This is a genomic window from Akkermansia sp. KLE1798 (genome assembly GCF_001580195.1).
In the GTDB taxonomy this organism is placed as follows: Bacteria; Verrucomicrobiota; Verrucomicrobiia; order Verrucomicrobiales; family Akkermansiaceae; genus Akkermansia; species Akkermansia biwaensis.
The window spans coordinates 102,515-157,575 of record NZ_KQ971099.1 but is presented as its reverse complement, the minus strand read 5'-3'; the positions used below and the strand labels follow the sequence as shown (position 1 = coordinate 157,575).

Sequence of the window (55,061 nt, the reverse complement as noted above, 5' to 3'; positions counted from 1 at the left end):
TGCCGGAGGAGCGGCGGAAACGCCGCTTCTGCTGCAAAACCACAGGGCCGCCCGGGATGAACCGGGGCGGCCTTGTTGTTGGGCGGGAATGGACACAATGGACTTAATGGACGGGTAGCGTTTTCCCTTTACTATTTTGTCCACCGGGTCCATTCCACTCACACATCCCACTCCAGCACCGCCTCCGCCCGCAATTCATCCCCCTGCATGATATGGTGGCAGGTAAGATTCTCCTGGCGGAACAATAGGGACTTCATCTGTTCCCCGGCATGGCTTTCCTTCCTGAAATGCAGGTGAATGCCAATCAGGGCATGTTCCTCCTGCCAGGCTTCCGGCAGGGATTCCAGCGCCCAAACCAGATAGGCGGCATTGTTGATATGACGGTTGGAATCCATATCCCGGCGTTCCGCCGTCCATTCCCGGACTTCCGGCTGAAGGTTCTTCATGTCCAGCCGGACAGCGGAGACTATTTCGTCACAGGGCGCACTTGTCCGCCTAGACAACGTTCAGTTTATCAACAACCGCAATCACGAAGGAAATGGAGGCGCCATTGCCAACGGAAGTACTTCTGACGTTGGAACTCCGGCGGATCCTTTATTCCGGCAGTTTGACCTTTTCCAGGTTGAATACCATGTCGGAAATGTCGTCCTGGGCTTCCTGGATGCGGGAGTTGGTGAAGTAGAGATATCCGTCATGGATGCTGAACGTGTCCGGCCAGCTGATTTCCTTTCCGGAGGCAAGTGTCCGGATGTTTTTGCGGTCCGGAGTCAGGTACACGATGCTGTTGTTTTCCAGATCACCCATATAGAGGTTGCCCCGGCTGTCCATGATCATGCCGTCGGGCGAAGGCGTTTTCATTTTGGTGATTTTTTCCTCGTCTATCCGGCGGTCTATCAACTGGCGCACCGGTATTCCGTACAGGGTTCTGCCCGTCAAGGCATGGAAATAGAGGATGCCGTTCTTTTTATCCAGGGCTATGCCGTCGGAATGGACTTTCCCGTCGTGCCGCCTGCCGTTGACGGTGATGTGGTCCTGCTCCGCCGTCGTGTAGGGATGGTTGTCCAGCATGCGGTAGTTTTCTCCGCTCTTGATGTCCAGCACGATCAATCCGGGTTCGTTCGAGTCCGTAAAGTAGATTTTGCCGTGCTCGCGGTCCACGCGCAGGTCGTTGACATAGGACTTGGGCTTGGTCGATTCCGAGAGTGGGTATTTCCTGATCATCTTGTTGGTGTCGAGGTCGTAGACGTACAAGGTGGGTGTCGCCACCGTGGTTCCGATCATCGGATTTTTCGTATCGATGATGTAAAGCCGGTCTCCGTCGGCAACGACGGACTGCACGCATACGAACGCGTCGTCATCTTGTGTTTTTCCTTTTTCCCACCGGTTGGTTTTCTCGTCCGGATAGGGTTTGAAGTTTCCCTGCCGGTCCACCTCCGCCACGGAGCAGGGTATTGTTTCATGCCAGCGGGGGAAGTTGACGAAGATTCTGCCCTTGTCCGTGACCGTGACTCCGGTTACTTGGGCTCCCTTGAATGAAGCAACGGGTTCAATTCCGGATTCCGAACGGGCTTCTTGAGAAAAGGAGGCGCACATGGCTAACAGAGCGATGCAGGTTGAAATGATGAAGGCTTTCATGGGAATCATGGAGTTTGATGCGTCTGTTCCTTACGGACAAGCCCCCGCTTTTTATTGTTCAATCAACTGTCCCCCTTTTCTTTTCCTGCCCATTACAAGGAAGCAGTCCGGAACATTTCCCCGTTTGGATAAATTGAGTTTTACTCCCGGCTCTGTTTTTTATTCCAGAATATGACGCATCCTCACATTTTCATTTTGAACCGGGAAGGAGGCGGCACGGTCTTTCCTGCCAGCACCATTTTTTCATGTTCAGGTTTCCGCATTATTTCTTCCTTCTCTTTTGCCTTTACGGGTATGTCTTTCATCCGCCGGCCCAGGCAGAGACGGTGGAATACGACCTGTACGTACGGAATACCCCCGTCAATTTCACGGGAACGGCTCGTCCCGCCATGAGCATCAACGGCAGCATTCCCGGTCCCGTGCTGCATTTCACGGAAGGGGACACGGCGGTGATCCGGGTGCACAACATGATGGATACGGAGACGTCCTTCCACTGGCACGGCCTTCTGGTGCCCAATGACCAGGACGGCGTGCCCTACCTGACTTCCGCCCCCGTGAAGCCCCATGCCACCCATACTTATACTTTTCCCATTATCCAGAACGGCACGTACTGGTACCATTCCCACAGCGGTCTTCAGGAGCAGAGCGGACTGTACGGAGCCTTCGTCGTCCACAAGCGCAGGAACGATCCGGCGCGCAGAGCGGAGGACACCCTGCCGGAATACACCCTGGTTTTAAGCGACTGGACCAATGAGAATCCGAACGAGGTGAATAGAAAACTCCATACGGGGTCCGACTGGTTTTCCATCCGGAAGGGGAGCGTGCAGAGCTACTGGGAGGCGCTCCGAGCCGGCTATTTGGGCACCAAGCTGACCAGCGAATGGAAACGCATGAACCCGATGGACGTCAGCGACGTTTATTACGAACGCTTCCTGCTCAACGGGAGCCCGCATGCTTCCCTGCCCCGTTTGAAGGCCGGGGACCGCGTGCGGCTGCGCATCGTGAACGGGGCGTCCTCCACTTATTTCTGGCTCAGATATTCCGGCGGGAAAATCCTCGTCGTGGCCAGCGACGGCAAGGACGTGGTCCCCGTGGACGTGGACCGGATGATTATCGCCGTTTCAGAGACCTACGATGTGATCCTGACCGTGCCGGAAACAGGAAGGGCTTTCGAGTTCCAGGCGACGGCGGAGGATACCACCGGGTCTTCCTCCCTGTGGCTGGGACATGGGGAGAAGCTGCCCCTGCGTCCCTTTCCCAAGCTGAATTATTTCAAGAACATGAAGAGGATGAACGGCATGATGACCATGGGCGGGAACATGAAGATGATGACCATGGGCTCCGGCTCCATGCCCGGCATGAAGCACATGAATCATAACATGTCCGGAGGTATGGATTCTCCCCGTGCGCGTGGCATGCACATGATGTCCATGTCTTCCGACAGCTCCCATGGAAAGCATCATGCGGAGGACATGCAGGAAGACGAAGGAGAGGTTACGCTGACGTACGACATGCTAAGGTCTCCCGCAAGAACGAACCTTCCCTCCGGCGTTCCCGTGAAGGAGCTGCATTTCCAACTGACCGGAAACATGAACCGCTACGTCTGGAGTATGAACGGCAGGACGCTGTCGGAAACGGACCGGATCATGATCCGGGAGGGCCAGAATGTCCGCATCATCCTGACCAATAATACGATGATGAGGCACCCCATGCACCTGCACGGGCATTTTTTCCGCCTGGTCAACAGGCACGGTGATTTTTCCCCGCTGAAGTTCACGGTGGATATCCAGCCCATGGCCACGCAGGTGATTGAGTTCAATGCCGCGGAGAAGACGCGGGGCAACTGGTTTTTCCACTGCCACATCCTGTACCACATGATGAGCGGCATGGGCCGGATTTTCACGTACGAGGATTCGCCGCCCAACCCCCAGCTCCCCCATCCCCGGCAGGCGCTCCAGCATGTTTACGCGATGGACCGCAAATGGTACCTGACCGTGAATAATGATTTTGCCTCCAACGGGAATATAGGAGATCTGGAGTTCGGCGGCACGCGCTGGAGCATCCAGGGAGAATGGCAAACAGGGTACAAGGATGCCCGCGGCTATGAAGCGGAAGCGCGCCTGGGCAGGTACATCGGAGAAAAACAGTGGCTTTATCCCTACATCGGCATGGACTGGACATACAGGAAGGGCGAGGCCGGGGAACGCAACATGTTCCGCCAGACTACCAGGAAGGACCGCGAACTGGACGGCACGCTGGGAACGCGGTACACGCTGCCCCTGCTGCTGGTGGCGGACGCCCGCATTGATACCGACGGGAAGGTACGTCTCCAGCTTGAACGGGACGATATTCCGCTGACATCGCGCCTGCGCCTGAGCTTTTCCCTGAACACGGACCGGGATTATTCCGTTGGTCTGCATTACATCCTGACGCCTCATGTGAGCATTTCCACCAATTACGACAATAACCTGCACTGGGGCGTGGGCCTGATGCTGACTTATTGACGTCTTTGCCCTCCTGTTTTTGCTTGTTTCCGCACCGCACGCCCTTATCATCGGCAACGTGCCGCAAAAGATGAATTGGGAACAGCTTCTGTCAGACGCCCGCTGGGGATCAAGCCACCAGAGCACGGCGGCTCCGCAGAAGCACCGCAGCAATTATGACCGGGATTACGGGCGCATCCTGTTTTCCAGCGCTTTCCGCCGCCTTCAGGATAAGACGCAGGTGTTTCCTCTGGGGCGCAACGATTACGTGCGCACCCGCCTTACCCACAGCCTGGAGGTAGCCCACGTCGGCTCCTCCCTGGGAATGCTGGTGGGAGAATGGCTTGCCGGAAAAGACGCGCTGCCCGCCCATATCATCCCTTCCGACCTGGCGACCATCGTTTCCACCGCCTGCCTGGCGCACGATATCGGGAATCCTCCGTTCGGCCATTCCGGAGAGGATGCCATTGAGACGGCCCTGTCCCGGCATGGACTCTCGCACCCGTTTGAAGGGAACGCGCAGGGCTTCCGCATCCTGACCCGCACCGGAGACCCCATGGAGGGCAAGGGCCTGAAACTGACGGCGGCTGTTCTGGGCGCTTTCATGAAGTATCCCTGCACGCAGTCCTATTCCCTCAAAGCCAAACAGAACATGCTTGCTCCCGCCAACAGGCTGGAATGCAAAAAATTCGGCATAGGCGGCCAGGAAACGGAAGCAGCCGCTTTTGTAGCGGCCAGCCTGGGCCTGATTCCCCGAACGGAGGCGGAAGGAAACGACCTTTGCTGGTGCCGCCATCCCCTGGCTTTCCTGATGGAAGCTGCGGACGATATCTGCTACCGCATTGCGGATATCGAAGACGGCTTTTTCTCAAGAATCCTGAGGTTCGACCACGTCATGGAACTATTCCATCCCTTCCTGACTCCCTCTCAAAGGGAGTATGCCGAAGATCTGGCAGTACGGAAGGAGGAGGATTCCTGCGTGCATTACATGCGTGCTCTGGCGATCGGCAGAAGCATCCGCACCGTAGTGGAGAGTTTCAAGGTCCATGAAGACCGCCTTCTGGGCGGGTGCTTAGAAAAGTCCCTCATTGACGTTTCCGAACTGGCCGCACCGCTGGACCGCCTGTATCAGGACGCCATACGCGACGTTTACCAGACGCAGGATGTCATTCAGGTGGAGGCCATGGGCTATAAGGTGCTGGGGGAATTGATCGACTTTTTCATGGAATGGGTGGACAACCCCGGTTCCGGACAGAGCAGAAAGGTAGCCATTCTACTGCAAGGAACCCTTCTTCCGGCGGATGAAGAGTCGCGGGAAAAGCGCCTGGTCCACATGCTGGATTATATTTCCGGCATGACGGATTCCTTTGCGCTGGAAACCTACAGGAAATTGACCGGCATCCGCTGACGGGTTTTCCACGCCTTTTCCCGGCAATGAAATGGCTGCCCCGGCAAACGGAGCAGCCATCCTTAACATGATCACGAATATTCAGCAGAAATTGTTAAAAGCAGAAGTTGGTTTCTATGTTTTTCAACCGCTCCCGAACGGCTTCCGGCACGGCGTCCTTCTCCTGCTGGGTGTTGTAGGGACCGGAATAAAGTACCTTTCCGGAGGGGTCCGTCACATGGACGGTGGTCCCGGTCTGGGCGTTGGAGGAAATGATGATCGTTCCGTTGTTGTCCGTCATGCGGACGGATGAAGAACCGGGGACTCCCCCCGGAATGTTCCCCATGGAGGGCATGGGCATCTTCTGCAGGTTTTGAAGGCTTCTGAGCACCTGGGCCGCTCCCGGGGTCAGGTTCATCCGGTTAAAAATGTCATCCATTCCGGAATCGTCCATCACGGAATCCTTCAGGAATTCGTCCATGATCTGCTGCATCCGGTCAAAGGCGTCCGGCTGCGTCCCAAGCAAGCCCTGAGGCAGTGCGGGACGGGCGGAAAATCCGCCGGGAGACGTGCGGGGATGGGAACGGGGATCGCCCTGGGCCGCAAGAATTTCCTCGGCGGAGAGCGTTCCGGCATCCAGAGTCAAATCTGCCGTTTCCCTTTTGCCCTTGCGGTAAAACACCGCGGTGATCTTGTCCCCCGGCACCTTGTCCGCCAGGGCTTCCGTCACGGACCGAGGGCCGGACAGGGACATGTCCCCCAGCTTGACGACGACGTCGTTTTCCTGAAGCCCGGCCCTGGCCGCCGGACTGTCCGGAATGACCTTGGTCACCAGCACGCCGGGAAATCCGCTGAGCTCCAGCTGGGCCACAAGCGCCTGCGGAACCGTGCCGGGCACAATGCCCAGCCTCGCAGGCTTGGACGCAGGCAGAGGCGCAGGCCGGGAAGGATAAGGAGTAAGAGAGGGAGGCTGAGGAGCGGCAGTATTTCCAGCGGGCCGGTCAATAGAGAAACCGGAACCCGTACTTATCAACAGCCCCAATGTCAGAAAGGTACAGGTTTTCATATCCATGTGAGATAATATACAACGTCCGGGCGCTGCATGTTCAAAAATTTACATATTTTTTTCAATCCACGGCAAAAAAGAGGCCCCGGATCATCGGAATCCGGGGCTGGCGCTACTGAACGGCCATTGAAGAATTACTCAATATTCCCTTTCAGGAACGATTTTCCTGCTGTTTGCCGGGGCTACGACAGGCACGCGCTCGTCTCCCCCCTGAAGTTCAAAGATGGTAGCTTTACGGTAGGATTCCTGGTGCTCTTCCGGAAGGGGGACGCTTTCCGATTTTTCCGCAATGGCCCCTGCTCCTTCACTGCGGGCGTCAAAGGTATTCTGAATGAGCAGCACGGCCCCGACAGCCGCTGCCACGGAGATTCCGGAGATATAGGCCAGCTTCCTCCACAGGCGGCCGGGAACGGTTTTTTCCTGTTTTACCTCCCCCTCGGCATCCATGGCGTAAGCCATTTTGCAGACGGAGAATTCCAGCATGGAGGAGGCGGAGAATTTTTTCAGGCGGTCTTCCATTTCACGCTCGGATTCAGCGCACATCAGGGAGCAGCATTGTTCCCGAAACAGGATTTTTGCAGGCGCCGGCTGCAAACGTTTCAACAGGGATTCCATTTCATGAATTTCTTCATCGGAGATTTCATGCCGGACGCGGTCATTCAAGGGGAATATTTCCTCACACCTGCCGGCCAGACGGGCAATGAGTTCATCGGATACGGGGAGAGGCTGGATAGTAGCGGTACCGCCGCTGTCTTCCTCTGAGGATGATGCTGGTTCATGTTTCATAAGAGTGGAGCAGGTATATTTAGATTTCTTCTTTTCTGTTTCTCAGCGCTTTCCGGAGCATGTCAATGCCGTAGCGGTAGCGGCTTGCCACCGTGTTCTGGGATATTTCCAGCGTCTCCGCTATCTGCAGAAAGGTCTGTTCACCCCATATTTTCAGCACAATGACTTCGGAAAATTTGGAAGGAAGCTTTTTGAGCTGCATCTCCATGAATTGCTTGAGCTCCTCATCCGCCGCAGAGCTGGAAAACCAGGGGTCCGCACACGCATCCTGCGCCGGATCGGCGCTGCACGCCTCGTCCTCGCGCCTCTGGCGGCGGTCCGCCTTGCGTCCATAGTCCACGGCCAGGCGGCGGATGGAGGCAAAGACATAGGAGAGCCACGCTTCCTGGCCGCCCACGAATTCCCCTGCGGCTTCCTTGCGCGCCAAGCGGATCAGGGCATCCTGAAGGATGTCCTCCGCATCCTCCGGGGAACGGGATTGCTGGCGTGCGAACAGGAGAAGCTGGGACACATGGCGGCGCAGCCATTCATCCCAGCTCAGCAGATGGTCGGCATCCTCATTCATTTCCTGTTCCCTGGCCTGTGCAGACATATTCATTTCCTCGTCTTGCGGTCTTTCTATCATCATAGCGGAATGCCGTCTTTCTTTTGTCTAAATATTGTACGGAAAAATCACCCTGCCCTCCCTGGGGAGGGCTGGAAACCGTATTCAGCCGCATGAACGGGAAAATAGCAAGAACAAGGAATGCAGGCCCCTTATTTTTCGCCGGCTATGATTTTTTCCATATTTTCTATCCAGGGCTGCAGCCTGGCGGATTCCTTGGAGCCGGGATCGGAATCCCGTGCGATTTTCAGGTATTCCAGGGATTTAGGATAGTTGCGTTCCAAGACATAGCTGTCACTGATGAATTTATTCAGTTTCAGACGGATTGGCGGCAGGAGATCGGGAGACGCCAGTATTTTCCCAGCTTCCTCGCGGCTCTTCTGGGCCTCCTCACCCCTTATCTTCCCTCTCTGAGAGAGATAGAACTGCTCAAGCATCTCACTTTGCTGCGCCATCAGGCGCGCTTCCTTCTCCTTCTTTCCGAATCCGAACCGGTCTTCCGGATCAGACGCCATGATTTCCGCGATCAATTCCTTGTGGTATCCCTGCAATTCGTCAGGTACTTTTTCCAGAGCCTTCGCCAGGGCGGCAGCCCGTCCGCTGCCGGAGAGCTTCCGGGCAGCGGCAATTTCACCGTTCAGCGAGTTTTTCAGTTCCCGAGCATTTTCCAGCTTTTCCAGATATTCCGGCGCCGTTTTCGTGGGACCCACGATCCGTGCATGGGGAGCTCCGGTTCCGTCCATCAGCATCACGGTCGGAAAGCCGGTAACACCGTACCGCCGCATGATATCCTCACGTTCCTTCATGAGTTCCTTGGAGATTTTTCCCGGCGTACGCGGGAAGTCCAGTTCCACGAGCACCAGCTTGTTTTTTTCCGCATAGTTTGCAAATTCCGGAGAGTCCAGAATGGTACTGCGCAGATATTTGCAGGGCGGGCACCAGTCGGAGCCGGTGAATTCCACCATCACGGGACGGTTTTCAGCCCTGGCTGTCTCCAGTCCCTTGTTGAAATCAGTTTCCCAGGCCGGAGCGGCGAGAGTGGCGGAAGCTACGGCCAGAGAAAAGGAGGCCGTTCCTATTGCATGAAAAAAGGTATTCATCTTATGGGACACCATAGCACAAATTGATGCCGTGTCATCCCATTTTTAACACTTCCGCTTCCGGAACGCCTACCATTCCCGGAAGCCCGGTTGAGGCTTCCGGGAATGGACGAAGGATCATTTTCCCGCGGAACGGCGGCGGATATCCTGACTCAGGCGCATGGCGCAGAAATCCGGACCGCACATGGAGCAGAAATGAGCCTTCTTGGCGTTGGCGTGGGGAAGAGTCAGATCATGGTAGGAGCGGGCCTTCTGCGGGTCCAGGGACAGGTTGAACTGGTCCTCCCAGCGGAATTCAAACCTGGCCTGGGCCAGGGCGTTGTCCCGCCATTGGGCGGAGGGATGGCCCTTCGCCAAGTCAGCCGCATGGGCCGCCAGCTTGTAGGTGACCACGCCTTCCCGCACGTCCTCCCTGTCCGGCAGGCCCAGGTGTTCCTTGCGGGTGACGTAGCAGAGCATGGCGCAGCCGCGCTGGCCGATGATCGCCCCGCCGATGGCTCCGGTGATATGGTCGTAGCCCGGAGCAATGTCCGTCACCAGCGGCCCGAGCGTGTAGAAGGGGGCTTCCATGCACCATTCAAGCTGCTTGTTCATGTTTTCCGCAATGAGGTGCATGGGCACATGGCCCGGGCCCTCGTTCATCACCTGGACGCCGGCACGCCAGGCGCGCATGGTCAGGTCCCCCTGGATTTCCAATTCCGCAAGCTGGGCGAAGTCGTTGGCGTCCGCCACGGAACCGGGGCGCAGCCCGTCGCCGATGGAGACGGCAATGTCGTACGCCGCCAGAATGGAGCAAATTTCATCCCAATGGGTGTAAAGAAAGTTTTCCTGCTCGTGGATCATGCTCCACTGAGCCATGATGGAACCGCCGCGGGAGACGATCCCGGTCATGCGCCGGGCCGTATGGTTTACAAACCTGAGCAGCAGGGCGGCGTGCACGGTCACGTAGTCCACGCCCTGGCGGGCCTGCTCAAGGAGGGTGTCCCGGAAAATTTCCCAGCTCAGGTCCGCCACCTTTCCACCCACTTTTTCCAGCGCCTGGTAAATGGGAACGGTGCCGATGGGAACGGGGGAGTTGCGCAGAATCCACTCGCGCGTGGCATGGATGTTTTTCCCGGTGGACAGGTCCATCACCGTGTCCGCTCCCCAGTGGATGGCCCAGCGCAGTTTCTCCACTTCCTCCTCAATGCTGGAGCCAAGGGCGGAATTGCCGATGTTGGCGTTGATTTTCACCAGGAAATTGCGGCCTATGGCCATGGGCTCGCATTCCGGGTGGTTGATGTTGGCGGGAATAAGGGCGCGGCCCGCGGCGATTTCATCCCTGACGAATTCGGGCGTGAAATACGCAGGCATGCGGCAGCCGCTCCTGCGCTCCGGCGCGTGCTGATGGTCCAGGCGGTCGCGCGCCACCATGCTGGACGGTCCGAATCCCTCCGCGGCTTCCAGCTCGGACGGGCGCGGCATCACCGTCAGCGCGTCCAGGATTTCTCCGGCCTCGTCCGGACGGCTCTTTTCATTCGGATAACGGTCGTAAACAGCCTTGAATGCCTGTTCGCGGCCCAGATTTTCACGGATGGCCACAAACTCCATCTCCGGCGTAATCATTCCGTTCAGGGCATAGTGGCGCTGGGTCACGGGGTTTTCCCCGGCGGCCTGGAGGCAGGGGCCCTTCTCCGCAGCCTCTTCCCTTACATCGCCGCGGGAGCGTATCCATGAGGCGCGCAGGGCGGGCAGCCCCTGCTCCGCGGATCCTTCATAGGCTCCGTCCCCCCACGGGCCGGAACAGTCGTAAATGCGTACGGGGTCGTTGGGGTGGGAGGTGCCGTCCGGCAGCAGGGTGTCGCTCAGGACAACCTCTCTCATGGGAACCTGCACGTCCGGATGAAGGCGCCCCGGAATATAGACGCGGCGGGACCCGGGATAAGACAGTTTGGCGGTATCGTTCATGGCATGGATGCTGTTGAGTACCGGCAAGGGATACGCCGCCGAACGGAACATCCGCAAGAAACGGGACACGGCCCGCTTGATCGAACTCCCTGCGGCGGAATTACCCGCATCAGGTTTGAAGGGTCCTGCGGAAACAGCATGCTGCCGCAATCTCAGCCTTTGTCTGTGGCACCCCTGCCGAACTTGGCAGGAGAGTAACACGGCCATCAGCAGCATCCAAGCGTTTTCGTTCCGGTCAGCAGAACAGGAAGATGCCGGAAGATTTTCCCCGGCGTTTCCGACATGTGGCTCCGGATGAGCGGGAAATTCATCCCTTTCCATCTTCCGGGCGGGAATCCCGCAAAAAGGAGGAACAGACCCGTTTTCATCTCGTCATCCCGATAGAATGGGATAAATATATTTTCCGGGCCATCCGCCCTTCCGGGCGCAACCTTCCCCCGGGAGCGGTGTTTATACAAGGGAATTTTCATGGACGAAGCACGAGACATGCCATCCGCCGCACCGGATGAAGACGCCCTGCTGATGCTGAGGGTCAGGGACGGGGACGCCTCCGCCATGGAGATGCTGATCCGCAAACACCAGCATTCCGTGTATGCCACGGTAGCCCGCATGCTGAACAACGGCCCGGAGGTGGAGGACATCGCCCAGCAGGTATTCATCCGCGTATGGCGTGGGGCAAAAAATTACGAGGCTTCCGCCCGTTTCACCACCTGGATGTTCACGATTCTCCGCAATCTGGTGTTCAATGAAGTCCGCCGCCAGAAGCGCAAGCCCACCACTTCCGCGGATGCCATTGAGGAGGAAGGCGGCACGATTCTGTTTCTGGAAGGCTCCCAGTCCCCGGACGCCGCGCTCCAGCAGACGGAACTTCAGCAGGCCGTGGACGACGCCATTGCCGCCCTGCCGGAAAAGGCGCGCCTGGCCGTCCAGCTCCGCCGCTTTGAAAACATGCCCTATGAGGAGATAGCCAAAACGCTGAACATGAGCGTTCCCGCTACCAAAAGCCTCCTGTTCCGGGCAAGAAACATGCTGAAGGAGGCTCTGGCCTCCTTCCTGTCCTGAAAGATTTTCCGCCGTCCCGCAGTATCCCATTCTCCTCTCTCCAGGGAAAAGATCGGTTCACGGTCGCTTTCATGCGCAACAAACGCATTTAAAAAAAGGCCCGCTCCCCGAAGGAAGCGGGCCGGAAAAGTTTCATGCCCCGCAGGCGGCATTAATGGCCGCCGCCCGCGTTTAAAACATCTTTGTAAGGAATTTTCAGGAAGTTCAAAGCGCCCCTGCCCTCATACAGAACGCCGATGTGGTTTTTATCCACGGGCGCCAGGCAGGAGTACCCCCAGCAGCCGCGCTCGTCGTACAGAAGCCATTTGTCTTCCGGCCAGGAGGAGGCGTCATCCGCAGAGGCCTTGAGCGTCATGTGGGAACGGCCCGACGTCGTGTTCGGGTTGGAGAACAGGACCAACCTGCCCGCTCCGGGCACGGCGTCCACGGCAAGGAGGCTGCCCTGGCAGACGGGCTCCCTGAGCTGGGCAGTACGGCTGGTGGGATGTTTTTCCCAGGTCCTGCCCAGATCCTTCGTCACTCCCACCACGCGGGAACCGCCCCAGTTGCAGCGGGCATTGATCATGATGGAGCCGTCTTTCAGCTCAATAACCTGCGCTTCCGTAGTCTGCTGGCTGACGCCCGTACCGCAGTGCCAGGTTTTGCCCTGGTCCTTGGAATAAACGATCGTTGACCACGGCACTCCCTTGCCGTCCCAGTACTGGGCGGCAAAGACGAGGGTGCCGTCCTTCATGCAGATGCCGTTTCCGGGGCCGTTGAATAAAATCCGCCAGTCCTTGTCCTTGGTCTGCTCCGTGATGTTGACGGGTTTGGACCAGGTGAGGCCGTCGTCGTCGCTGCTGGCGAGCACCAGCTGGCCGCAGGTTTCCGGGGAATTGTCCCCGGACTTGCTGCCCCAGATGGAATGCCTGTAGCTCCAAATGGCGGCCACCCACACGCGGCCGTTTTTTTCATCCAGCAGAATGGCGGGGTCTCCCACGCCCTTGGCATCCTTCCTGGCAGGGTCTATTTTGGAATCGTCCACGGCAATCTTCACGTCGGACCAGGTGCGGCCCCCATCCGTGGAACGGCTCACGCCTACGTCGATATTGGCCGGAAGGTCGCCGGAATGATTGTAGCGGATATCATAAACCGCCAGAAGGGTCCCCTTCTTCGTCCGGACCAGGCCGGGAATGCGGTAGAATTTGGAGTTGAAATCCCCGGGCTTCACCACCGCCACACCGATGCGCTGCGCCACGGGGGCGGCATCCGCCACTTTCATCAGCTTGTTTCCGGCCACGACGCTGGCGGGGCGCACAACCACCTTGCCGTCCAGCGAGGCTCCGTCCTTCATCGTGACGCACACCCACAGATGATTGTCGCCGGGTTCCAGTTCCAGATTGCCCCTGACGGAAATCCGGGGCTTCATGCCGCCGGAAATACGGACCGTACCCAGAACCTGGGCCGGGTCTTCAGGGAATGTAACCGCACCCTCGGGGAATTCCGGTTTTTCCCCGCCGCGCACAACCGTCACGGATTCAATGTCCGCCAGCCTGTCCATCCCGGAAAAATCCAGATTGACGGCATTCAGGGAAACGGGCTTCAGGCATCCTTCCGTTTTCACGTTCACGGAAAGAATGGGATTGCCCGGAATGCGCTTGATCACGGGAGCCACCGGAGCGGACATTTCCACGCGGGGGTCCACTTTCATGGGAATGGAGGGGACAATAAACAGGTCGTCCAGTTTCAGCCCCTTGTTTTCCGGAGCCGTCAGCTTGAAAACCAGGGAACGGGTGCCTGCAGGAACGCGCGCTTCAATCTTTGTCTTGAAGCCGCCCGTCTTGATATTTTTGCCGTCATAGATTTCCTTTTCTCCCTGGGGGCCGACCGCCGTGATGGAAAATTCAAAGGGGGCCTGCCCCGTCCAGCGTTCCGCCCAGGCGGAAAGCCGCACTTCCGTGGTGGGTACGTCCTTCAAATCCAGTTTGAGTTCGGCATCTTTCCCGCCGAACATCCGCAATGAAGAATTTCCGGTTTTTCCCGTTCCCCCGATTTCCGCCACTCCATCCGCGCAGGACAGGGGGCCGTATTCGGTTTGCAGGCTGGTGAACTTGCCGCGCTTGGCCTGTTCAAAGCTTTCCGTACCCAGGGCGCCGGTCATGGACATTCCCAGGGCGCACAGCAGGGAGAGCACTGTCAAGTTGTTCAAAGGTAAACGCATGGTGTATATGGTGTGTAAGGATCATTACGCGATGAACGCATCATTCTTATCCGTCCAACGCGCCATGACCAGCGTGGTTCCTAGCACACCCCGCGTTTTCAAGTCCAGCCCGGCCCGCTTTTCTGCGAAAAGACCAGAAGTTACTCCTTCTCCGCCCCGCCGGAGGGGGAAAGAGGCTTGATGGAAATGACGGGCCGCTGCGGGAAGGAACTGGAATCCTGGTGCATGTAATAATGGGACCAGTGCAGAACAACCTTGTCGCCTGGCTTGAGCGCGGCGATCTGCTTCAGGACGGAGGCGTCCTGGAGGATGGGCTTGTGGGCCGGATTCACGTCAACCATCAGCTTTTCCTGCTTTTCATCGCCATATTTGCCAGGCTTCCGGTAATCCAGGTACTTGATGATCCAGAAGGTGGCGAAGTCCTTGGGATGGTCGCATTTGTCCGGGCACAGGGAAGTCATGAACATGCACTTCCTGTGAATGATGCCCGTGAACTCGGCTTCCGCCACATGGTCGGAAAGCAATTCCCCGGAAGGAAGCGGCGCTTCCGGCGCATCGGAGGAAGCCGGAGGAACGGCCACAGGATTTTCTACGGCACGGGAAACCAGTCCACCAATCAGGAAAAGGCAAAAGACGGGAACATACTTGATCATACGTCCCATGCTTAAACATCCCGCCAACGGGAGTCAAGCAGAAGCCCAGCCTTCTCCCGCATATGTCCGGATATATTCCCGCATGGGACGGGTCAGGACAGCAGCTTCAATAATTTGGAGGAAGACGCCGCCCTGTTTGTCCGGCTTTCCAGACCAACAGGGCGGTGTTTTTCAGGTTCAGTTCCCGGCAATGCAGCCTTCGCAGGAAAGTTCCCCGGTATTCTTGAAATCAGACGGAGCAATGAAGGAGGAACGATGTTCATTGAGCCAGAGAAGGGCTTCTTTCTGGGCTTGCCGGCTCCACAGGCTTTTCCAGTCCTTCTTGTGGGTAAGGAGGCAGTACCAGACATAGGCAACTCTTCCCGTCCATATGACAAGTTCTATTTTCTCCTTGAATGAAGAACACACAAAACCGCCGTTTTCCGGCCGGGCCGCCACGGCATCCCTGGCGGATTGCAGCAGGATGGCTCCGTGCTTTTCCGGATCGAAGACGTTTTCAGATAATTCCTGAATCATGAAATTCTCCTCATATCCGTCCGGGTCGGCACCGTCGATGTTCAGCTCGCCGGAGTCCATTTCTTCCAGGGCTTCCAACAAAAGAGACCGCTCCCCGTTTCCGGCGCAGGCATCCAGCGGAATGACCGGCTGCTTGTAGTGCAACCGGTAGGGCTCTCCGGCCTCTTCATAACACTTTGCTACGAATTGAGAACAAAATGCCGTCGGATGACTGCCCTCCAGCAAGGAGCGCAAGGCCTGGTAGGTAGACGCCAGCAGGCATATGGCGGCCCCGGCCGTCTCCCGGTCCCAGCGGAACCGGCAATATTTGGAGGTCACCAGAAGAAGCCCCAGCAAATAAATGCCGCCATACGGGAGTTTCTGCTGCAGGTATTTCCTTCCTGTTTCAACAACCGGGTCCAGCGTGGGGAGATCCCTGTTCCTGTAAACATAGATGGTGCGCCCGGCAAACCTTTCCCGGGCCGGATTTTCCAGGACGGGATGTTCTCCGGTGGCTTCAAGCAGGGTTTGCTTTTCCTCATCGGCATAAAGGGCGGCATGGCTTACATCCGAATTGGTCAGCAGCCCGATCAGGGAAGAGATAATGTCCCCCTGAAGCACGGAGAAAAGGAGGACATCCCCCTTCTTCAGCTCATTGATTGATAATTCAGTCTTCATGGCACATCATGCTGTTTCCGGATCAGAAGTCCCCGACCACGGCTTTTTTCTCCTCCACATGGCGTATGTAATGCTTCGTGGATGGCATCGACTCGACATACTGTACATCGTCTCCTCCATCGATTTTAACCGTATCGTCCTTGAACATGCTGAATATTTCCTTTGCCTCCTTAATCATTTCCTTCATCTGTTTGGGGTCATCTCCAAACGCCTTGTTCAGAATGCCCGCATAGGCCGCCAGGAAGGTGTTGAAATCCATTTTACTGACATCTACAGCGGATTTGTAGGCCGTGTATGATATGGCGCTTGTCAGGATGGAGGTCAAATAACCGGTTGCCTTCATGTTCCGGCCCCAGCAACTGATGTCATACCGCACCAGGGCGGGATATTCCACGACCACGTAGTATGTTTCCACGATCTTCTCCGTCCCCTCTCCAGCTCCCAGAATGGCGTCAATCCCGGTAGAAATGATGGAGCCTACCGCATCCGCGATCTGTCCATTCCCGTTGAACAGCTGTTTGAACGCTTCGGTCACCTTGGTCACAATATCGCCGGAACCTTCCTTGTAAACGGCTCTGGATTCCAATTGCTTGGCCAGAACCTTCGTGATGGGTATGGTCAGGTCATCGCTGATTTTCCCATCCTTCAAGCTGGCTTCTATTCGCTGCTGGAATATTTCCGTTTGAGACTTTGCAAGAGAAATGAGGATATCCAGTTGTTCCTGAACATCTTTCTGCTCTTCCTTCACCTTGTTTTTGGTATCGCTTAATTTTCCCATAACATTATTTTGGTTAATTGTTTAAATATATGATAACTCAAATATTTCATCTAACACGGTATGAAAAAAATCAAAAATAATCAACAAGTATTTAAAAAAATAGATATATTTTTCTAACAAATTACATAAATTCAAAACTTTCACCCGTCTCTCCAGGTCCATTTCTATTCGTTCTTCCTCCCTTCCTCTACCGTTTCCCATGCCCGGGACACTCTTTCAGGGAAAGGCCCCCTTTTTCCCGAAAATCGTGGTCCCTGTTCCGCCTGCATTCCTGCATATGCCCCCTCCAGTGATGGTAATGCCAGAAAGGGCCCGTCCCTAAATTTCCCGTTTGACAGGGAGGCGTATCTTCCATACGCACGCCATTGAATAGTTCAAGACCTTATTATTTTTTCACAGTCAGTCGTATATGGATATTTTCAAGCAAGTGTTCATATGTATGGAAGAAAAATCAGAATCCCAGCTTCTCCCCTGTTTCCAGATTGACGCATCGTTATTCGTGTGCGAGATTGGAGAAAGCATATGGACACAAATCGTACCTCTACCATGCCGATCGTACCCAAGCAGTACCGGCTGCCATTTTTCATGCTGGTTTCCTGCTTCGCCCTGTGGGGTTTGCTGAACAATATGACGGACAATCTGGTCCCCGCTTTCAGCAAAATTTTCATGATCAACGCCTCCGAGTCCGCCGGAGTGCAGATTTCCTTCTACGGGGCGTATGCGGTGCTGGCGATTTTCGCCTCCATCCTGCTTGAGGAATTTTCCTACAAGGCGGGCGTGCTGATCGGCCTGGGCTTCTACATGATAGGCGCGCTGTGCTATATCCCCGCCGCGATAGGCCAGAGCTTTGACATTTACCTGATGGCTATTTTCGTCCTGGCGGGCGGCCTCTCCATCCTGGAAACCACCTGCAATCCCTTCGTGCTGTCCATGGGGTCGCAGGAAACGAGCGTACGCCGCCTCAACTTCGCCCAGGCCTTCAACCCCATCGGCTCCCTGACGGGCATTTTCCTGGCAAAATACTTCATTCTGTCCCACTTGAACGATGCGGACATGGACGCCCGCAAGGCCATGGACCCGGAACAGCTGAACGCCATCGTGAGCGACGAACTTTTCTGGGTATGCGTGCCTTACGTGGGCCTGGTCGCCATTGCGGCCGTCATCTGGTTCTTCTTCTGCCGCTACAAGTCCGACGACGAAACCGTGCCCACGCGGGAAAACACCCGGCCGCTTTCCTCCAAACTGGGCCGTCTGGGCCTCTGCATCGCCTTTATTCTGGTTCCCTTCCTGTTCCAGTATTATTCCAGCTTTGAATTCAGCATGGTCCAGCAGATCCTGATCATGATGATCGGCCCCATCGCCTTCCTGATCATCATGCCGGATTACCGCTGCCAGCTCATGAAGCTCATCAGGCTTCCCCGCTATACCTGCGGCGTAGTCGCCCAATTCTTCTATGTGGGCGTGCAGATCGCCGTGTGGACGTGGACGATCAAGTACATCATGTCCGTCTTCCCGGGTATGCAGGAAGCGGCCGCCTCCAACTATTACATCTTCTCCATCATTCTCTTCATCGCCTGCCGCGCCATCACCACGGCCCTGATGAAGAAATTCAACCCGGCCAACATGATGGCGCTCTTCGCCGTTGCCGGCATTCTCTGCTGCCTGGGAACCATGTACCTGCCCAAGGAAATCTCCGTCTGGACGCTGGTTGCCATTTCCGGCTGCATGTCCCTGATGTTCCCGACCATCTACGGCATCGCCCTGCGCGGCCTGGGGTCGGAAGTCAAGCTGGGCGCGGCTGGCCTGATCATGGCCATTCTAGGCGGCGCGGTCATCACCCCGTACATGGGCGCCTGTATTGACAACACCACGGTGAAAAACCAGGTGGCCTACTTTGAATCCATCGACCGCCCCCTGATCGCCCAGGTGGAAGCCGCGGACTCCAGAAAATCCATCTCCGGCTCCATGCTCACCCTCTACAAAATGTCGGAGGCAAACGCCGCGGAAGGAGGGGAACAGGCCAAAACCGCCGCCAAGTTCGAGAAGAACCTGCAAACCTTCCAATCCCTGCCCTCCCTGACCGGAACCGCCTTCAGTGAGGCCGCCAAAACGCTGCCCGGCTGTTCCGCCCTCACGCCCGCGGAACTTTCCCTGTTCAAGGACAACCTGAGCCGGCTTCCCGCCGCCGCCAGCCGGGAACAGCAGATCCAGCAGTTCTCCCTGATTCCGGCCCTGACCACGCTCCCCGCCTCCCGGGCCGACGTCCTGAACGACCTGATCTCCCACCCCCTAGACATGAGGCAGTTCCAGACGGCCCAGGAAAACTTCGTGGAAAAAGCCGTGCGGTCATCTTTCTTTATTCCCATCATCTGCTTTGCCGTGGTACTAATTTACGGCTTCTTCTTCCGGAACGTTCATCTGAAGAAGGAGGAAGACGAAGAAGAGTCCGTACCGGCATAATCCCTTCACATCACCTACGCAAGATATGAAAACAATACTCCCCACCATAGGAATCCGTCCCACGATTGACGGCCGCCGCCTCGGCGTCCGCGAATCGCTGGAAGACCAGACCATGAACATGGCCAAGGCCGCCGCCGCCCTTATTGAAGCCAATGTCCGCCACGCCTCCGGCGAACCCGTCAAATGCGTGATCGCGGACACCTGCATCGGCGGCCCCGCGGAAGCCGCCGCCTGTGCGGACAAGTTCAAGGCCAACAACGTAGGGGTCTCCCTGGCCGTAACGCCCTGCTGGTGCTACGGCAGTGAAACTTTCGACATGGACCCGTTCACGCCCAAGGCCATCTGGGGCTTCAACGGAACGGAGCGCCCCGGCGCCGTGTACCTGGCCGCCGCCCTGGCGGGCCTGAACCAGAAGGGCTTCCCCGCCTTTTCCATTTACGGCAAGGACGTGCAGGATGCGGGAGACACCTCCATCCCGGATGACGTAGCGGAAAAAATCCTCCGCTTCGCCCGCGCCGGGCTGGCCGTGGCGACGCTCCGCGGCAAGGGCTACCTTTCCATCGGCGGCTGTTCCATGGGTATCGCCGGCTCCATCGTGGACCAGTCCTTCTGGGAAAACTACCTGGGCATCCGCGTACAGGCCGTGGACATGACGGAAGTGCGCCGCCGCATGGACCAGAAGATTTACGACCAGGAGGAATTCGACATCGCCATGAAGTGGGCCGATGCCGTCTTCAAATTCGCCGAGGACAAGAACCGCCCGGACCTGAAGCTGGACGAGAACGGCCGCCGCAAAACCTTCAAGGAAAGCGTGCTGATGGCCATGATCTTCCGCGACATGATGCAGGGCAATCCCAAGCTCAAGAAGATCGACCGGGAAGAAGAGTCCCTGGGCTACCAGGCCATTGCCGGCGGCTTCCAGGGCCAGCGCCACTGGACGGACTTTTACCCCAACGGGGACATCGCGGAAACTCTGCTCAACTCCACCTTTGACTGGAACGGCCCGCGCGCGCCGATGCCCTTCGCCACGGAAAACGACTCCCTGAACGGAGCGTGCCTCCTGTTCGGCTACCTGCTCACCGGCCAGGCGAACGTCTTTGCGGACGTGCGCACCTACTGGAGCCCGGAAGCCGTGAAGCGCGTCACCGGCTACAAGCTGGAAGGCAAGGCCAAGGACGGCATCATCCACCTCATCAACTCCGGCTCCGCCGCGCTGGACGGCTGCATGGCCTGCACGGACAAGGACGGCAACCCCGTCATGAAGAAGCACTGGGACGTCACCCAGGAGGACGCGGACAAGATGATGAGCCAGGCCACCTGGTGCCCGGCCAACCGGGAATACTTCCGCGGCGGCGGCTACTCCGTCCATTACGTCACCAAGGGCGGAGCCCCCGTCACGATGATGCGCCTGAACATCGTCAAGGGCCTGGGTCCCGTGCTGATCGTGGCGGAAGGCTGGTCCGTGGACCTGCCCGACAAGGTGCACAAGACGCTGGACGAACGGACCGATCCGGGCTGGCCCACCACTTGGTTCGCCCCACGCCTTACCGGCAAGGGCGCCTTCACGGACGTGTACAGCGTCATGGCCAACATGGGCGCCAACCACGGGGCCTTCACGTACGGCCATATCGGCGCGGACATCCTGACGCTGGCTTCCATGCTGCGCATTCCCGTGTATGCCCACAACATTCCGGACGACCAGGTTTACCGCCCGTCCGCCTGGGGCCTCCACGGCACCGCAGAACCGGAAAGCGCCGACTTCCGCGCCTGTGCCAATTACGGGCCGCTGTATGGGAAATATTGACAGGTAATAGGTAATAGTTAATAGGTAATAGTTAACAGCTTCGGATAAAACATGGCAGAAAGTCTCGTTTCCGCTAAAAGTTTTTCTTTTGCGGTCCGCATCATTCAATTATGCAGGCACTTGAGAAAGCAGGACGTTGAACGGGAATTACTCAGCCAGCTCATACGTTCCGGCACGAGTATTGCCGCCAATTTATCCGAAGCTGTTTACGGCAGCAGCAGAAGGGACTTCTTTTCCAAAGCCCGCATTGCTTTGAAGGAATGTTCCGAGACACATACCTGGCTTAAACTGCTGCATGCCACCGGAAGCCTGACGGAACCGGAATATTCCTCCATCAGCCAGGACTGCACGGAAATCCTTAAAATGCTGGTTTCCATTAATAAAACAGCTCAAAAAGAGCACTCCAACACCTATTAACTCTTAACATTTAACTATTAACTCCTAACCTTCAACTCATGTATTCCCTCTGTTTGGACTGCGGCGCGACGAACGTGCGCGCGATGGTTGTGGATGAAAAAGGCGTCATTGCGGGGAAGGCCTCGCAGCCCAACGCCACGCTGCCGGGAGAGGAAAATCCGGAGTTCCACGTATGGGACGCCGACCGGATTTTCAACCAGCTTTCCGAATGCGCCGTCCAGGCGCTCCAAGGCCTGCCTGCCGAGCAGGTGAAGGCGGTGACAATCACCACCTTCGGCGTGGACGGCGCGCTGACGGATGCGGAAGGCAATCTTCTTTATCCCGTCATTTCCTGGAAATGCCCCCGCACGGCGGAGGTGATGAAGCACATCGGCAAATACATTTCCCAGGAAGAACTCAACCGGATTTCCGGCGTGGGCGCCTTTGCCTTCAACACCATTTACAAGCTCGTCTGGCTCAAGGAAAACCGCCCGGACCTGCTGGAAAAGGCCCATGCGTGGCTCTTCATCTCCAACATTCTGGCCTGCAAGCTCACCGGCATCATGGCCACGGACCGCACGATGGCCGGAACTTCCCAGCTTACGGATATGGAAACGGGAGACTTTTCCCCGCTTATCCTGGACCGCCTCGGCCTGCGCCGCGACCTTTTCCCGCCCATGGTTGACGCAGGGAAAACCATCGGCCTTGTCACGCCGGAAGCGGCCGCGGGCATGGGAATTCCCGCCCTGGCCGGCGTTCCCGTGATCTCTGCGGGGCATGACACCCAGTTCGCCATCTTCGGTTCCGGAGCGGACAGGGACCAGCCCGTTCTTTCCTCCGGAACATGGGAAATCCTGATGGTGCGCTCCGCCCAGGCGCACCTGGCTCCGGAGGATTACGCGGACGGAGCCACGGCGGAGTTCGACGCGGAACCCGGCCTGCTCAACCCCGGCCTGCAATGGCTCGGCTCCGGCATCATTGAATGGGTGAAATCCGCCTGCTTCCGGGGAGAAACGTACGACGTCATGGACGCGGAAGCGGAAGTGATTCCCCCCGGCTGCGACGGAGTCACCATGGTGCCGGACTTTCTGGCATCCGGAGACGGCAAGGGTTCCATCAACGGCCTGGTGCTGGGCAGAACGCGCGCCCACATCTACCGCGCCGCCATGGAGGCCCTCACCTGGCGCCTGAAATCCCGCCTGGCCCGTCTGGAATCCGTCGGCGGCTTCAAGAGCGGCTTCCTCATCCTGGTAGGCGGGGGAGCCAGAAACAAGATATGGACGCAGATGCGCGCGGACATTCTCCAGATTCCGGTGAAAGTCTCGGAAGTCTCGGAAAGCACCGTTTTGGGCGCATCCATGTTTGCCTTTGCCGGAGCCGGAGTGTACTCTACGCCCGAGCAGGCCAGGGACGCCTTCGGCATCATGTACCGGACATTCCTGCCCGGCCCCCAGAAGGCCGCCTACGAAAAGCTCAACCATTAACACGCAACTAATATGTCAGAAGACTGGTCAATCTCCCCGCCCCTCCCGGACAAGGTGTTCCCGTGGGAAAAGTACAATCCCGTCACGAAGGAGGAAGTGGACGCGTTTTTCAATTCCCCTGAAATCCTGGTGATCAAGGAACGCATGTGCGACATGGGCCGCCGCCTGTGGAACCGCGAGTATGTGGACGGAAACGGCGGCAATATCTCCGTGCGGGTGGCGCAGAATCTCGTACTGTGCTCCCCCACCCTGTGCTCCAAGGGATTCATGAAGGTGGAGGACATCTGCCTGGTGGACATGGAAGGCCGCCAGAAAGCGGGCATCCGCCCCTCCACCAGCGAGGTGAAGACGCACATCGCCATGATGAAATCCGTGGGCGTCAACTCCTGCATCCACGCCCATCCCCCGCACTGCAACGCCTTCCTGTTCGCCGGCCAGGTTCCGCCCTCCGGCATCAATCCGGAAGCGGACATTTTCCTGGGGCACATCCCGCTGGCCCCCTACGGAACGCCCGGCTCCCCGGAAACGGCCCAGGCCGTTGCGGAGGTATCCAGGCAATCCACCGTCGTATTCATGGAAAACCACGGCGTCATCGCCGGAGGCCGCCACGTGGAGGAGGCGGAATGGTTCATGGAAAACGCGGACGCCTACTGCCGCATGGTCCTTCTGGCCGGGCTGCACAAGGCCCCCCTGAACCAGGTGGGACCGGAAGGCGTGGCGGACTTCCTCGCCATCCGCAAGGCCATCGGCTACGCCGTTCCGGAAGGACAGCCTCTGTACAATACGGAAACCTACGCCGGGTACAAGCTGGGCAAATCCGGCAAATAAAAAACTCTTTCAGCGGGGCGGCGGAAATCCTGCCGCCCCGTTTTTTCCACCCCCCTGCATGAAAATATGATCACTGCCATTTCCATCGCCATCGGAGTCTTCCTGATTAATCCCATCATCGTTACACAGGATTCACTCTCCCTTCAGTACACTAGAGGCGCAGAAGACGGCCGCCAGGGGAAAACTTCCCTGAGCGTCACCTGGAAGGCGGAAAAAAAGGGAAAAGAAAATAAAGCTGCCTGGGAAACCGCCTGTTCCTATCCGGATGCCGCTTCCTGGTACCTGCCGGTCATCCGGACCCACACGATCTTCCTCGAATCCGGTGAAAGGAGGGTAAAAGAAATCTCCTTCATCTGGGAAAAACCTTCCTCCCAAGAAGAAGGAGAGAATGCAGGGACTTCGATCAGGCCGAAATACGTCTCCATGGGAGGAGGTGACAGGGAACTGGAATTCGACTGGGTCGTACAGCCTTTCTCTCCGGGCAAGGACGATTTTAAATAAAGTCCCGCCATTGAGGAAAAATCCGGAAATGGAAACATCCATGAAGGAAGGGCTTTTCCCGGAAGCCCTCCGTCTTCCCGTCCGGAAAAGTGAATAAACGGAAGCGTACTATTTCCCTTCCCTGCCGGCTTCCTGTGGAACCGGTCATGCCCACCGCACCTTTTTGCACCTCAATCCCACGTTTTAATCCCCTGCCCACGGGTTCCGTTCAAGGTTCCGCGCGAGACGGGTTCAACTGTATTCAGCATGAGTCATTCCTGACTAAAGAACTTTCCGCTGCGGCATTCTCCTATCTCTTCCAGCAAAACCGACAGAGGTTCTTCCGCCCTAAAAATTCTGAGTCCGGACTCCGGCAGCGGAAAGAAAAGTAGCTAGCCCTTACTGCAAATGATGCTGTAGAGCAACAGGATTAAATCCTTCCGCAAAAACCTTCCCTGCCAGATCAGAAAATTATCCAGCCGCCACAGGCTGCTTTAGTTCATTCATGCCTTCCCTCAAAAAATAGAATGATTCCTTTCATTCTATTAATGCAGATGGAAAAGGCTATTCCGAATGATAAATTCCTTTGAAGCTAAAAACAAATACGGATTTCATATCCGTTGTCAATAGATATGTTTGATAAATAGTTGTTTTTGAAAATTTAAACAAGGAATTCACTTGTATTTCAGTGTTTTTACATAATCTATAATTTTTCTTAATCACTGAAAAAAAATAAGTAACAACAAAATGAAATCATTGCCGGATATGAAATCCGACACATTTGTTTCTGTTCAAGGAAGAAACCATTTTTATGAAGAAGACTTTATCGCTGTTCATGGCAATGATGGCCGTTTCCGCCTCTCAGGCGGCTACCGTATTACAGCCCGACTTCAATTACAACGGTTACTGGGTTTACGTCTGGAATGGGGGCGACAATGGAAATTGGTCAGAAAACAACTGGGGTGTCCTTAAAAATTCATCCCAGAGCAGCCTTCAATCAGGAGACGGTTACAAGCCCATCAATCAGGACCCCGGCTTTATTGGGTATGATTTTTCCATGGAAGGCGGAAAACAGACGTTCACCAGCAACCAGACAGCTATTACCGTTACAGCCGGAAACGATCTGAAAAGTTGTGTATCAGGTATCTATTTGGGAGACTATGTCACCCTTAATGCCACCGAATGGGGAGATTACGGAGCATTTTCCATGCATCTCGGAACCAACACTCAAGTGAATTTCAATTTTGACATGGGCGTTGCGGACGGAACGGTTTTCGACTTCGGACAAATGACGGGAAACAGCCTGGTTACTATCGGGACGGCATGGCTTGGGGATAAAACAACCATCCTGAAGGGCAGTTATACCCTGTCCGGATTGACTTCCTCCATTGACATGCTCCATGTCGGCTTCGGAGACGGTTCCATTGCCAACTTTGACGGCTCCCAATTGCAAGTAACGGATTCCGACGGCAATACACTTACCTATGTCCAGGATGCCAGCAACCTCAAGGAAGGCGAATTCGGCCTGCAATACAATGACGGAAACGTTCAACTGGTAGCCATGGCCGTCCCTGAACCCGCAACCGCCGCCCTGGGACTGATTGGCCTCGGCACGCTTCTGATGCGCCGCAGACGGTCTTGACGGACAATTCGTTTGATCAGATCAATTCAAAGGCGGGAGATTTCCCGCCTTTTTTATTTTCCTGGACTCGCCAAGCCCGCTCCACGGACAGATGAATGGCCCTTCCCGCGTTTAAACACATTCATTCCGAACGGATTGCCCGAATGGCTTCCGAGTTATTGACGGCGGCGCCTTATCAGCAATCCCCCCACGCACAGGAGGCCCAGGAGGGAAACGGAAGGTTCCGGAACGGCCCGGGAGCCCGTCACGTATTCCACATACAGCTTCTTGCCGTCGGCGTCATAAACCAGCTTGTACTTGCCCAGGTCCTCCCTGGTGGCGGTCAGTTCCGCAGACTGGTCATAGAGGGTGGAAACTTCTCCGGCTTCAAAGTTCACCTGGAAATTGGAAAAATTCAATGACAGGGCATCTCCATTGGTCCCGAAGCTCATCAAATCCCTGCGCTGGATGGAGAATTCCCCTCCTTCCAGAATGTCCAGGGAACCGTTTAAATTGAAGTGGGCGCTTGACGAACTGTTGAAATTGGCCTGGTACGCCACGGAACCTTCCAGGCCCAGGTTGAACGTAAGGGGCTGGCGACCTACCGCAGGAGCGCCGTTTTTATAATCCCCCCATACGTTGTTTGTGAAAATCAGGCCATCCGCGGAGCCGATGGTGAAGGTGGAACCCCAGAATTTCGCATCGTTGGTCGTCACCGTCAGGGTGCTCCCCTCTGCGATATTGATATTCATGCCGTAGAACGTATTGCTCCCTCCGTTGCTCCCTATCTTGACGTTGATGTTTCCTCCGGCGCCGATGTACACGGTATCTCCCGTGGCGGGTTTTGATGCGGACGCGGGGCCGTCCGGAGAATCCGTTTTCCAATTGCCGGCCGTTTCCCACCAGCCGTCATTGGAACCGGAATAATACAGGGAGGCTCCCAGGGAAAAGGACGCCGTACTGCACAAAACAACCAGCAGGGACAGAACAGTTTTCATACGCGGATAATGTAACGGATTCCGAATCCGCGTTTTTGATCTGTTATTAACCGTCTTTATAATTCCAAGACGGTCATGAACAAACAGGAATATTCAAAAAATATCAGAATTGGAGCATATTAATTATTATCAATGCCTTATAAAAATAAAACATTTATTGTCAATAAATTCCATTGCCAGCGGATTCGGAATCCCCTATTCGTACAAAAACAGGTCAAACCCTTCAAATTGTTCGTGCAGATTTGCTGACCGGAAACGGTCTTCAAACGGCGGCAGCCACGTATCCGCCGGATATTCTCCCCTGATATGGGAAACCCACATGCGGGACATGAGCGGCATCATCAGGGAAAAGATTTCCGCACCGCCGATGACCATGACTTCCGGGTCCATCAGGGGAAGACGCTTCAGTTCCTCCACGGAATGAATGACGTCCACTCCTTCCGCCGTCCAGGACGGATCGCGGGTCAGCACGATGTTCTGGCGCCCGGGGAGCGGCCTGCCGATGCTTTCATAGGTTTTGCGGCCCATCAGGACGGGATGTCCCGTGGTAATGCGCTTGAAGGTCTTCAGGTCGTCCGGCAAATGCCAGGGCAGCGCGCCCCGGTAGCCGATGCCGCGGCCGGACGCCATGGCGACCACTCCTGTGTAAGTGACGGGCTGTGACATGATGGTCAGGGAATGAGGTGGGCGGAATTATACGGAAATGGGAGCCTTGATGTGCGGCAGTGGATCGTATCCGGTAAGTTGGAAGTCCTCGTAACGGAATCCGTCAATGGTCCTGACGTCCGGATTGAGTTTCATTACCGGAAGCGGGCGCGGCGTGCGGGCCAATTGCTCCCGCGCCTGGTCCAGATGGTTGCGGTACAGGTGCAGGTCCCCGAAGGTATGAATGAATTCCCTGGCCTCATAGCCGCACACCTGCGCCGTCATGAGCAGCAGCAGGGCATAGGAGGCAATGTTGAACGGCACCCCCAGGAAGAGGTCCGCGCTGCGCTGGTAGAGCTGCAGGGAAAGGCCGTGCCTTTCCTCTCCCGGCTGGGCGGGAATCACGCAGAACTGAAAGAGGGAATGGCACGGCGGGAGGGCCATGTCATCCACCAGGGCCACGTTCCAGGCGCTGACGATGTGGCGGCGCGACCACGGGTTGTTTTTCAGACCGTCTATCAGCCTGGCAATCTGGTCGATGGGACGTCCGTCCTCGCCGGGCCAGCAGCGCCACTGCGCGCCATACACGGGGCCAAGCTCGCCGTTTTCATCGGCCCATTCGTCCCAGATGCTGACGCCGTTGTCTTTCAGGAATTTGATGTTGGTCTCCCCTTTCAGGAACCAGAGCAGTTCGTAAATGATGGAGCGCAGGTGGAGCTTCTTGGTGGTCAGGCACGGAAAACCGTCGCGCAGGTCATACCTGCTCTGCCTGCCGAACACGCCGATGGTGCCCGTCCCGGTCCGGTCCTCCCGCCCCACCCCATGGGTCAAAACGTCGTCCAAAAGTTCCAAATACTGCTTCATTTCCGTAATTTGCGCTTTTCTCAGCCCTTGGCCCGTGATAATACGAGCATGCGCCACTTTAGTACCATCTCCAGCACCAAAAGCCAGCCTTTTCACTATTCCCCGCCCCTGTATTTTTTCCGTTACGCGTTCCATGATTTCCATGCTCATACCTGACGAGCCATATTTGGGATTCGCCGCCCTGTGCCACATAGCCGGGGCATTCTGCCTGATTCCGGCCCTGCTCCACACGCGCACGCCCCAGGGCACCATCGCGTGGCTGATTTCCCTGCTGGCCTTCCCCTACATCGCCGTGCCCTTTTATCTGATTCTGGGGCGGCGCACCTTCAGCGGCTACGTGGAGACGCGGCGCAGGCAGACGGATTCCGAGTCCCCGTGGGGGGAGCTGACGGACAAGATCACGAACTGCATGAAGCCGTACGCCATCCGCTCCGCGGACACGGCGGGGGAGATCATGCAGACGCTGGGGGACATCGTGCGGCTGCCGGTGTGCAGGGGCAATTCCTGCCAGCTCCTGATCGACGCGGACAACGCCTTTCCCCGCATTTACGACGCCATCAAGAAGGCGGAGCGGTACATCCTGATCGAGTTTTTCATCATCAAGAACGATTCCGTGGGCCGGAACCTGAAAAACCTGCTGATTGAGCGGGCGCGGGACGGCATCCACATTTACATGCTGTATGATGAAATAGGCTCCCACAAACTACCGCCCGGCTATATTTCCGCCCTGCGGAAAGAGGGGGTAAAGATCGAGCCGTTCAACGGAAAGCGCCACTTCCTGAGCAACGTCCTGCGCCTGAATTTCCGGAACCACCGGAAGCTGGTGGTCGTGGACGGCTCCACCGCCTTCATCGGGGGCATGAACATCGGCCGGGAGTATCTGGGAAAGGGGGCGCTGGGGTATTGGAGAGACACGTTCATCCAGCTTCACGGCCCCTCCGTCCAGCAAACCCAGATCAGCTTCCTGGAAGACTGGAACTGGGCCACCATGTCGAAATCCACCCCGTCCACCTTCCCCCGCCTGTGCTGGGACATCACGCCCCAGCCGGAGGATAAAACCGTGCTGGTGCTGCCTTCCGGCCCGGCGGACGTGATTCCTGCGTGGAAGACCACCATCATCGCCCTGGCGAACCGGGCTACGCACCGCCTGTGGATTTCCACGCCCTATTTCGTGCCGGACGAAGGCGTGATGTCCGCCCTCCAGGCGGCCGCCCTGCGGAATGTGGACGTGCGCATCCTGCGCCCGGAACGGGCGGACCACATTCTGGTGAAGCTTTCCTCCTTCACCTTCCTGCGTGACCTGGATACCTACGGCATCCAGCTTTGGGCTTACAAAAAGGGCTTCCTGCACCAGAAGGTGATCCTGATGGACGACGATATCGCCACCGTGGGAACGGCCAACCTGGACAACCGCTCCCTGGCCCTGAACTTCGAGCTCACCGCCATTGTCCGCGATCCCGGCGTGTGTGCGGAGGTACAGGCCATGCTGGAAAAAGACTTTTACTCGTCCGTCCGGGAATCCCTGGAGGACTACAACAAAAAATCGCTGGGATTCAAAATGCTATGCAACCTTGCCAGGTTGATGGCTCCCGTACAATAACTGAATTTTATTGGAATCATTCTAAATTTTACTCTTGTAAGCTTGACCTCCTCAAACTCGTGTGAGACAATTCTTTTCAAGAAGCCACCCCCTTCAATTTTTAACGATCGTTAAATAAATATGAATCCTGTTACATTCAACTGTACCGTTCTGCGCGACGGCCACCAGTCCCTGGCGGCCACCCGCATGAAGACGGCAGACATGCTGCCCATCGCCCCCATCCTCGATTCCATGGGCTTCAGCGCCCTGGAGACCTGGGGCGGAGCCACCATCGACGCCGGCCTTCGCTTCCTGAAGGAATGGCCGTTCGACCGTCTGGACGCCCTGAAGAAGGCCGCCCCCAAAACGCCCCACATGATGCTTCTGCGCGGCCAGAACATTGTGGGCTACACCAATTACGCGGATGACGTGGTGGAAGCCTTCGTGGCCATGAGCGCCAAGCACGGCATGAATATTTTCCGCATTTTCGACTGCGTGAACGACCCGCGCAACATGGAAACCTCCATCCGCGCCGCCAAGAAGGCCGGAGCTCAGGCGCACGGCACCATCTGCTACACGACTTCCCCCGTGCATACCACGCAAAGCTTCGTGGACATGGGCCGCGAACTGGCGGACATGGGCGCGGACGCCATCGTCATCAAGGACATGGCCGGCCTCATCCCTCCCTACGTGACGCATGAACTGGTCAGCGCTCTGAAGAAGGACCTGAATATTCCCGTCTGGATTCACACGCACGATACCGCCGGACTCGGCGCCTCCACCTACCTCAGCGCGATTGACGCCGGGGTGGACGCCTGCGACGTATCCATCTCCCCCTTCGCCAACGGCACGGGACAGCCGGACTGCCTGCGCATGCTCGCCCTGCTCAACGGCAATTCCCGCAAGCCGGATTACGATACGGACAAGCTCATTGAGGTGTCTGAAATGCTCAAGCCCATTTACGACGAACTGGGCAAATTCACCTCCCACCGCAACGAGGTGGTGGATTCCGACACGCTGCGCTACCAGGTTCCCGGCGGCATGCTTTCCAACTTCCGCACCCAGCTCAAGGAACAGGGCATGGAAGACAAGTTTGAAGAAGTGTTTGCGGAAATCCCCGTGGTCCGCAAAGCCCTGGGCTGGATTCCGCTGGTGACGCCCACCTCCCAGATCGTGGGCGTGCAGTCCATGCTGAACGTCAAGTTCGGCCGCTGGAAGAACATCACGCCCCAGGCGGCGGACATCGCCCTGGGTTATTATGGCCGCACCCCCGCCCCCGTGGATCCGGAAGTGCAGAAACTCTGTGCGGAAAAGATGGGCAAGGAACCGATCACCTGCCGCCCGGCGGACCTGATCAAGCCCGACATGGAAAACCTGCGCAGGAAGCTTGCGGAAAAGGGCCTGCCCACGGACGACGAGCATTGCGTGATTTACGCCATGTTCCCCCAGCAGGTGGAAGACTTCTACAAGAAGCCCGAACCGCAGCCGGAGACCCCCGTCCAAGTGAACGCCGCCCCCGCTGCCGCCGCACCGTCCATGACGGTTATTGACAACGGCATCACCGCCCAGGTGAGCGGCCCCTCCGGCTCCCGCGACCTGACCATCGTCATCAACGGCCAGGCCCACTCCGTGAAAGTGGAGCGCGTCGATTAAGGACAGACGAATACTTTATCAATCCATTCACAGGCTGTTCCGGAAATCCGGGACAGCCTGTTTTTTAAACTTCTTTTCCGGCCAAATCTCCCCGCGCTCCGGAGGAAACATCCAGGAATGCGGCCCCCTCAATCACCGGGGAATTCCGGTTATAAAAAACACGGCAGAAATGCCGATTCTCGTGAATGGCTATTCAACAAGGGGGGAAAGAGAAACTCCCGGCTTTTCCGGTAAAAAACCTCCCCAGTCCAAGAGGATTTTTTTCTCCGAGCAGTATTTTCAACATGCCGGGAGGGACTTTTTCCTCCCTCACATGTTCTTTGAAGGTAAAAGACCGGGAATCAGCATCATTCCCGGCGGCGGCCCGCCTCCGGAGAAGCACCGTCATGCTTCACATGGCATGTACTCCAGCGTCCCTGCCCGCAAGGAGCGGAGTAAAATGACGACGGCGCGCGGGATTTTCTTCCGCACGCCGTCGCCAGGCCGGAACCATCCCCACGGGCAAGCCGCACCCGTGGGAAGGTCCGGAGGAAGATGTCCGGAAGCTCAGCTTTCCCTGGACTCCACCATGTTGATTTTGGGAACGATCAGGCTGAAGATGATGAAGGCGGCCAGATAGGCGCATCCGCAGACGACGAAGATGATGTCATAGCCGTGGGAAGGATTGCCCAGCGCTACGAAGTGGGACAGCGTAAAGCCCACGGCCGTCTGGAACAGCACGCTGCCGATCTGTCCGGCCATGCCGGAAAGGCCGGTGATGGACGCCACGTCCGACTTGGGGAACATGTCGGACCCCAGGGTATACACGCTGGCGGACCACGCCTGGTGGGCGCCTCCCGCCAGTCCGAGCACGGCTACGATGGTCCACATGTCGAAGTACTGGACAAAGATGACCGGAAGCACGCAGCAGGCAAAGATGAGCATGGAGATTTTCCTGACCTTGTTCAGGCTCCATCCGCGCCCCGCCAGGTACTTGGTCAGGGAGCCGCCGATGATGCTGAGGACGGTCACCAGCGCGTAAATGACGATCAGCGGCAGGGCGGATTCCTTGATGTTGTAGCCGAAGTGCTTGTTGAAGAAGTCGGGCAGCCAGAAGAGGAAGAACCACCAGATGGGGTCCGTCAGGAAGCGGACGATGATGAGGCTCCATGCCTGCCTGTAGGTGAGAAGTTTTCTCCAGGGGATGGATTCCCTGGCCTCTTCCTTTTCCGCCCGCGCCAGTGCGGAGGATTCCTCCGCCAGTTTCACGCGCGGTTCCTTTGGCATCCGGAGCCAGAAGGCCACCCAGATGAAGCCCAGCACGCCGGCCGCGATGAACGCCGACTGCCAGCCCCAAGCGGCGGCGATGAACGGGATGGTAGCCGGAGCCACCAGGGCGCCCACGTTCGCGCCGGAGTTGAACAGGGTGGTGGCGAATACGCGCTCCCCGGAGGTAAACCAGTTGGTCACCGTCTTGATGCTGGCGGGGAAGTTGCCGCCTTCACCCAGCCCCAGAATGATGCGGCTGAGGCCCATGGATTTGACGCCCACGGCAAAAGCGTGGGAGATGGCCCCCACACTCCACCAGATGATGGAGATGGCAAAGCCCATGCGGGCTCCGTACTTGTCGATAATCCAGCCGAACATGGTCAGGCCGATGGCGTAGGAGGCCTGGAAAATGGACATGATCATGCCGTATTGGGCGTCCGTCCATCCCAGCTCGACGTCCAGGATGGGCTTCAGGATGGAGAGTATCTGGCGGTCCAGGTAATTGATCGTCGTAGCTGCAAAGAGCATGAAAAGGATCATCCACCGGAAGGAGTCCTGCCTGGGTTGTTCTTGAATCATAAGCGGGGGATTGTTTGGATTGATGCTGTTTTCCGCCTACAGGGCCCGGAGGGCTTCCCGGGTTCTGCGGCCTATTTCCTCCCATTCGGAGGACTGGATCAGGGACGGCTCGCAAATCCAGGAACCGCCGCAGGCGGCCACTTCTGGAATTTCAAGCCAGGAGCCTATGTTGCCGGCATGGATGCCGCCCGTGGGCATGATGCGCACGCCCGTGTGCCGGAAGGCTCCCAGCAGGGATTTGAGCATCTTGACGCCACCTGCGGCTTCCGCCGGGAAGAATTTCTGGAACAGGCACCCCAGGGAGAGGGCCTGGCTCATTTCCGAAGCCGTAGAGACGCCCGGAACGAAGGGAAAGCCCAGGGCGGAGGCGGCTTTCACCACCAGGGGATCAAAACCGGGAGCCACGCCGAAGGAGGCCCCGGCATGGCGCGCCTGCTCCACCTGTTCCGGCGTCAGCAGCGTGCCCGCCCCCACCAGCATGTCCGGCACCTCGCGGGAGATGCGGGCGATGGCTTCCGCGGCGGCAGCCGTACGGAACGTGATTTCCATGCAGCCGCAGCCGTTGTCCATCAGGGCCCTGGCGAGGGGAACGGCTTTTTCCGCATCGTTGATGACAACGACGGGAACGAGCCTGATGGCGGACAGTTTTTCCAATAATGTGTTCATGGTTTAAAAGTTGAAGTATTGTTTGGCGTTGTTGTAGGAGATGTCCGCCGCCAGGGAGCCGACCATGTCCATGTCGTCCGGGACCAGGCCCTGGGCCATGTCCCTGCCCAGCATGCGGCACAAAATGCGGCGGAAGTATTCATGCCGCGTGTAGCTGAGCAGGCTGCGGCTGTCCGTCAGCATTCCCACGAAGCGGGAGAGCATGCCGAGCTGGCTGAGGGTCTCCAGATGGCGGGTCATGCCGTCCATCTGGTCCAGGAACCACCAGGCGGCGCCGTACTGCATTTTGCCGGCCGTGACTCCGTCCTGAAAACTGCCGCAGAGCACGGCCAGGGCGGCATTGTCCCGCGGATTCAGGTTGTACAGGATGGTGCGCGGCAGCGTTCCCTTCTGCGCGGAGCGGTCCAGCAGGCGGCCCAGAGGGGCGATGTACGTGAAGTCCGCAATGGCGTCAAAGCCCGTGTCCGGCCCCAGATCCCGCAGGGCCGCCCCGTTGGGGTTGCGCAAGGCGCCCACATGGAGCTGGCGGACCCAGCCCGCGGCCGCGTCAAGTCCGGCAAGGAAGTCCATCAGGTAGTTGGAAAACCTGGCGGCATCCCGTCCCGCCACTTCCCCGCCCTGCCGGGCGGCGGCAAAGAGGGCGGCGGCCTCCTCTTCTGACAGGCTTTCATCATCGAACGCTTCCAGGGAGTGGTCCGACAGCTTGCAACCGTTCCGCGCAAACCAGGCGTGCCGGGAGGCAAGGGCTTTTTGGAATGCGGCCAGATCACGGATTTCCATGCCGGAAGCCCGTTCCAGACGGTCCACCCATTCCATCCATGCCCTGCCCTGATGGATGGCGCGCGCCTTGTCCGGCCTGAAGGTGGGGAGCAGCTTCACGGAATCCCCGGAAGCGGCGTGCCGCCGGTGGGCGGCCAGGTCGTCGCAGGGATCGTCCGTCGTGCAGACGGCTTCCACGTTCATCTTTTTCAGAATGTCCAGGGCCCCCAGGGAGCCGGACTGGAGCATGGCGGAGGTCTTTTCCCAGATATCCCCGGCGGTATCCGGACCGAAGAGGGTTCCGGTGATTCCGAAGGGCCTCCGGAGTTCCAGATGCGTCCAGTGGTACAGGGGGTTGCGAAGCAGCCGGGGCACGGTGGCGGCCCAGGCGTCGTATTTTTCCCGGTCTGGGGCGTCTCCGGAGCACAGGCGCTCCGGAATGCCGTTGGTCCTCATGGCGCGCCACTTGTAATGGTCACCGTCCAGCCAGAGCTGGGCGATGTTGGAGAACTGGCGGTTGTCCGCGATGGCGGCGGCGTCCAGGTGGGAGTGGTAGTCAATGATCGGCTGGTGTTCGGCGTACTCATGGAAAAGCGTCTTCGCCTGGGGGGTGTCCAGCAGAAAGTCGTCGTCGATGAACATGGGAGGAAGGATGTTTGATGGTTACACTCCGGAATAGGCCAGGAAACCGCCGTCCACGGGGATGATGGTCCCCGTCACGAAAGAGGCGGAAGGAGACACCAGGAATTGCAGGGCTCCGCACAGGTCGCCGGGCTCGCCGAAGCGGTGCATGGGCGTCTTGGCAAGCACCTTGCGCCCGCGCGGCGTAGGCGTTTCCCCGTCCTTTTCCATCATCAGGAAGCGGTTCTGGTCCGTAATGAAGAAGCCGGGAGCGATGGCGTTGACGCGCACGCCCAGAGGAGCCAGGTGTGTGGCCAGCCATTTGGTGAAGTTGTCCACGGCGGCTTTTGCGGCCCCGTAGGCCCCGACTTTGGTCAGTGGCTGGAATGCGGCCATGGAAGAGATGTTGACAATGCAGCCGCCGGAAGCGGCCAGCAGTTTTCCGAAGACCTGAGAGGGAAGAATGGTGCCGATCATGTTGAGACGGTTGACGTATTCAAAGCCCTGCATGTCCATGCCGAAGAAGCCTTGCTCCGCCGGGGTGTCCGGCATGCACTGCTCCGCGGGGGTGGTCCCGCGCGGATCGTTGCCTCCGGCCCCGTTCACCAGGATGTCCAGCCGTCCCCAGGTGTTTTCCAGCAGGGTGGCGGCTTCCTCCAACTGCGCCTTGTCCAGCACGTCCGCCGCGATGACGAGGGTCCGGGTGAGCCCTTCCTCCGCCAGCTTCCGCTGGAGTTCTTCCAGCTTGGAACGGGTGCGGCCCAGCAGGGCCACCCTGGCCCCGGCCTTCAGCAGGTCGCGGGCCATGACGGAGCAGAGAACCCCGGCGGCCCCGGTGACCAGGGCGTTTTTCCCGACCAGCGGGCGGAAGGATTGCAGGCCCATGGCCAGTCCGCGGAGTTCCGCCAGGCCGATGACGCGGCCGCCGTAGGAATACCCGGCGTAACATTTCTTTTCCAAGTCGATGTCCATCAGCTTGCCGTGGTCCGGGCGCACGGGAATGCGCCAGTTTTCCAAGCCTTCCGCCTTCCGGCGGTTTTCCTCGTTGATGAGGCACTGCATGGCGTAGGCCATGTCCGTGTGCCCGCAGAGGTGGGAGCCGGATTCCCGGAAGCTTTCATGGTCCGCGTCAAACACCGTGTTGCGGAAGTGGGCGAAGTAAACGCGGTCCGCAAATTCCTCCATCAGCAGGTGCGGGGAGTTGGAATACAGGCCGCCCAGGGAGCCGGTGCAGAGCGTGAACCCGGAGTGCATGGAGGGCACTTCCCGGATCATCCGGCGCATGTCCTCCTCATCGCTCATGATGCGGGGCAGCCCGAAGATGGGCCGGGGCGGATCGTCTGGATGGATGGCCATGCGGATGCCCGTTTCCTCGCAGACGGGCATGATCTCGTTGAGAAAGTCGTACAGGTTTTGCCGCAGGCGGGCGTCGTCGATGCCCTCATAGCGTTTGAGCATGTCCTTGAACTGCTCCGGCGTCAGGTCGTCCACCGTGCCGGGAAGCCCCAGCAGGATGGAATCCGCCAGCGCACGGCGGCCCTCCCCGTCCAGGGACTGGAAAAGGCTGCGCGCCCGGTCCAGGGTCTCCGGGGAATAGTCCCCTTCCGCCCCGGGACGCTCCAAAATGAACAGGTCGAAGGCGGCCACGCGGGCGGAATCATATTTCAGCACGCTGCTGCCGTCTTCCATCGGAAAAGCCAGATCGGAGCGCGTCCAGTCCAGAACGGGCATGAAGTTGTAGCAGACCACCTTCACCCCGCCCCCGGCGAGGTTGCGGAGGCTCTGCTTGTACACTTCCAGGTAATGCTTCCAGTTCCCGGAACGCGTCTTGATATCCTCATGGACGGCGATGCTTTCCGCCACCACCCAGTTCATGCCCTGCTCCTCGATCATCCGGACCCGTTCGGCCACGGCTTCTTCCGTCCAGAGGTCTCCGCACTTCACTTCATGCAGGGCCGTCACGATTCCGGAAGCGCCCGCCTGGCGGATGTCCCTCAGCGTAATCGGGTCCCCCGGACCGTACCATCTCCAGCTTTCAATCATAACAGGATAAGATAAAGGTTAGCGGTCCACGCGGGCGGTGCCGCCCTTCATGACTTTTTCCACTTCCGCCAGGGAGGCCGTGGAGGTATCCCCCGGAGTGGTCATAGCCAGCGCACCGTGGGCGCATCCGCAGTTCACGGCGTACTGGGGGCCCTTCCCGCTCATCAGCCCGTAAATCAGGCCGGAGGCGAAGGAATCTCCACCGCCCACGCGGTCCAGGATTTCCAGATTCGGGAAGGAGATGGAATCATAAAACTCCCCGTCGCAGTACAGCATGGCCGCCCAGTCGTTGAAGGTGGCCGTGCGGGCCACGCGCAATGTCGTGGCGGCGGCCTTGAAGCCGAATTCCGCCACTGCGCGGCGGATCATCTGCCGGTAGGAACCCTGGTCGATATGGGAGAAATCCTCCGTGGCCCCTTCGATGGAAAGGCCCAGGGACGCCTGGAAGTCCTCCTCATTGCCGATCATGACGTCCACAAAGGGAGCGATGGCCCGGTTTACCTCCTGGGCGCGCTTCTGGCCGCCGATGCTCTTCCACAAGGAGGGGCGGTAGTTCAGGTCATAGGAAACGACCGTGCCGTGCTTGCGGGCGGCCTGGACGGCTTCCAGCACCACGTCGCTCGTCGTTTCGGAAAGTCCCGCATAAATGCCGCCGGTATGGAACCAGCGCACGCCGTCCCTGCCGAACAGGGCGTCCCAGTCCACGTCGCCGGGCTTCATCTGGCAGGCGGCGCTCAGTCCGCGGTCGGAACAGCCTACGGCGGCGCGCACGCCATAGCCGCGTTCCGTGAAATTCAGGCCCACGCGGCAGTCGCGGCCGATGCCGTCAAAGGGGGCCCATTTCACGTAATCCAGGTCCAGTCCGCCCTGAAGCATGCAGTCCTCCAGAAGCCGCCCTACGGGATTGTCGCAGATGGCGGTGACGATGGCGCCCCTCATCCTGAAACAGCGCCTCAGACCGCGGGCCACGTTGTATTCCCCGCCGCCTTCGCAGACGCGGAAGGAACGCGTGGTATGAATGCGGCCTTCGCCGGGGTCCAGCCTCAGCATCACTTCGCCAAGGGATGCAATATCCCAGCGGCACTCCTGCTCAGATTTAATGGATAATGACATGTGAAAATCTTAATCGTACAGGGCTTCCAAACTACAGCGAATCATGAGCCTTCACAAGATAAAAGGAGAAAAAAGGCCAGATATTCATAATTCTTTCTCATTCAATATCTTTTAAAAACAATAACATCCTCTTTACATCATGGGAGGGAATAGAGCTTGCATTACTCCAGTTCAGAAAAAGACCCCTTGAAACGGAAAGTTTCCCGCCGCCCGCCATCCCCAGGTCAGGCGGAAGCCATGAGCCGCGCCCGCACCTGCCCTCCGCAACATTGACACACATTGTTTTCCGGCTATAAATCAGGCATGCACGGAGGATGCCCCGACCATATCCCCACTGCGGAAGAACTCCTGGCGCGCAAGCTCAAGCCCGGGGAACGGATTCTATGGAAAAGCCGTCCCGCAGACCGGTACTGGACTTTTCCCGTCGCCAGGCGAATGTTCTTCGGCATCATTCTTCTGGTCTATCCGTGGTGCTTTATTCTGGCAGTCCGGAAAGACGCTGGCCATTTTTGGGAAGGAGAGCTTCCCGGTTCCCTGCTTTATTTTTCCCTCGCAGGGGTTATCGCCGGCGGCATTCCGGCCATGCTGGCCCTGGCCGGCGGCGTGAGGCTGCTTTCCGCTCCCTGGCGGGAACGGACAAGCCGGCGCAACAGCCTTTATGTGCTGACGGACCGCCGCCTGATCGCCATTACCGGAGAAGCAGCCCTGTTTTTCAAAGGATGCAGCATTTATACCCGTTCCTTCCACAAACTCAGAAACGTGCGGCTGCATCCGGCCAGGAACGGCGCCGGAGACATTATTCTGGAATATGGCGGGAAGAAAAAAGTTATACTCAGGGAAGCGGCTCGCCCGCAGGAAGCCGTGGATATCCTGAAACGGCTCGGAAAGAGACAATCCTCTGCGGAACAGGAAAAATAAACATCCCTGGACGCCCGCGCCGGGGGAGGATTACTCCCCGCCCCGCCGCATCAGGACAAATTCGCGCCGCGTGGTGCGCACCACGCGCCACAGCAGCAGCACGGCCGCCACGGTAAGGCCGACGATGAACCCTATCCAGACGCCTCGCGCGCCCATGGCCGGGACAATCCAGTCGGTCCGGGCAAGAATGTAGCACACGGGGAATCCCACCATCCAGTACGACACGAAGGTGATGATGGAAATGGAAGCGGTATCCCGGAATCCCCTCAGCACCCCGACGGAAAGCACCTGGAGGCAGTCCGGGAGCTGGTAGGCGGCCGCCAGGATCAGCAGGACGGAGGCCGTGCTGACAATCAGTTCCGAATCGTTATACAGATGCACGATCTGTTCGCGGAAAAGGATGATGCCGCCTATCGTGCACAGGCAGATGCTGAGCACCAGCACATAGGCGGAGAGAATGGCGGACCGGGTCCCGGCCACATTTTTTTTGCCGTGATGGTAGGCCACGCGGATGGAAGCCGCCAGCCCCACGGACAGGGGCAGCATGAAAACCAGGCCGCCCACGTTCCCGGCTATCTGGTGGCTGGCCACCTGCGTCTTGCCCAGGGGAGCCAGCACCAGCGCGGCGGCGCAGAAGAGCATCACCTCGCACAGCTGGGAAATGCCGATCGGCACGCCCAGCCGCACCAGATGCGTAATGACGGAAGGCGTGGGACGCCGCCAGGAAACGATGTGCCTGCGGTACGGGCGGTGCTTGGGGTTGAAATACACCAGCAGAAACATCAGCAGGAATTCAATGTAGAAGATGACGGCGGTGGCCGCGCCGCAGCCCGCGCCACCCATGCAGGGGAATCCGTACATGCCGAAGACGAACATATAGTTCAGCGGAATGTTGAGCAGCAGGCCGCATATCCCTACGTACATGGCGGGCCGAGTCATGTTGGAGCCTTCGTTCAGGCTCTTGAGAGCCACGAATCCCAGGTTGGCGGGCAGTCCCCACATGATGGCGAACATGTAGGCGGAGGCCATCTCGCACATGGCGGCGTCATCCGATATCCAGCCGAACACGTTCCTCAGGGCATAAATGACCGGCATGGAAACCAGGCTGAGCATCAGCGCCAGCCACAGGCCGTGGTTGGTCATGTAGCCCACGCGGCTTTCATGGCTCTTGCCGCGCATGTTGGCGATCACGGGGCCGATGATCATCAGCACGCCGCAGGCGAAGAGGGTCACGGGCAAATATACGGAAGACCCCAGCGCCACGGCGGCCATGTCCGTCACGCCGGCCCTCCCGGCCACAATGGCGTCCACGCACCCCATGCCCACAATGGATAGGTTCACCACCAGCACCGGAAGCGCCAGCGGAATCAGTTTTTTCATCTCCTGCAAATTCCACGTTCTTTTCATCGTCTCTTCCTTATAAAAAATCATTTTCCTTCCACATTCCGGGCATCCCGGCAGACAGATCGGGCCGGAAGTGGAGACTCCGGCCCGATTCCACAAAAATTATAAACCTGTCCGGGGCCTCCTGCCCCGTCCGGGCATTCAGCGGTTCAGCACCACCTGGGCGCAGCGCTCGGCCACCTGGCGGAATGCCGCGGAAACCGGATTCTGCTCCGGGTCTTCCAACGCTACGGGGCGGCCTTCGTCCCCGCCGGAACGGGTGGCCATGTCCAGGGGAATTTTGCCGAGAAGAGGCACGCCCAGCTTGGCGGCCTCCCGCTCGCCGCCGCCTTCGCCAAAGATATGGTAAATCTTGCCGTCGGAAGGGCACTGGAAATAGCTCATGTTCTCCACCACGCCCAGAATGGGGGTTTCCACCCGTTCAAAGAGGCCGATCGCCTTGCGGGCGTCGATCAGGGCCACCTCCTGCGGAGTAGTGACCACGACCACGCCGTCCAGTTCAGCCGTCTGGACGATGGTGAGCTGAATGTCCCCTGTGCCCGGAGGCAGGTCCAGAATCAGGAAATCCACGTCCCCCCATTCCACGTTGCGCAGGAACTGCTGGACGTAACGCGTAGCCAGCGGGCCGCGAACCGCCACGGGATCGGCTTCATTGATCAGCAGCCCCATGGAAAGAAGCTTCACCCCGTGGGCCGTGACGGGCAGGAATTCGTCGTTCTCATTGGCGCCGGGCCTTTCCTTGGTGCCGAACATCAGGGCCATGGAAGGACCGTAAATGTCCAGGTCCACGAGCCCTACGGAATATCCCAGCCTGCTCAGGGCCACCGCCAGGTTGGCGGAAACGGTGGACTTGCCCACGCCGCCCTTGCCGGACGCCACGGCGATCACGTGCTTTGCGCCGGGAACGGAGGACTTCCAGGAGGAGGGGTCGTCGTTGATGCCCTTGCGGGCTTCCGGAGCCTTGTGTTCGATGTTTACGTCGCAATGCTTCACGCCGGGCAGGTGCTTCATCACGCCATGAACGCCTTCAAAAATATAACGGGGAATGTCCGCATTCTTGCTTTCCACCACCAGATCGATCGTGACGTTATTCTCGGCGTCAATGTCGATCTTCTTCACGAGGCCGAACGATACGATGTCGCGGCTGAAACCCGGGAATTTAACCGTGGTCAGCGCGGCCCGTATCAGCTCCGGAGTCAATTCCTGTTGTGTCGTCATGTGTCTGAAATACTAATGGTTGCAATAAACATATCGTCTCCGGGACGCAATAGGCGCCGGAATACAGAAAGGGAACGGCAAAAACCGGGGAGCAAAAGTACTCCCTTTTTTATTTTTGACAACGCCTAATTCAGACAAAATGATTTTTGTCTGTCGGCCTGCCTCTCCGCCCGGGGGCATCAAAAAATACGGGACAGAAACTGTCCCGCACGGTTGAAAGAAAAGAAAGAGCCTTTATTCCCCCTGCTGCTTCATCGTCTCCCGGATGTCCTGGAGAGCGGCAATGAAGTCGTCAAGGATCTCCGCAGGCACCATGATCCGGTCCCTGTTGGAACTCACCTTTTCCGTAATACGCACCACTTTGCCGCGCGCATTCTGCTTGAGATCAAGAAAGAACGTCTTGCGTTCGGCAATGATTTTTTCTGTACAAATGATATCGTCCTCCACGGCTGTAATCTTCCTCCGGTTGAATGAGGCTTTCAGAATAAAACTTCCCTCCCGGCCGGTCAATGTTTTATTTGCCCCCTGGCAGATGCGGCCGCCGGGCGGAAACTGGGAAAATACCGCCATTTCCTCCATCCGCACTTCCGCATTCATTTTCCGGAAAGACCGGCTGACTATAAAAACGGCTGGGCTTGCGCCTCCAACCCGATTGACTTAAAAGAACAAATGAGTTACAGGATAGAATCATGGACCAGCACAGGAAAGAAGGCAACCGAGGTTCCAGCCTGTTTCTGAAGATCATCTCATTCGACCTGTTTTTCCAGGGCAGCGAATACGGCATGAGCAAATGCATTGCCAGCTATCTCCTTTTCGCGTACCTGTTCTTCGGGGGCGTGTTCCTGCTCATTCCCAGAACATTGCGTCTTGATGAAACTTTCCTGTTGATTATTTCGCTGTCGGTACTGGTGTTCATGGTGTGTTTTTTCAATTGGTTCCTCGTGTACAAAAAATCACGGGGGTTGTTTTTCACCCTCTACCTCCTTCCGCTCATGGGGATAGCCATCTCCATGAGCCTGACGGCGCTTCCTGCCGGCTTACGGCCTAAATTCATTCCCAATGCCGGACAGCCCCCGGAAAGGAAATTTTTCCGGCTTCCCGATCCCGAACAGGGAATCCTCCTGCCGCCCATGGGAAGCAGGAAAGAAAAGGAGGCGTTAAGGAGAAGTAAAACAGAAAAAACGCCTCCTCCCTTTTACTCCCTGCCCGTGCCTTGCAGCGAGGGCATCCGCACATTTACGCCCGAACAGGCCGCCGAAAGCGTTTCCTCCATCAATCCCGGATGGACAGGGCTTGTAACTTCCTCCCAACCGGAAGTCTATATGGAAGCAGTCCAACCTCCCGCACTGTGCAGGGAAACGAGAAGAGACCTGGAAGACGGTGAACGGCCGCCGTACGCCCACCAGTGGGACATTGCGTGCGAGCGGGACGGGAACATGCACGCCCTGTCCCTGTTTGCCAAAAAGGACCGCCAGCAATGGTACATGGACATCCAGGGCAGGATGGTGCCGTGCACCCTGACGCGGGGTACTGTCGAACAGGGATGCTCCAGCATTATTGTTTTCTCTGATGCCCTGAAAAACTGGTTTCACGGATGCGAGGAAGGAAGGCCGCTGCTGTTCATCAGTTATCATGCCGACGCCTGGTATGCGGATTTGTACTTCAGTATCAAGGATGGCAAACTGCTGTACCACGGTTCCGAATATGTTTCCGAAACGGGGGCGGCATCCATGTAACCCACCGTAGCGGCAGCGTTCCGCACGCCAACTAACCTGCTTCGTCCTCCGGAGCTTGCGGGGTACGGCATCGGCGGGGACTTGCGTAGCTGCTTCAACATCAACTCGAATATCCGGTCTTTTCAACCCTGATCGGCCCTCATCACTACGCAAAAGCATCCCTCAGAAGCCGCCCTGACCACGAAAAGGCATTATAACGTCACTATTCTTGGACAGGTGAAACCGGACAGCGTGAAATCGAAATCCGACTTGAATTGACACAGGAAGGCATTCCCGCTTATGGTGGTGTGGAGATTGATCTTGAAGCTGCGGGAACATATCTTTTTATACCAACTTAACCAGTAAACCATCATGAAAATATCATCTATGGTAACTATGTTCCTGGGAATTTTTATGATCTTATCATGTTGTGATCATTCCGCCAATTCAACCTCCATCCAGCATTCGTCTGTTAAGGATATTCTGGAAGAGCGAAAACAGGAAGGCTGGAAATTTTCAGAAACTTTAGGTGAGCCGGGCCCCTATCTGTTTTATGTGTGGATATCTTCTTCCGGCTCTATATCAAACGCATTCTGGACTCATGAAGGAAAGCAGGAAACAAAGCAATATTCCGTTGCGCCTGATCAAGAACTTCAAATTTTAACTTTTCAAAAGAAAAACAGTGATACTTTTTGCATCATTCTTGAACGGAAGAAAAGTTAAATTACTTCAACATATAAAACCGGATCAAAATTCAACAAATTTAACTCCTGTTCAATTGGAAAATAGTACTCATGGAGATGCAGGAGCCACGAACGATGTAGTTTTAAATTGGATGGTAGATGAAGCTGCCAGAACAGATGTAAAAATGCAACCAGTAGAGAGAAATTGGGTTATCAAATGAAATGGGGTTACCTTATTATATATCCTTGTTGTTTAGTCATTGGAAAAATTCTTATCAAAGATAGTGATTTGGAGGCACGGCTTCTCTTTTCGTATATAATTTACATTCTTTCTTTATTTTCAATGTCATTAGGATTTTTTCTGGTATTTAGAAAAAATAATAATATATACGGATTTTCGTGGATTCTGATTTCGATTGTTTCTATTTTAGTTGCCGAGATGGATTTATAGCTTATGATTTTTATTAAAATTTTGGGACCTATATACTTGATTAACCATTCAGCAAACGACCTTTCCCTTTTACAACAAATCCGGTGCATGGAAAGGTAACCGGCAAGAATCGCACATTTGCCTCGAACAGCCTTGTTGTTACAAGGATTTCTCATCATATGGTTAATCAAGTAGATAGGTCCCGTATTTTTAACATGAATATTCATATTTATTGGTTTACATCAATATCAAATTTCTGAAGAAGGGAAAAGAAAGAGAAAAATGAAAAGGATATTTACTTGCCGTCCCGGTATTTCCATTTATCGCCTTCTTTTAGGGTTGACGCTTCTTCAGCAAGTCCATGCCGGGGTGAATTTGTTCTCCATGCCGTCTTCAAATAACAAGACGGTATGGGTGGAGATCAACCGGGAGGCGGTCAGCCATATCTGCAGCTACCGGCAGCTGGTGGAATGGTGTGAAACGGAACGGAGCCTGGACTTGGCCTCCCAGCTTTGGGAATTGAGTTTTATACGCGACTGCGGCGAGGAATTGATAGAGGCCTACAACCGCGATACTCTGCCTCCCCATTTATTACGGATGATGTTAAAATTGCCTCTTTGCCGGGATTATTTATGGATGGTCACGAGAAATCAACTGCCAGTCGTCCAGCGGGAATGGAAGTATTTGTCCACGTTCCCGGAATGGCCCGGCTCCTGCGGATGGCTTCCAGTTCTGATCATTCCATTCAACCAGGAACTTATCTTCCGCAATGGGCGGCAACAACCTGTAAGCCTGGGAAGCCGCCCGTATTTATGCGTGGTTGTCCAAGGAATAGCCTTGTTGGGCGAATACACCAGAAGGGATCAACATGGAACAAACAAACGGTACGGCATTTTTTCAACCGTTAACTGGACATTGATGTACGATGTTAACAATCATTGTTATGCAACTGAATTCCCATCTATTAGGCAAGTACTTCATTTTCAACCTGAAAGCCGTCCCCTGACCACGGAACAGACATCCCCTCCGCTTCATTACGATTGGCCCGCCATTCCTCCCTTTGAACTTCCAGAAAACATGCCCACGCCGGATGAAGTAAAATTTAAATGAATTTTATCAGGGGCATCCCTTCCTCTTCTGTCGGGATGCCAGCTTGCACTTCAACCAACACAAAACAGCTTCCAGCTCCCCGGAGGAAGCGCCGTTCATCAGCATTCCGCACGCCATCTGGCCTGCTCCGTTTTGTAGAGCTTGTAGATCACGGCATCCGCCAGGGCTTCCAGGCTGGCCTCAATGATGTTGTAGGAAACGCCTACCGTGGTCCAGGTGGCTACGCCGTCCGACGATTCAATGAGGACGCGAACGTTGGAGCCGGTGCCGTTTTCCTCCGCGGCATCCGGAATATTCGTCCGCGTGGGGGAAAGAACGCGCACCTTATAGTCAATCAGGTGCATCTGCTCCAGTTCCGGATACCAGCGCGTGAGGGCGCGCCGCAGGGCGCGGTCCAGCGCATGCACGGGACCAAAGCCGCCCGCGGCGGTATGTTCCACGTTGCCGTGCACGTCTATTTTAAGGGAGGCTTCCACCATCATGTCCGGGTCCATTTCATGGCGGGAGGTAAGAACGACGGTGCGCAGGATGTTGAAGTAGGGTTTCAGCGCCTTGTCCGGCATATGGCGCAGGAAGAGCAGTTCCGCACTGGCCGGGGCGGCCACGTAGTCGTACCCCAGGGCGGCGTTTTTCTTCACGGCGGCGGAAAGGACATCCAGCACCGGGTCTCCCTTTTCCAGTTCAAAGCCCAGCGTGCGGGAAAGGGAAAGAATGTTGCTTTTTCCCCCCTGCTCCGTCATCAGCACGCGCTGCGCGTTCCCTACCAGGGAAGGGTCCATGTGCTCGTAAAGGGCGGAGTCTTTCATGATGGCGCTCACGTGCACACCGCCCTTGTGGGCGAAGGCGGAGTTCCCGACAAAGGGCTGCCGCCGGAAGGGAGCCAGGTTGGACACTTCCGAAACAAAGGCCGCCGTGGATTTGAGGCGCGTCAGGGAAATCTCGCTCAGACAGGAAAAGCCGCCCATTTTCAGTTGAAGATTGGGTATCACGGAACACAAGTTGGCGTTCCCGCAGCGTTCCCCGATGCCGTTGACCGTGCCCTGTACCTGTACGGCGCCGTTCATGACGGCTGCCAGGCTGTTGGCCACGGCCAGCTCGCAGTCGTTGTGGGCGTGGATGCCCAGGACGGCGCCGGGCAGGCGTTCCTTCACCGTCCTGATGATGGAGCCTGTTTCCTCCGGCATCGTGCCGCCGTTGGTATCGCACAAAATGAGGCAGTCCGCGCCGTGTTCATGGGCGGCCTGAAGAACGCTGAGGGCGTATTCGGCGTCCCGCTTGAACCCGTCGAAAAAGTGTTCCGCGTCAAAGAAGACTTCCGTCAAATGCTTTTTGAGGAAGGCCACGGAGTCCCCGATGATTTCCAGATTGCGCTCCCTGGAGATGCCGAGCGCCACTTCCACGTGGCGGGGGCACGATTTGCCGAAGATGGTGGCCACCTGCGCTCCGCAGGATACCAGGGCGTTCAGGGTGGGGTCCGTCTCCGGCGTCCGCGCCGGATGGTGCGTGCTGCCGAACGCGGCCAGTTTGGCGTTCTTGAGCTCCACCTTCCGCATGGCCTTGAAGAATTCCGTCTCCACGGGGTTGGCGCCGGGCCAGCCTCCCTCAATGTAGTCCATACCCAGATAATCCAGCTGGCGGGCGATCCGGACCTTGTCCGTTGCGCTCAGGTTCACGTCTTCGCTTTGCGCTCCGTCGCGCAGCGTGGTGTCGTAGAGATGGATTTTGGTAGGCATCGCATTTCTTCATACATGCAAAGGGGCCAGCATTCAAGGGCGGTCCCGGCCTCCCGCCGTTTGCAGACACAAAAAGCGCGGAGCTTGAATGAAGGGAAGGCATTCATTAAAGTGAAACACATGTTCCGCATCCGCCTGTTCCGCGCTTTTCTTCCACTGATCCTTTCCGGCTTGGTTCCCTGCATTGCCGCGTCTCCGGCCCATCCCTTTCTGGATACTTCACGCCCCATCCGCTGGAGCGCCCTGGCAGCGGAGCGCCTGCAGCCGGACATGAAGGAAGCCATACGGCGCGCCCATGAAGCAGTGGATCGGATCTGCCGCACCGCTCCGGAAGAAATAACGTATGAAAATACGTTCGGCGCACTGGAAGAGGTCAATGTTTCCCTGACGGAGCCGATGGCCAAGGCATATGCCCTGAAAAGCCTGTGCGACAGCGATTCCATCCGGAAGGCCATGGATGAGGCCACCCCGCTCGCAGTCGCGTTCCATTCTTCCCTCACCAAAAACCAGTCCTTGTGGAATACCCTGAAAACCGCCCATGTCCGGCTGAGCGATGCGGTTGCGGACCCTGAAAGAAAACGTTACATGGAACTGTGCATGCAGAGTTTCCGGGACAACGGGGCGGACCTGCCGCCCGGAAAGCGAGCCAGGCTGGAAGTCATTGACAGGGAGCTGGCCCTGTGTGCCCAGCGTTTCAACAATCTGTACATGGACGCCCGGAAGAACTGGAGCTGGACGGTACGCGACGCCAACGCCCTGGACGGCCTGAGCCGAACAACGCTGCGACAGGCGGCGCAGGAATTCCGTTCCCGCCATCCCGGAGAACCCGGCCCCGGCTGGACGTTCACCCTGGATTCCGCCGCTGCCGGACGGGTGATGGAGAAGGTGCGGAGTGAAAAAATCCGCAAGGATTTGTGGGAACATCTTCAAACCCTGGCTACGCACAGCTACGACACGGAACCGGTCGTCAGGCAAATGCTTTCCCTGCGCAGCGAGAAAGCGCAGTTGTGCGGCTACAGGACATATTCCGATTATGCGCTGCAACAGAGCATGGCCGGAAACGGAGAAGAGGCCATGCGGTTCGTCAACGGACTTCTGGACAGGGTGAAGGAGCCGTTTTTCAGGGAAATGGAGTCCCTGCGCCAAGCCAAGGCACAGCTTACGGGGAATAAAGAGGCCCGCCTGCACCCCTGGGACACGGCTTACTACGCCAATCTCCAGGCGGAAGAGCGCTTCCACCTGGACCGGGAAGAACTGCGGCATTATTTCCCCCTTCCCCGCGTCATGGCCGGACTCTTTGGCGTGGCGGAACAATTGTACGGCATCCGCGTAACGGAGCTTCCTGTCCGGAAGCCATCGACCGGCATTTCCGGGCCGGAAAAAGGCGGAGAGGCGGAGGTCTGGAATCCGGACGTCCGCTTTTTCGCCATTGACGACGGCAAGGAAGAACGGCTGGGGTATTTTTACCTGGATATTTTCGCCCGCAGCAACAAGCGGGCCGGAGCGTGGATGTCACCGCTGGATGCAGGCGCACCGCCTGCGGACGGCAGGCCCGGCAAACCGCGCCTGGGAATGGTCTGCCTGAATGTGCAGAACCCCGCGGATGGGGAACCGGTTCTTCTTTCCCACAGGGAGGTCAGGATTCTTTTCCATGAATTCGGCCATCTGCTGCATCTGATGTTTTCCCGGGTTTCCATCCCTTCCCTGTCCGGCACCAACGTTCCGCGGGACTTCGTGGAAGTCCCCTCCCAGTTCATGGAAAACTGGTGTTCCCATCCTGATATTTTGAGAAGTTTCGCCCGGCATGAAAGAACGGGACAGCCCATCCCGGAAAACATGCTGCGCTCCCTGGAGGAATCCCGCGGCAACACGCCCGCCATCACGCTGGTTTCACAGCTTCTGTATGCGAAAACGGACCTGGCCGTCCACATGGAGCCGGAACGGTTGGCGGCAGGCTCCCTGGATGATGCGGATTCCATCGTGGCGGGAGACCTGGAGTATTTCAAGGATTGCAGGCAGGCCGGCAGGCTGAGGACGGCGCGCCATTTGTTCGCCTCTTCTTCCGGCTATGCCTCCTTTTATTTCTCCTACCGCTGGGCGGAGGTTCTGGACAAGGACATTTTCGAGGCTTTCGAACATTCGGGATTGCTGAACAGGGAAACCGCCGGAAAATTCCGGAAAGCCATCCTGGAAAAGGGATTCACGGTCCCACCCATGCAGCAGTTCACCGATTTCATGGGGAGAAAGCCGAACATGGACGCCATGCTCCGCAAAAGACGGCTGGCCTCCTGAATACAAGCGGAAAACCGCCATTCGCCGCTCTCTCTGTCATCATCACGGCAAGGAACAACATATTATACATTTGTTCAATTATTTTATTTATTCATTATAATAATGTTACGTATATTTCGCATAGGAGAGGACATATCTTTGCGTTGACTTTCGGCAAAAAAGAAGCAAAATTCGTGCGACTTGCCGCACTTTTCGGCAATCCAGTTTGTAAACAACCGCGTTCATTTATGTACAACAAGCCTTTGACGATTGCCGCCACAACCATTCTCCTGTGCTCTCCGGTAATAATTTTAAGTTCCTGTGAAAAAAAGGATGCCGGCGCCGGCCAACCGCAGGCTCTCGTTCCCGACGTGCAGGTAACCAAGCTGGTGACCGAAGACGTGCCGATCAAGGCGATATGGATAGGCAACCTGCGCGGCACGGAAGACGCGGAAATCCGCTCCCAGGTGACGGGCTACCTTCTTTCCAAGGACTACAAGGACGGCGCCTACGTCAAGAAGGGCCAGACGCTTTTCCAGATTGACCCGCGCCCCTTCCAGGCAACACTGGAACAGGCCCAGGGGCGCCTGGAGCAGTACGAAGCCACACTGAAGAAATACCAGCTGGACGTGGAACGCTATACGCCGCTGGTCAAGTCCGGGTCCGTCAGCCGCAAGCAGCTGGACGACGCCCTGCAGCAGGTTCAGGAAACGGAAGCCGCCATCGCCACGGCCAAGGCGCAGGTGGACCAGGCCAGGATCAACCTCAAGTTCACGACGATTACGGCCCCCATTTCCGGCCTGGCCGGTCTGGCGACTCCCTCCATCGGCAACCTGCTCACTCCCTCCAGCCCCACGCCGCTGACCACAATTTCCGCCATTGACCCCATCCGCGTGGACTTCAACCCCAGCGACAAGGATTTCCTGGACCTCAGTTCCCTGGATGAAAGTTCCAACGGTAAAAAGGGGTTCAAATTCAACGTCATCCTTCCCAACGGCACCCTTTACCCCCAGCAAGGCTACTCCGTGGCGGCCGACCGCAACGTGGACACCCAGACGGCCACCATCAACGTCGTCGGCCATATTCCCAACCCGAATCTGATCCTGCGTCCCGGCATGTTCGTCCGCATCCAGGCCACCGTGAAAACCTTGAAAAACGCCACGCTGGTTCCGCCACGCTCCATCCTGTCCACCCAGAGCGCCAAGTTCATCGTCTATCTGGACGACAAGAACATTCCCCACATGCAGGTGGTGCAGACCGGACCCGTCGTTGACGGCATGCAGGTGATCGACATTATTCCGATGCCCAATTCCACGTTCACGAAGGACAGCCCCATTGTGGTGGAAGGCATTCAGCAGGCCGCCAGATTGCAGGGACAAGCCCCTGTCAACCCGACTCCCTACAAGCATGTCGTCTCCCAGCCCGTCATGCCCTCCGTAGGCGCCCAGTCCTTTGAAAAGGCCAAAACTCCGGAAGGCATGCACCACGACAACGCCCAGCCGGCCTCCAAATAACATTCTTTCCGGAGAAGCCGCATTCCCCGCCGCTCTTCCGCGCAATTCCATGATCTAACACCATGTCCAGCTTTTTCATCAAACACCCGACCATCGCCATCGTCATTTCGATCGTGATGATCCTGCTCGGCGGCCTGGCCCTGCTGGGGCTCCCCATCGAGCAGTACCCGAACATCGTCCCGCCCACCATCAAGATGCAGGCGACCTATCCGGGCGCCAATGCGGAAACGGTGGCCAACTCCGTAGCCTCCCCTCTGGAACAGTCCATTTCCGGCGTGGTGGGCATGGATTACATGACTTCCACGAATGCCAACAACGGCATCTGCTCCCTGAGCATCGTCTTTGAAGTAGGGACGGACCCGAACATGGACCAGACGCTGGCCTACATGCGCTACGGCCAGGCCACCGCCCAGCTCCCGTCGGAAGTGGCCCAGATGGGCATCACCATCACCCAGTCCACGGGCAGCCCGCTGGCCGTGCTCAACCTGTACTCCCCGGATGACAGCCTGAACGCCATTTTCCTGAGCAATTACGCTTACGTGAGCCTGGTGGACCCCGTCAAGCGCGTCCCCGGCGTGGGCGACGTGCAGGTGTTCGGCGCGGGCCGCTATGCCATGCGCATCTGGCTGGACACCACCAAGATGGCCGCCCAAAACATCTCCGTGGGAGAAGTTCAGGCCGCCATCCGCGAACAGAATACCGTGATTCCCGCCGGCCAGATCGGCGCGGAACCGGCGCCTCCCGGAACGGAATTCACGTACAGCATCCAGACCAAGGGACGCCTGAAGACCGCTGAGGAATTCGGCGACATCATCATCCGTGCCAACGGAAACAAGCTGCTCTACCTGAAGGACATCGCCAAGGTGGAACTGGGTTCCCAGACCTACAACGTATCCAGCAAGTACAACGGGAAGGATTCCGGCGCCATCGCCGTGTACGCGGCCCCCGGCTCCAACGCCATCAATACGGTGGACGCCCTGAAAAAGCTTTTTGAAGAACGTTCCCGCAGCTTCCCGCCCGGCATGGAATACAACATGACGCTGGACACCACGCTGGCCGTGCGCGCCTCCATTGTGGAAATCGAGCACACGCTGGTGGAAGCCCTCCTCCTCGTGGTGCTGGTGGTATTCGTCTTCCTGCAGGGCTGGCGCGCCACCCTGATTCCCGCCATCGCCGTGCCGGTCTCCATCATCGCCACCTTCGCGCTGTTCCCGCTGCTGGGTTTCACGCTGAACACCATCTGCCTGATGGGCATGGTACTGGCCATCGGCCTGGTGGTGGATGACGCCATCGTGGTGGTGGAAGCCGTGGAATCCCACATGGAGCGCGGCCTGACGCCGCGCCAGGCGGCCTTCGCCGCCATGGAGGAAGTGTCCGGCCCGGTTATCGCCATCGCTCTCGTATTGGCGGCGGTGTTCCTGCCGTCCCTGCTCCTTCCCGGCATTACGGGCACGCTCTTCCAGCAGTTTGCCGTGACCATCGCCATTTCCATGCTGATTTCCGCGTTCAACGCGCTGACGCTCTCGCCGGCCCTGTCCGCCATCCTGCTCAAGCCCAAGGACCCGAACAAGGGCGGCCCCCTGAAATTCTTCTACCGCGTCTTCAACAGGGGCTATGACGCCACCGCCAGCGGCTACACGAAGATATGCCACTTCCTGACCAGGAAGCTCATCATTTCCATTCCCCTGCTGGCCCTGATCGCGTACGCCATCATCCCCGTAGCCAAGCACATTCCGAACGGCTTCCTGCCGGACGAAGACCAGGGCTACCTGTTTTCCGCCCTGATCATGCCGGAAGCGCGCTCCCTCCAGCTCACGACCGCCGCCGCGGACAAGGTCAGCGAACTGATCCGGCAAAATCCGAACGTCAAGGACGTGATCGCCATTTCCGGGTTCAGCCTTCTTACCGGCGTGCAGAGCACGAACAACGCCTTCTTCTTTGTGATGCTGAAGCCCTGGGAGGAACGCCCCAATCCGGACCAGAGCGCCAAGGCGATTACCGCGGAGCTGAACAGACTGTTGAGCACCAAGGTTTCCGAAGGCGTCACCATGTGCTTCCAGCCTCCGGCCATTGCGGGGGTGGGTTCCGCCAACGGCGTCACCTTCATGCTGGAAGACCGCGACGGCAAGGGAACGGAATACCTGGCCGAACAGACGGACATCTTCGTGAAGGAGGCCAGCAAGCTTTCGATTTTCGATCCTCTCCATAACGGCAGCGTGCGCAGCGTCATGTCCTTTGCCGTGGACCAACAGGACGTGCGGCTGGACGAGGAAAAATGCGCCACGCTGGGCGTCAGCATCAGCGAGGCCAACAACCTGCTCCAGGCGTACATGGGCTCCCTGTTCATCAACTACATCACGCTGTACGGCCAGCAATGGCAGGTGTACATCCAGGCCCAGGGCGACGACCGGAACGGAACGGACATGCTCAAGAACTTCTACGTGAAGAACGACACGGGCAGTTCCGTACCCCTCTCCACGCTCGTCAAGATCACGGATACCAAGGGACCGGAATTCCTGCTGCGCCAGAACCTGTACAACTCATCCAAACTCATGGTCACTCCGGCCATGGGCTTCTCCAACTCCCAGGCTATGGAGGCCCTGCAAAAAACGTTCGAGGCCTGCATGCCCACGGACATGGGCTACAGTTACGCGGACATGAGCTATCAGGAACAGAAAATCCAGAACGGCATCAACATCGTGCAGATTTTCATGCTCTCCTCCATCTTCGTGTTCCTGATCCTGGCGGCCCTGTATGAACGCTGGGCCCTTCCGCTCAGTATTTTCATGACGGTGCCGATTGCGGCCCTGGGCGCCTTCCTCGGCCTGTACTGGTTCGGCTATGAACTGAACCTGTACGCCCAGATCGGCCTGGTGATGCTCATCGGCCTGGCGGCCAAGAACGCCATTCTGATCGTGGAATTCGCGGTCATTGAAATGGAGCGCGGCAAGACGCTGATGGAAGCTACGCTTTCCGCGGCCAGAATCCGCCTGCGCCCCATCCTGATGACCTCCTTCGCCTTCATCCTGGGCTGCGTGCCGCTGGCCATCGCCTCCGGTTCCGGCGCCTACTCCCGCAACATCATCGGGATCGTGGTGATCGCCGGGATGACGATGGCGACAGTCGTGGGCATCTTCCTCATTCCGTGTTCCTTCTACTTCATCATGAAGCTCTTCCGCGTGCGCATCGCCCGGAAGACCGTGGAAACGGATGATCCGGATGAAATCATCGCCCGCAAGCACCTCTTTCATGAAGCCCATGAATCACTGAAAGGCTGACAAGGCCCCCTGAACACATTTAAAATAGATATACGCATATGCGACCGAACCAATACATCACACGCCTCATTC

At 57.4% G+C, this 55,061-nt stretch carries 43 protein-coding genes, 2 pseudogenes and 1 riboswitch (1 of these 46 cut by a window edge); of the genes and pseudogenes, 21 read left to right on the top strand and 24 right to left on the bottom strand.

All coding sequences use genetic code 11. The features are described from left to right. Positions 1-158 precede the first annotated feature (158 nt). Positions 159-446 carry an acyl-ACP thioesterase domain-containing protein gene (locus HMPREF3039_RS12810; protein WP_067572605.1) on the bottom strand — a complete coding sequence of 96 codons (288 nt, stop codon included), beginning with the start codon at positions 444-446 and terminating at the stop codon, positions 159-161. Positions 447-594: 148 nt separating this feature from the next. Continuing rightward, entirely contained in the window at positions 595-1,635 is a 1,041-nt protein-coding gene (locus HMPREF3039_RS12805) for an L-dopachrome tautomerase-related protein (protein WP_067572635.1), read from the bottom strand. Positions 1,636-1,880: 245 nt separating this feature from the next. Here HMPREF3039_RS12805 and HMPREF3039_RS12800 point away from each other — a divergent pair, with 245 nt between their 5' ends. Both HMPREF3039_RS12800 and dgt read left to right on the top strand, forming a co-directional pair. After that, positions 1,881-4,139 (top strand): multicopper oxidase domain-containing protein, encoded by a 2,259-nt coding sequence (locus HMPREF3039_RS12800; protein ID WP_067572603.1) that lies wholly within the window; start codon positions 1,881-1,883, stop codon positions 4,137-4,139. 19 nt (positions 4,140-4,158) lie between these two features. Beyond that, complete coding sequence (gene dgt / locus HMPREF3039_RS12795; protein WP_067952193.1) at positions 4,159-5,526, top strand: dGTP triphosphohydrolase; 1,368 nt, start codon at positions 4,159-4,161, stop codon at positions 5,524-5,526. 94 nt (positions 5,527-5,620) lie between these two features. Here the strand turns inward: dgt and HMPREF3039_RS12790 are convergent, their stop codons facing one another. From HMPREF3039_RS12790 to thiC, 5 genes are all read right to left on the bottom strand, one after another. Continuing rightward, entirely contained in the window at positions 5,621-6,403 is a 783-nt protein-coding gene (locus tag HMPREF3039_RS12790) for a PDZ domain-containing protein (RefSeq protein ID WP_067572601.1), read from the bottom strand. 306 nt (positions 6,404-6,709) lie between these two features. Beyond that, positions 6,710-7,357, bottom strand: a complete 648-nt coding sequence (locus HMPREF3039_RS12785) for a hypothetical protein (protein WP_067982751.1) — start codon at positions 7,355-7,357, stop codon at positions 6,710-6,712. Positions 7,358-7,376: 19 nt separating this feature from the next. After that, the gene (locus HMPREF3039_RS12780; protein ID WP_231863938.1) at positions 7,377-7,949 is read right to left on the bottom strand and encodes an RNA polymerase sigma factor; all 573 of its coding nucleotides are present in this window, start codon (positions 7,947-7,949) and stop codon (positions 7,377-7,379) included. A gap of 164 nt (positions 7,950-8,113) precedes the next feature. After that, positions 8,114-9,061, bottom strand: a complete 948-nt coding sequence (locus HMPREF3039_RS12775; RefSeq protein WP_167506811.1) for a thioredoxin family protein — start codon at positions 9,059-9,061, stop codon at positions 8,114-8,116. Positions 9,062-9,178: 117 nt separating this feature from the next. Further along, complete coding sequence (gene thiC / locus HMPREF3039_RS12770; protein ID WP_067572629.1) at positions 9,179-11,008, bottom strand: phosphomethylpyrimidine synthase ThiC; 1,830 nt, start codon at positions 11,006-11,008, stop codon at positions 9,179-9,181. 68 nt (positions 11,009-11,076) lie between these two features. Continuing rightward, positions 11,077-11,194: riboswitch (TPP riboswitch) on the bottom strand. 282 nt (positions 11,195-11,476) lie between these two features. On the opposite strand from thiC, the gene HMPREF3039_RS12760 reads away from it, so the two are divergent. Beyond that, a complete protein-coding gene (locus HMPREF3039_RS12760) occupies positions 11,477-12,070 on the top strand; it encodes an RNA polymerase sigma factor (protein WP_067952190.1) in 594 nt (197 codons plus the stop codon). Positions 12,071-12,221: 151 nt separating this feature from the next. Here HMPREF3039_RS12760 and HMPREF3039_RS12755 read toward each other — a convergent pair whose 3' ends face one another. From HMPREF3039_RS12755 to HMPREF3039_RS12740, 4 genes are all read right to left on the bottom strand, one after another. Further along, positions 12,222-14,258 carry a sialidase family protein gene (locus HMPREF3039_RS12755; RefSeq protein ID WP_067572591.1) on the bottom strand — a complete coding sequence of 679 codons (2,037 nt, stop codon included), beginning with the start codon at positions 14,256-14,258 and terminating at the stop codon, positions 12,222-12,224. 152 nt (positions 14,259-14,410) lie between these two features. Then, positions 14,411-14,923, bottom strand: a complete 513-nt coding sequence (locus tag HMPREF3039_RS12750) for a hypothetical protein (protein WP_067572589.1) — start codon at positions 14,921-14,923, stop codon at positions 14,411-14,413. Between the two features lie 177 nt (positions 14,924-15,100). Then, the gene (locus tag HMPREF3039_RS12745; RefSeq protein ID WP_067572588.1) at positions 15,101-16,096 is read right to left on the bottom strand and encodes a C40 family peptidase; all 996 of its coding nucleotides are present in this window, start codon (positions 16,094-16,096) and stop codon (positions 15,101-15,103) included. A 22-nt stretch (positions 16,097-16,118) separates the two neighbouring features. Next, positions 16,119-16,874, bottom strand: coding sequence for a hypothetical protein (locus tag HMPREF3039_RS12740; RefSeq protein ID WP_067572586.1), 756 nt, complete (start codon positions 16,872-16,874; stop codon positions 16,119-16,121). 522 nt (positions 16,875-17,396) lie between these two features. Between HMPREF3039_RS12740 and HMPREF3039_RS12730 the strand changes: the two are divergent. The 7 genes and pseudogenes from HMPREF3039_RS12730 to HMPREF3039_RS12700 all read left to right on the top strand — a co-directional run. After that, positions 17,397-18,737, top strand: a pseudogene (locus HMPREF3039_RS12730) (sugar MFS transporter); the annotation flags it as partial. Between the two features lie 622 nt (positions 18,738-19,359). Further along, a complete protein-coding gene (locus tag HMPREF3039_RS12725; protein WP_067572580.1) occupies positions 19,360-21,138 on the top strand; it encodes an L-fucose isomerase in 1,779 nt (592 codons plus the stop codon). Between the two features lie 51 nt (positions 21,139-21,189). Next, positions 21,190-21,555 carry a four helix bundle protein gene (locus tag HMPREF3039_RS12720; RefSeq protein WP_067572579.1) on the top strand — a complete coding sequence of 122 codons (366 nt, stop codon included), beginning with the start codon at positions 21,190-21,192 and terminating at the stop codon, positions 21,553-21,555. A gap of 38 nt (positions 21,556-21,593) precedes the next feature. Further along, positions 21,594-23,018, top strand: coding sequence for an L-fuculokinase (gene fucK, locus HMPREF3039_RS12715; protein ID WP_067572577.1), 1,425 nt, complete (start codon positions 21,594-21,596; stop codon positions 23,016-23,018). A 12-nt stretch (positions 23,019-23,030) separates the two neighbouring features. Continuing rightward, positions 23,031-23,846, top strand: coding sequence for a class II aldolase/adducin family protein (locus tag HMPREF3039_RS12710; protein ID WP_067572575.1), 816 nt, complete (start codon positions 23,031-23,033; stop codon positions 23,844-23,846). 66 nt (positions 23,847-23,912) lie between these two features. Continuing rightward, complete coding sequence (locus HMPREF3039_RS12705; RefSeq protein ID WP_067572572.1) at positions 23,913-24,347, top strand: hypothetical protein; 435 nt, start codon at positions 23,913-23,915, stop codon at positions 24,345-24,347. A gap of 790 nt (positions 24,348-25,137) precedes the next feature. After that, positions 25,138-25,968 (top strand): PEP-CTERM sorting domain-containing protein, encoded by an 831-nt coding sequence (locus HMPREF3039_RS12700; protein WP_147550186.1) that lies wholly within the window; start codon positions 25,138-25,140, stop codon positions 25,966-25,968. Between the two features lie 155 nt (positions 25,969-26,123). On the opposite strand, the gene HMPREF3039_RS12695 is transcribed toward HMPREF3039_RS12700, so the two are convergent. From HMPREF3039_RS12695 to HMPREF3039_RS12685, 3 genes are all read right to left on the bottom strand, one after another. Further along, on the bottom strand, positions 26,124-26,945 hold the full coding sequence (locus HMPREF3039_RS12695; protein WP_067572568.1) for a hypothetical protein: 822 nt from the start codon (positions 26,943-26,945) through the stop codon (positions 26,124-26,126). A 195-nt stretch (positions 26,946-27,140) separates the two neighbouring features. Continuing rightward, the gene (locus HMPREF3039_RS12690; RefSeq protein ID WP_067572566.1) at positions 27,141-27,611 is read right to left on the bottom strand and encodes a dihydrofolate reductase; all 471 of its coding nucleotides are present in this window, start codon (positions 27,609-27,611) and stop codon (positions 27,141-27,143) included. A 27-nt stretch (positions 27,612-27,638) separates the two neighbouring features. Then, complete coding sequence (locus HMPREF3039_RS12685) at positions 27,639-28,454, bottom strand: thymidylate synthase (RefSeq protein WP_067572565.1); 816 nt, start codon at positions 28,452-28,454, stop codon at positions 27,639-27,641. A 142-nt stretch (positions 28,455-28,596) separates the two neighbouring features. Here HMPREF3039_RS12685 and cls point away from each other — a divergent pair, with 142 nt between their 5' ends. Next, positions 28,597-30,054: a cardiolipin synthase gene (cls, locus tag HMPREF3039_RS12680; protein WP_067572626.1), complete on the top strand. Its 1,458-nt coding sequence runs from the start codon at positions 28,597-28,599 to the stop codon at positions 30,052-30,054. Positions 30,055-30,174: 120 nt separating this feature from the next. After that, entirely contained in the window at positions 30,175-31,686 is a 1,512-nt protein-coding gene (locus HMPREF3039_RS12675; RefSeq protein WP_067572563.1) for a pyruvate carboxylase subunit B, read from the top strand. A 546-nt stretch (positions 31,687-32,232) separates the two neighbouring features. Here the strand turns inward: HMPREF3039_RS12675 and HMPREF3039_RS12665 are convergent. The 6 genes and pseudogenes from HMPREF3039_RS12665 to HMPREF3039_RS12645 all read right to left on the bottom strand — a co-directional run bounded on the left by HMPREF3039_RS12665 (position 32,233) and on the right by HMPREF3039_RS12645 (position 38,715). Further along, positions 32,233-33,513, bottom strand: a complete 1,281-nt coding sequence (locus tag HMPREF3039_RS12665) for an MFS transporter (protein ID WP_067572557.1) — start codon at positions 33,511-33,513, stop codon at positions 32,233-32,235. 36 nt (positions 33,514-33,549) lie between these two features. Next, positions 33,550-34,179 (bottom strand): bifunctional 4-hydroxy-2-oxoglutarate aldolase/2-dehydro-3-deoxy-phosphogluconate aldolase, encoded by a 630-nt coding sequence (gene eda, locus HMPREF3039_RS12660; protein ID WP_067572555.1) that lies wholly within the window; start codon positions 34,177-34,179, stop codon positions 33,550-33,552. A gap of 3 nt (positions 34,180-34,182) precedes the next feature. Then, on the bottom strand, positions 34,183-35,580 hold the full coding sequence (gene uxaC, locus HMPREF3039_RS12655; protein ID WP_067572553.1) for a glucuronate isomerase: 1,398 nt from the start codon (positions 35,578-35,580) through the stop codon (positions 34,183-34,185). A gap of 21 nt (positions 35,581-35,601) precedes the next feature. Continuing rightward, positions 35,602-36,444, bottom strand: coding sequence for an SDR family oxidoreductase (locus HMPREF3039_RS14630; protein ID WP_343124316.1), 843 nt, complete (start codon positions 36,442-36,444; stop codon positions 35,602-35,604). Further along, a pseudogene (uxuA, locus tag HMPREF3039_RS14625) lies at positions 36,433-37,602 on the bottom strand (mannonate dehydratase); the annotation flags it as partial. The pseudogene uxuA and the gene HMPREF3039_RS14630, both read right to left, overlap by 12 nt. A gap of 18 nt (positions 37,603-37,620) precedes the next feature. Beyond that, positions 37,621-38,715: a sugar kinase gene (locus HMPREF3039_RS12645; protein ID WP_067572549.1), complete on the bottom strand. Its 1,095-nt coding sequence runs from the start codon at positions 38,713-38,715 to the stop codon at positions 37,621-37,623. Positions 38,716-39,018: 303 nt separating this feature from the next. Here HMPREF3039_RS12645 and HMPREF3039_RS12640 point away from each other — a divergent pair, with 303 nt between their 5' ends. Beyond that, positions 39,019-39,633 carry a hypothetical protein gene (locus HMPREF3039_RS12640; RefSeq protein WP_067572547.1) on the top strand — a complete coding sequence of 205 codons (615 nt, stop codon included), beginning with the start codon at positions 39,019-39,021 and terminating at the stop codon, positions 39,631-39,633. Positions 39,634-39,663: 30 nt separating this feature from the next. On the opposite strand, the gene HMPREF3039_RS12635 is transcribed toward HMPREF3039_RS12640, so the two are convergent. From HMPREF3039_RS12635 to HMPREF3039_RS14440, 3 genes are all read right to left on the bottom strand, one after another. Beyond that, positions 39,664-41,013, bottom strand: a complete 1,350-nt coding sequence (locus HMPREF3039_RS12635; RefSeq protein ID WP_197483331.1) for an MATE family efflux transporter — start codon at positions 41,011-41,013, stop codon at positions 39,664-39,666. A 165-nt stretch (positions 41,014-41,178) separates the two neighbouring features. Then, positions 41,179-42,255: an Mrp/NBP35 family ATP-binding protein gene (locus tag HMPREF3039_RS12630; protein WP_067572545.1), complete on the bottom strand. Its 1,077-nt coding sequence runs from the start codon at positions 42,253-42,255 to the stop codon at positions 41,179-41,181. Between the two features lie 234 nt (positions 42,256-42,489). Then, a complete protein-coding gene (locus tag HMPREF3039_RS14440) occupies positions 42,490-42,852 on the bottom strand; it encodes a hypothetical protein (RefSeq protein WP_231863936.1) in 363 nt (120 codons plus the stop codon). A 92-nt stretch (positions 42,853-42,944) separates the two neighbouring features. Here HMPREF3039_RS14440 and HMPREF3039_RS12620 point away from each other — a divergent pair, with 92 nt between their 5' ends. The 4 genes from HMPREF3039_RS12620 (at position 42,945) to HMPREF3039_RS12610 (ending at position 46,193) form a co-directional block, all read left to right on the top strand. Next, the gene (locus HMPREF3039_RS12620) at positions 42,945-43,991 is read left to right on the top strand and encodes a hypothetical protein (protein ID WP_067952180.1); all 1,047 of its coding nucleotides are present in this window, start codon (positions 42,945-42,947) and stop codon (positions 43,989-43,991) included. Positions 43,992-44,342: 351 nt separating this feature from the next. Continuing rightward, entirely contained in the window at positions 44,343-44,693 is a 351-nt protein-coding gene (locus HMPREF3039_RS12615; RefSeq protein WP_067952177.1) for a hypothetical protein, read from the top strand. Further along, positions 44,674-44,874, top strand: coding sequence for a hypothetical protein (locus tag HMPREF3039_RS13945; RefSeq protein ID WP_147550191.1), 201 nt, complete (start codon positions 44,674-44,676; stop codon positions 44,872-44,874). Before HMPREF3039_RS12615 ends, HMPREF3039_RS13945 begins: the two co-directional genes overlap by 20 nt. A gap of 491 nt (positions 44,875-45,365) precedes the next feature. Next, positions 45,366-46,193, top strand: coding sequence for a hypothetical protein (locus HMPREF3039_RS12610; protein WP_067982766.1), 828 nt, complete (start codon positions 45,366-45,368; stop codon positions 46,191-46,193). Positions 46,194-46,291: 98 nt separating this feature from the next. Here HMPREF3039_RS12610 and cimA read toward each other — a convergent pair whose 3' ends face one another. After that, entirely contained in the window at positions 46,292-47,926 is a 1,635-nt protein-coding gene (gene cimA / locus HMPREF3039_RS12605) for a citramalate synthase (protein WP_067572539.1), read from the bottom strand. A gap of 120 nt (positions 47,927-48,046) precedes the next feature. Here cimA and HMPREF3039_RS12600 point away from each other — a divergent pair, with 120 nt between their 5' ends. The 4 genes from HMPREF3039_RS12600 to HMPREF3039_RS12585 all read left to right on the top strand — a co-directional run. Continuing rightward, on the top strand, positions 48,047-50,218 hold the full coding sequence (locus HMPREF3039_RS12600) for a M3 family metallopeptidase (RefSeq protein WP_167506813.1): 2,172 nt from the start codon (positions 48,047-48,049) through the stop codon (positions 50,216-50,218). Between the two features lie 227 nt (positions 50,219-50,445). Beyond that, complete coding sequence (locus tag HMPREF3039_RS12595; RefSeq protein WP_067572535.1) at positions 50,446-51,711, top strand: efflux RND transporter periplasmic adaptor subunit; 1,266 nt, start codon at positions 50,446-50,448, stop codon at positions 51,709-51,711. Between the two features lie 62 nt (positions 51,712-51,773). Continuing rightward, entirely contained in the window at positions 51,774-54,989 is a 3,216-nt protein-coding gene (locus tag HMPREF3039_RS12590; protein ID WP_067572533.1) for an efflux RND transporter permease subunit, read from the top strand. 38 nt (positions 54,990-55,027) lie between these two features. After that, positions 55,028-55,061, top strand: partial view of an efflux transporter outer membrane subunit gene (locus tag HMPREF3039_RS12585; RefSeq protein ID WP_067572531.1) — the 5' end (the start) only. 1,400 nt of this gene lie beyond the right edge of the window; the window shows 34 of its 1,434 coding nt (coding positions 1-34); it begins with the start codon at positions 55,028-55,030; its stop codon lies off the right edge, out of view.

Excerpts from the sequence above, each read along its gene's own strand:
- HMPREF3039_RS12810 (WP_067572605.1), bottom strand. The coding sequence starts at position 446 with ATGAAGAACCTTCAGCCGGAAGTCCGGGAATGGACGGCGGAACGCCGG.
- HMPREF3039_RS12805 (WP_067572635.1), bottom strand. The coding sequence starts at position 1,635 with ATGAAAGCCTTCATCATTTCAACCTGCATCGCTCTGTTAGCCATGTGC.
- HMPREF3039_RS12800 (WP_067572603.1), top strand. The coding sequence starts at position 1,881 with ATGTTCAGGTTTCCGCATTATTTCTTCCTTCTCTTTTGCCTTTACGGG.
- HMPREF3039_RS12785 (WP_067982751.1), bottom strand. The coding sequence starts at position 7,357 with ATGAAACATGAACCAGCATCATCCTCAGAGGAAGACAGCGGCGGTACC.
- HMPREF3039_RS12780 (WP_231863938.1), bottom strand. The coding sequence starts at position 7,949 with ATGTCTGCACAGGCCAGGGAACAGGAAATGAATGAGGATGCCGACCAT.
- HMPREF3039_RS12775 (WP_167506811.1), bottom strand. The coding sequence starts at position 9,061 with ATGAATACCTTTTTTCATGCAATAGGAACGGCCTCCTTTTCTCTGGCC.
- thiC (WP_067572629.1), bottom strand. The coding sequence starts at position 11,008 with ATGAACGATACCGCCAAACTGTCTTATCCCGGGTCCCGCCGCGTCTAT.
- HMPREF3039_RS12760 (WP_067952190.1), top strand. The coding sequence starts at position 11,477 with ATGGACGAAGCACGAGACATGCCATCCGCCGCACCGGATGAAGACGCC.
- HMPREF3039_RS12750 (WP_067572589.1), bottom strand. The coding sequence starts at position 14,923 with ATGATCAAGTATGTTCCCGTCTTTTGCCTTTTCCTGATTGGTGGACTG.
- HMPREF3039_RS12745 (WP_067572588.1), bottom strand. The coding sequence starts at position 16,096 with ATGAAGACTGAATTATCAATCAATGAGCTGAAGAAGGGGGATGTCCTC.
- HMPREF3039_RS12740 (WP_067572586.1), bottom strand. The coding sequence starts at position 16,874 with ATGGGAAAATTAAGCGATACCAAAAACAAGGTGAAGGAAGAGCAGAAA.
- HMPREF3039_RS12725 (WP_067572580.1), top strand. The coding sequence starts at position 19,360 with ATGAAAACAATACTCCCCACCATAGGAATCCGTCCCACGATTGACGGC.
- HMPREF3039_RS12720 (WP_067572579.1), top strand. The coding sequence starts at position 21,190 with ATGGCAGAAAGTCTCGTTTCCGCTAAAAGTTTTTCTTTTGCGGTCCGC.
- fucK (WP_067572577.1), top strand. The coding sequence starts at position 21,594 with ATGTATTCCCTCTGTTTGGACTGCGGCGCGACGAACGTGCGCGCGATG.
- HMPREF3039_RS12710 (WP_067572575.1), top strand. The coding sequence starts at position 23,031 with ATGTCAGAAGACTGGTCAATCTCCCCGCCCCTCCCGGACAAGGTGTTC.
- HMPREF3039_RS12705 (WP_067572572.1), top strand. The coding sequence starts at position 23,913 with ATGATCACTGCCATTTCCATCGCCATCGGAGTCTTCCTGATTAATCCC.
- HMPREF3039_RS12700 (WP_147550186.1), top strand. The coding sequence starts at position 25,138 with ATGAAGAAGACTTTATCGCTGTTCATGGCAATGATGGCCGTTTCCGCC.
- HMPREF3039_RS12695 (WP_067572568.1), bottom strand. The coding sequence starts at position 26,945 with ATGAAAACTGTTCTGTCCCTGCTGGTTGTTTTGTGCAGTACGGCGTCC.
- HMPREF3039_RS12690 (WP_067572566.1), bottom strand. The coding sequence starts at position 27,611 with ATGTCACAGCCCGTCACTTACACAGGAGTGGTCGCCATGGCGTCCGGC.
- HMPREF3039_RS12685 (WP_067572565.1), bottom strand. The coding sequence starts at position 28,454 with ATGAAGCAGTATTTGGAACTTTTGGACGACGTTTTGACCCATGGGGTG.
- cls (WP_067572626.1), top strand. The coding sequence starts at position 28,597 with ATGCTCATACCTGACGAGCCATATTTGGGATTCGCCGCCCTGTGCCAC.
- HMPREF3039_RS12675 (WP_067572563.1), top strand. The coding sequence starts at position 30,175 with ATGAATCCTGTTACATTCAACTGTACCGTTCTGCGCGACGGCCACCAG.
- HMPREF3039_RS12665 (WP_067572557.1), bottom strand. The coding sequence starts at position 33,513 with ATGATTCAAGAACAACCCAGGCAGGACTCCTTCCGGTGGATGATCCTT.
- eda (WP_067572555.1), bottom strand. The coding sequence starts at position 34,179 with ATGAACACATTATTGGAAAAACTGTCCGCCATCAGGCTCGTTCCCGTC.
- uxaC (WP_067572553.1), bottom strand. The coding sequence starts at position 35,580 with ATGTTCATCGACGACGACTTTCTGCTGGACACCCCCCAGGCGAAGACG.
- HMPREF3039_RS14630 (WP_343124316.1), bottom strand. The coding sequence starts at position 36,444 with ATGGGCCTGCAATCCTTCCGCCCGCTGGTCGGGAAAAACGCCCTGGTC.
- HMPREF3039_RS12645 (WP_067572549.1), bottom strand. The coding sequence starts at position 38,715 with ATGTCATTATCCATTAAATCTGAGCAGGAGTGCCGCTGGGATATTGCA.
- HMPREF3039_RS12640 (WP_067572547.1), top strand. The coding sequence starts at position 39,019 with ATGCACGGAGGATGCCCCGACCATATCCCCACTGCGGAAGAACTCCTG.
- HMPREF3039_RS12635 (WP_197483331.1), bottom strand. The coding sequence starts at position 41,013 with ATGAAAAAACTGATTCCGCTGGCGCTTCCGGTGCTGGTGGTGAACCTA.
- HMPREF3039_RS12630 (WP_067572545.1), bottom strand. The coding sequence starts at position 42,255 with ATGACGACACAACAGGAATTGACTCCGGAGCTGATACGGGCCGCGCTG.
- HMPREF3039_RS14440 (WP_231863936.1), bottom strand. The coding sequence starts at position 42,852 with ATGAATGCGGAAGTGCGGATGGAGGAAATGGCGGTATTTTCCCAGTTT.
- HMPREF3039_RS12620 (WP_067952180.1), top strand. The coding sequence starts at position 42,945 with ATGGACCAGCACAGGAAAGAAGGCAACCGAGGTTCCAGCCTGTTTCTG.
- HMPREF3039_RS12615 (WP_067952177.1), top strand. The coding sequence starts at position 44,343 with ATGAAAATATCATCTATGGTAACTATGTTCCTGGGAATTTTTATGATC.
- HMPREF3039_RS12610 (WP_067982766.1), top strand. The coding sequence starts at position 45,366 with ATGAAAAGGATATTTACTTGCCGTCCCGGTATTTCCATTTATCGCCTT.
- cimA (WP_067572539.1), bottom strand. The coding sequence starts at position 47,926 with ATGCCTACCAAAATCCATCTCTACGACACCACGCTGCGCGACGGAGCG.
- HMPREF3039_RS12600 (WP_167506813.1), top strand. The coding sequence starts at position 48,047 with ATGTTCCGCATCCGCCTGTTCCGCGCTTTTCTTCCACTGATCCTTTCC.
- HMPREF3039_RS12595 (WP_067572535.1), top strand. The coding sequence starts at position 50,446 with ATGTACAACAAGCCTTTGACGATTGCCGCCACAACCATTCTCCTGTGC.
- HMPREF3039_RS12590 (WP_067572533.1), top strand. The coding sequence starts at position 51,774 with ATGTCCAGCTTTTTCATCAAACACCCGACCATCGCCATCGTCATTTCG.